The sequence below is a fragment of the Nonomuraea rhodomycinica genome (genome assembly GCF_013363995.1).
Taxonomy (GTDB): domain Bacteria; phylum Actinomycetota; class Actinomycetes; order Streptosporangiales; family Streptosporangiaceae; genus Nonomuraea; species Nonomuraea rhodomycinica.
In genome coordinates this window covers 112,651-169,533 of the sequence record NZ_JABWGO010000011.1, presented here as the reverse complement: position 1 = coordinate 169,533, position 56,883 = coordinate 112,651, and the positions used below count along the sequence as shown (strand labels likewise).

The following is a 56,883-nucleotide window of genomic DNA, read 5'->3' as shown; positions in this document are numbered from 1 at the left end:
GGGCGCCGAAGGGGTGGCGCCCGAGGCGAAGATCGTGGCCATCCAGGTGTTCAGCCGGGTGGACGACGAGAGCGTGTGCGGCGAGCCGTCCTGCCTGCTGGCCTACGAGTCGTCGCTGGGGCTGGCCATGGAGCACGTGGCCGAGCTGTCCACGCCCGTCGCCGCGGTCAACCTGAGCCTCGGCGGCAGGCTCTTCGACACCTCCTGCGACACCAGCGAGGAGGGCCAGGTCTTCAAGCCGCTGGTGGACGCGCTGCTGGCCAAGAACATCGCGACCGTGGTGGCGGCCGGCAACGAGTACTACGACGGCGTCTCCTTCCCGGCGTGCGTCTCCTCGGCCGTGGCCGTCGGCGCCAACGACGGGGCCGACGCCATCGCCGACTTCTCCAACCGGGGCGAGCTGGTCGACCTGTTCGCGCCGGGGGTGGACATCGAGTCGTCGGTGCCGGACGACCAGAAGGCCGTGCACAGCGGCACGTCCATGGCCACGCCGCACGTGACGGGCGCGCTGGCGCTGCTCAAGGCCAGGTCGCCGGACACCCCGATGACCGAGCTGATCGCCAAGCTCACCTCGACCGGCAGGCCGTACGCGTATCGCGCGAACGACAAGGACGTGGTCACGCCGCGCCTCGACGTGCTGGCGGCGCTGGGCGGCGCGAGCCCGCAGCCCACGGTCAGCCAGACCCCGGCCCCCGCCCCGACGGGCGACGACCCCGCGCCGGACCCCGGCCCCGAGCCGGACCCCACGGACGGCAGCGGCCCGGCGCCCGAGCCCGACCCGACGGACGACGACACCCCCGTTCCCACGCCGACGCCGTCGTCCACCCCGGTCCCCCTGCCCACGGTCACGGTCACGGTGACGATCACCCCCACCCCGACCGCCACCTCCACCCCGGCCCCGGTCTGCACGCGCGGCAAGGCGGCCAAGCGGCTGACGGCCAAGCAGTGGGCCGTGGAGATCCACCGTTCCAGCGGCACGATCCCCGACGCGACGCTCACCTGCTACCTGAAGCTGGTGCAGAAGGGCAGCAAGGTGTTCCCCGAGATCACCAAGGCGTCGTCGCTCGGCACCGCGTACCGGGTGCTGAAGGCGTCGAAGACGGCGCGGCAGCGGCTGGACGCCGCGCTGCTGGCCGGCTGGCTGACCTGGGCCCACGGGACGAACGGCACGGCCAGGCTGGCGAGCGCGGAGAAGGTGCGGTTGAGCGCCAAGGCCAAGGCCGCCTCCCTGAAGAAGGCGGCCAAGACCCTGGCCAAGTAGCGCAGCCGGTCAGCCGTTGAGCCGGTCAGCCGGGTCAGCGGGTCAGCCGGTCAGCGGCGCAGCCGCAGCGTCACCAGCTCGAACGGCCGCAGGCTCAGCGCGACCGTGCCGTCCTCGCGCCACCTGACAGGCGCCTCGGCCAGAGGCCGTTCGAGCAGGTCGGTCGCCGTGACGCCGCTGACCGGGAAGCCGGCGGTCAGGGTGGCCGCGGCCCGGCCGCCGTGCGCCTCGTGGAAGCGGACGACCACGTCGCCGCTCTCGTCGTCGGCCAGCTTGACGGCCGTCACGACGACGGCGTCGTTGTCCAGCGTGACCAGCGGGGCGACCTCCGCGTCGCCGGGCAGGTGGCGCGCGGGCAGGTTGACGACGTACCCCTCGCGGACGGCGTCGCCGATCGTCGCCCCCGGCACGAGCGCGTGCCGGAACCGGTGCAGCCCCTGGTCGGTCTCCGGGTCGGGGAAGCGCGGCGCACGCAGCAGCGAGGCGCGGACCGTGGTGGTGGTGCCCCCGTCGAGGTCGCGGACCGTCCGCGTCACGTCGTGGCCGTAGGTGGAGTCGTTGACCAGGGCGATGCCCCAGCCCGGCTCCTCCAGGTGCACGAAGCGGTGGTTGCACGCCTCGAACTTGGCGGCCTCCCAGCTCGTGTTGGTGTGCGTGGCGCGGTAGGTGTGGCCGTACTGGGTCTCGGAGGCGTACCGCTCGGCGCGGACGTCCAGCGGGAAGGCCAGCTTCAGGAACTTCTCCGTCTCGTGCCAGTCGACCTCGGTGTCGATGTCGAGCCGCTTGGCGCCCGGCCGCAGCCCGAGCACCTGGGTCACCTTCGAGCGGCCGAAGGAGCGGGTCACCCTGACCGTGCCGGGCTCCTCCCCCGGCGCCACCTCGTCGGCCGCCACCAGGTCGGTGCCGGTGTTGCGGTAGAACGCGTCCACGTCCCAGGCGTCCCACATGTTGGGGAAGTCGGGGTGGAGCTGGAGCAGGTTGGCGGCCTGGCCGGGGGCGACGGCCTCGCGTCCGGCCGCGAGGTCGCGGACGGACACCACCAGGCCGCGGCCGTCCACCTCGACCCGCAGCAGGCCGTTGTCCAGGACGTGGCCGCCGCCCTCGCGCGGGCCCACGGTCGTGCCGCCGGCCGTGGCGGGGGCCTGCGCGCCGCCCGCGGGGACGCCGTCCCGGGTGTGCGGCGCCGAGTTGAACACCAGTGTTCCGCCGCCCGCGTCGCCGGCCAGAGCCCGCTGGGCGGCGTCGATGATCGCGTTCAGCTCCTCGGCGACGGCCGCGTACGTCCGCTCGGCCTCCCGGTGGACCCAGGCGATGGACGAGCCCGGCAGGATGTCGTGGAACTGGTGCAGCAGCACGGTCTTCCACAGCCGGTCGAGCCGCTCGTACGGGTAGGGGTGACCGGCCCGCACGGCGGCGGTCGCCGACCACAGCTCCGCCTCGCGCAGCAGGTGCTCGCTGCGCCGGTTGCCCTGCTTGGTCCTGGCCTGGCTGGTGAGCGTGGCCCGGTGCAGCTCCAGGTACAGCTCGCCCACCCAGACGGCCGGGCGCGGGTGCTCGGCCTCGGCCTTGGCGAAGAACTCGGCGGGCGTCTCCCAGGTGACGACGGCCGAGCCTTCCAGGTCGCGCATCCTGGCCGCCTTGGCGACCATCTCGCGGGTGGCGCCGCCACCGCCGTCGCCCCAGCCGGTTGGGGCGAGCGAGTGCCGCGCGAGGTCCTTGTCCTTGAAGTTGCGCGCCGCGTGGGCGATCTCGCTGCCCTTCATGGAGCAGTTGTAGGTGTCGACCGGCGGGAAGTGGGTGAAGATCCGGGTGCCGTCGATGCCCTCCCACAGGAACGTGTGGTGCGGGAACGTGTTGGTCTGGCTCCACGAGATCTTCTGGGTGAGCAGCCAGCGGGAGCCCGCCGCCTTGATGATCTGCGGCAGGCCGGCGGCGAAGCCGAACGTGTCGGGCAGCCACACCTCGTCGTTCTCGATGCCGAACTCGTCGAGGAAGAACCTCTTGCCGTGGACGAACTGCCGGGCCATCGCCTCCGAGCCGGGCATGTTGGTGTCGGACTCCACCCACATGCCGCCCGCCGGGACGAACCGTCCGGACGCCACCGCCTTGACGACCTTGGCCCACACCTCGGGCCGGTGCTCCTTCACCCAGGCCCACTGCTGGGCCTGCGACATCGCGAAGACGAACGACGGCTCGCTCTCCAGCAGCGCTGTCATGTTGGAGGTCGTGCGGGCCACCTTGCGCACCGTCTCGCGCAGCGGCCACAGCCAGGCCGAGTCGATGTGCGCGTGGCCGACGGCGCTGACGCGGTGCGCCGACGGCGCGGCGGGCGTGGCCAGCACCCCGGCCAGGCACTCCCGGGCGGCGGCCGCGGTGCCGTTGACGTCCTGCAGGTCCACCGCGTCGAGCGCGCGCTCGATCGCCCGCATGATCTCCCAGCGGCGGGCCCCCTCGACGGGCAGCTCCACCATCAGCTCGCCCAGCACCTCCAGGTCCATGACGAGCTGCCACACGGTCTCGTCGAAGACGGCCAGGTCCATCCGGGCCAGCGTGTACTGCGGGTCGGTGCCGGCGGTCTCCTTGTCGCCGAGCGGCGTCGGCAGGAACGGGTGGTAGTCGAGGATGACCGGGTTGGAGGCGGCCTCGATGTGCAGCCGCACCTCCTCGCCGCCCTCGACGGGCGCGCCGATCCGGACCCAGTCGTTGAGCGGGTGCAGGCCCTTCACCGGCGTGCCGTCGGGGCGGTAGACCAGGCCCTCGCACTGGAAGCCGGGCATGTTCCGGTCGAAGCCGAGGTCGAGGATCGCCTCCACGGTACGGCCCGCCCACTCCGGCGGCACCGTGCCCGTGACGGTGAACCAGCTCGTCCCCCACGGCGCGCCCCAGCGGTCGCCGACCGCGATCGGCTCGGGCGTGGCCGACAGGCCCTCCGCGACGGGCACCGGCTCGCCGGGGGCGTGCCAGACGGCCACGTCGAGGGGCACGGACTCCGGGTGGACGGCCGGCCGGATGCGCTCGTCGAGGACCCGCTTCAACCGGCCTTCGACAAGCTTGCGGTCGTCATGCATCTGAACTCCTGATTGCCTGGATGGCTAACCTTTGATCGCGCCTTCCTCGACGCCTCGGAAGAAGTACCGCTGGAGCGCCGCGAACACGACCACGATAGGCACGAAGGAGATCATCGTGCCCGCCGCGATCAGCCGCGGGTTGGAGGTGAACGTGCCGTTCAGGTACTGCAGCCCGACCGTCAGCGTGTAGTGGTCGGGGTCGGTCAGCACGATGAGCGGCCACAGGAAGTCGTCCCACGCGCCGATGAACGCGAAGATCGTGATCACGCTCAGCATGCCGCGGACGTTGGGCAGGCCGATGTGGCGCAGCCGCTGCCACGCGGTCGCCCCGTCGATGAGGGCGGCCTCGTCCATCTCCTGCGGGATGGCCGCGAACGCGGTGCGCATGAGCAGGACGTTGAGCATGGCGATCGCCCCGGGCAGCGCCACGCCGAGCAGCGTGTCGGCCAGGCCGAGGCTGCGGACGGTGACGTACTGCGACACGATCGTCACCTCGCCCGGCAGCACGAGCGTGGCCAGGAAGAGGCCGAGCAGCAGCTTCGCGCCGCGGAAGCGCAGCCGGGCGAGCGCGTACCCGGCCATGGTGGCGCCGATGACGTTGCCGGTGATGACGATCGCGGCCACCACGAGCGAGTTGGCGGCATAGGACCAGACGGGGATCGCGTCGGCCACCTGGGCGTAGTTGTCCAGCGTGGGGTGCTCGGGAAGGAAGCTCGGCGTCCGGGAGTAGACGTCCTCGTCCAGGCTCTTCAGCGACGTGGACAGCTGCCACAGGAACGGCGACACGGTCAGCGCCAGCACCAGCAGGAGCAGCGCGTACCGCAGCGCCTTCTCGGCGGGGCCCGCGGAGGTGAGGCCGCCGGGACGGACGCGCTTGGCGTGTGCCGCCATGTCAGGCCGCCTTCCTGTCGAGCCGCAGCAGCAGGAGCATGGGGCCGACCGTGATGACGAACAGCACGATGCTGAGCGCGGAGGCGTAGCCGAGGTGGCCGGAGAAGCCGCGGGTGTAGAGCTGGATCAGCATCACGACCGACATGTCGCGCCCGCCGGGCCCGCCGGTGCCGTTGGACAGCACGTACAGCTCGGAGAAGACGCGCAGCGCCGAGACCGACACCAGCACCGAGACCAGCAGCATCGTGTTGCGCACGCCGGGCACGGTGACGCTCCAGAACCTGCGCACCGCGCCGGCGCCGTCCACCGCGGCGGCCTCGTGCAGCTCGCGGCGCACGTTGCCGAGCGCCGACAGGTAGATGATCATGTAGTAGCCGAGCCCCTTCCAGACCGTCAGGCTGATCGCGCTGAACAGCAGCAGCCAGCGGTCGGTGAGGAACGGCACCGGCTCGGCCACGACGCCCAGCCACTGGGCGAAGCCGTTGACCAGGCCCCGGTCGTCCAGCACCCAGCCCCAGATCAGCGCGACCACCACGGCCGAGGCGACCACCGGCGTGTAGAAGGCGGTGCGGAAGAACGTGATGCCGGGCAGCCGCTTCTCCACCAGGATCGCGAGGAGCAGCGGCAGCATGGTCAGCAGCGGCAGGCAGACCAGCATGTAGACGACGCTGTTGACCAGCGCGTCGGTGAGCTGGGAGTCGTCCAGCGCCCGGGCGAAGTTGGCCAGGCCGGTGAAGTGGCCGCCGCCCAGCGGCTTGGCGTTGGTGAAGGCCAGCACCACCGTGTTGAGCGACGGCCAGAGGTTGAACACCAGCAGCCACCCGACCGCCGGCGCCACCAGCAGCCAGGGCGTGAACCAGCGGCGGTGGGTCATCAGCCCTGCAGCAGCTCGTCGCACTTGGCCACGGCCGTGTCCAGCGCCTCCTTCGAGGAGACCTCACCGCTGATCGCGAGCGCGAACTGCTGCTTGACGATCTTCTTCATCGCCTCGGTGAGCACGACCGGCTCCAGCATCTTCGCCTTGGCGAGCGAGGCGAAGGCCATCACCTTGGCGTCGCCGGCGTTGGTGCCGTCGCTCTTGCTGAAGAACGGGTCGTTCGCCGACGCCTTGGTGCTGGGGAAGATGGCCACCAGGTGGGCGAAGGCCGCCTGGTTCTCCGCGCTGGTCACCCAGCGGGCCAGGGCGAGGGCCGCGGGCGCGTTCTTCGACTTCGCCGACACCGACAGGCCCTGGACGTACAGCGGCGGGGTGCCGAAGGCCGGCGACGGCACCACCTTGGGCGCCAGCGACGGGTTGTCCACGGCCAGGCTGGTGATGTAGTTGCCGCCGCCGGTCGTCCACGCCACGGTGCCCTCGTTGAAGAGCTTGGCGTTGCCGGCGTAGGTGTCGGTGAGCACGTCGCGCGGCAGCAGGCCCTGCTTGAACGCGTCACGGTACTTGTCGAGCAGCGCGGCGGCCTCGGGGGTGTTGAAGGTGAAGTGCTTGCCGTCGTCGGACACCAGCTTCACCCCCGCCTGCACGAAGTCGCCCAGCTCGGGCTTGCGGCTCATCAGGTAGACCTTGCCGCCGGACTTGTCCTTGAGCGTGCGGGCCTGGGCGACCAGCTCGTCGAAGCTCGCCGGCGGCTTCTTGGCGTCGAGGCCGTTCTCGGCCATCAGCTCGGAGTTCCAGTAGTTGACGTCGGTGTTGAGGTACCACGGGTAGCCGTAGACGCCCTGGACGCCGGGGTAGGTGTAGGCCGACAGGCCGCCGGGGACGTACTCGTCCTTGACCGCGGGGTCGGCCTGGGCGACGTCGAGCAGCAGGCCCTGCTTGACGAGGGGCAGGGCGTACTCGGGCGGCAGGTTGGTCACGTCGGGCAGGGAGTTGCCGGCGGCCTGGCTGAGCACCTTGTCGGAGTAGCCGTCCCCGGGCTGGTCCAGCCACTCGACCTCGACGCCGGGGTACTTCTTCTCGAAGGAGTCGATGACCTTCTGCATGTAGTCGGTGAACTTCGGCTTCAGTGCCCACGTCTGCAGGCTGACCTTGCCCTTCACCTCGCCCGTCGCCGTCGCGCCAGGCGCCGCGGCCGGCTGCCCCGTGTCACCCAGCCCGCAGCCGGCGGCCGCCAGCACGGCGGCCAGACCCAGACCTGACCAGTACCTACGCATGAAGCTCTCCTCGGAGAAGGCGCTAAACCGCTATAGTTGCCGGACTATTCACTGGCTAGACTCTGCTGTCAATAGGTGACATCGACTTGTGAAGGAGTCGCTGGTGGCTCGACCGACGATCGCCGACATCGCCGAGCGGGTCGGCGTCTCCAAGGGCGCGGTCTCGTTCGCGCTCAACGGGCGTCCCGGCGTGGCCGAGGCGACGCGGGCCCGCATCCTGCAGGTCGCCAAGGAGATGAACTGGCGCCCGCACAGCGCCGCGCGGGCCCTCGGCGGGGCCAGGGCGGAGGCGGTCGGGCTGGTGATCGCCAGGCCCGCCAGCACGCTCGGCGTGGAGCCGTTCTTCGCCCAGCTCCTGTCGGGGCTGCAGGCAGGGCTGTCGCGGCAGGCGGTCGCGATGCACCTCATGATCGTCGAGGACGTCGAGGCGGAGACGGAGGTCTACCGCGACTGGGCGTCCGCGCACCGCGTCGACGGCTTCATCGTCGTGGACCTCAAGGTCCGCGACCCGCGCATCGAGGTGCTGGAGGAGCTCGGCGTGCCGACCGTGGTGCTGGGCGGCCCCGGCAGGCACGGCTCGCTGTCCAGCGTGTGGGCCGACGACCGGGAGGCCATGCTGTCGGTCGCCGACTACCTCGCGGCGCTCGGCCACCGGCGCCTGGCCCACGTCGCCGGCCTGCCCGAGTTCCGCCACACCCAGCGCCGCATGCGGGCGCTGCGCGACTCCAGCCGCCGGCTCGGCCTGGCCGAGACGGTGTCGCTGACCACCGACTTCAGCGACGCCGAGGGCGCCGCCGCGACCCGGGCGCTGCTGTCGCGCGCCCGGCGGCCCACCGCGATCGTCTACGACAGCGACGTGATGGCCCTGGCCGGGCTGGGCGTCGCGGGCGAGATGGGGGTGCGGGTGCCGGACGAGCTGTCCATCGTGGCCTTCGACGACTCGGTGCTGACCCGGATCGCCCACCCCGCCATCACCGCGCTCTCGCGCGACACCTTCGCCTACGGCCGCCGGCTGGCCGAGGTCATGCTGGCGGTGATCGAGGAGCCGGGGCGCCGGCGGGACGTGAAGACGGCCACGCCGCGGCTGGTCGTCCGGGAGAGCACGGCGCCGCCCGGGGCTTGGCAAGCGGACTAAACCGGTTTAGGGTTCGCGGGAGTTCGACTCATCTCCCGGAGGACGCGTGCCCCTGTCCCACCCCATCCGTTTCGGCGCCAACTACGTGCCCTCGGCCGGTTGGTTCCACGGCTGGCTCGACCTCTCCCCCGACTCGGTCCGCCGCGACTTCGACGACCTCGCCGGACTCGGGCTGGACCACGTCCGGGTCTTCCCGATCTGGCCGTGGATCCAGCCCAACCGCGCCCTGATCAGGCGGCGGGGCGTCGACGACCTGCTCCAGGTGATCGACATCGCCGCCGAGTCCGGCCTGTCCGTGGCCGTGGACCTGCTCCAGGGGCACCTGTCCAGCTTCGACTTCCTGCCGTCCTGGGTGCTCACCTGGCACCGGCGCAGCGTCTTCACCGATCCCGAGGTCCGCGAGGGCATCGCCGCGTACGCGGACGCCGTCGCCCGCGCGGTCGCCGGGCGCCCCAACGTCTTCGCCGTGACCCTCGGCAACGAGGTGAACAACCTCTACCCGGCCAACCCGACGACGCCCGAGGCGTCCGCCCGCTGGGCCGCCGAGCTGATCGACGTGGTGCGCGCCGCCGCCCCGGACCTGCTGTGCCTGCACTCCCTGTACGACGCCACCTGGTACGACCCCGGCCACCCGTTCCACCCCGCCGACAACGTGGACCTGGGCGACCTGACCACGGTGCACTCGTGGGTGTTCAACGGCGTCTCCGCCCTCGACGGCCCGCTCGGCCCGGCCACCGTCACGCACGCCGACTACCTCGTCGAGCTGGCCGCGGCCACCTCGCCGGACCCGGCCCGCCCGGTCTGGCTGCAGGAGGTCGGCGCGCCCCGCCCGGACGTCCCGGAGGCCGACGCGGCGCGGTTCGTGCGCGCCACGCTCGACGCGGTCACCGCCAACCCGGCCCTGTGGGGCGTCACCTGGTGGTGCTCGCACGACGTGGACCGCGCCCTGACCGACTTCCCCGAGCGCGAGTACGACCTCGGCCTGTTCACCGTCGACCACCGGGCCAAGCCCGCGGCCCTGGAGCTGGCCTCCGTGATCCGGGAGCACCACGAGCGGCGCGTCCCGGCGGCCGGCCGGCCCGCGCTGCTGTGCGACGTGGACCTCAGGGCGGAGCCGGAGCGCCGGGCCGAGGTCGCGCCGGGCAGCGCCTTCCACACCGAGTGGGTCAGGCTGCGCCAGGCCGGCCCGCTGGCCATCGTCACGAAGGGCCGCGCGGACGACACCGCCCACCTGGCCGCCCGCGGGATCGAGGCCGTCCTGACCTCTGCATGACCCGGCAACGACAGGAGGAGAACAGATGCGCCTGTTACCCCGGCTGTGCGCGGTGCTCACCGCCACGGCCCTCGTCGCGGCCGGCGGTCACGCCGCCTCGGCTCGTTCGCGGAGCGAGGCGGCCGGCGGCCAGCCGTACGCGTCGTACTGGTACCCCGACACGATCCTCGGCTGGGACCCGGCCACCGACCCCGACGCCCGCTTCAACCGCTCGCGCGTGCCGCTGCGCCCCCGCGTCTCCTCGCCCCGGCTGAAGGCGAACGTGAACGCCCGGGCCGGGGAGGGCCGCGTCGCCTCCCTGGTCTCCTTCGCCCCCACCTCCGGCAACCCCTCGCAGGGCTCGCCCACCGCCGACTACTACGCGTTCACGTACTGGCAGTACGTCGACACGCTGGTCTTCTGGGGCGGCTCGGCCGGCGAGGGCCTCATCCTGGCCCCCAACCCGACGGTGATCGACGCCGCCCACCGCAACGGCGTCAAGGTGTACGGCACCGTCTTCTTCCCGCCCACCGCCTACGGCGGCCGGATCGAGTGGGTGCGCGACTTCGTCAAGAAGTCCGGCTCGGCGTACCCGGTGGCCGACAAGCTCGTCGAGGTCGCCCGCCACTACGGCTTCGACGGCTGGTTCGTCAACCAGGAGACGGCCGGCGGCGACGCGGCCCTCGCCACCGAGCTACGCTCGCTGATCACATACGCGCGCGGCAAGGGCCCGGTCGAGTTCATGTGGTACGACGCCATGACCGAGGACGGCGCGATCTCCTGGCAGGACGGCCTCACCCAGGCCAACGACGCGTTCCTCGCCGACCCGGACCGGGTGGCGGACTCGATGTTCCTCGACTTCGGCTGGACCGCCGCCCGCCAGCGCGCCTCCCGCGACCGGGCCAGGTCGCTCGGCCGCGACGAGCACGACCTGTTCGCGGGCATCGACACCGAGGCGAACGGCTACGACACGGCCGTCCCGTGGGAGGCGGTGTTCCCCTCCGGCCGGCCGCACGTCACCTCGCTGGGCATCTACCGTCCGGAGTGGACGTGGAAGTCGGCGAGCGGGCCGGCCGACTTCCGGGCCCGCGACTCCCGGTTCTGGGTGGGCGCCAACGCCGACCCGTCGGACACCTCGGCCTCCTCCCCGTGGAAGGGCCTGGCCCACTACATCGCCGAGTCCAGCCCCGTCACCGCCAAGCCGTTCGTGACCGGCTTCAACACCGGGCACGGCGACTTCTACAACGTCGGCGGCACGCGCGTGCGCGACGGCGGCTGGAACAACCTGTCCGTGCAGGACGTCCCGCCCACCTACCGGTGGATCGTGGAGTCCACGGGCAGCAGGCTCACCCCGTCCATCGACTACGGCGACGCCTACGAGGGCGGCTCCTCGCTGCGCCTCACCGGACGCCTCGACGCCGCCAACACCGTGCGGCTCTACCAGACCCGGCTCCCCGTGGCCGCCGGCACCAAACTGTCGGTCGTGCTGAAGACGCCCCGGGCCGGGGCCACCCACCTGAAGGCGGCGGTCGCCTTCACCGACTCGCCGACCACGTTCACGACCTTCGACCTCGGCGCGACCGGCGGGACCGGCTGGGAGCGCAGGACCCTCGACCTGTCCGCGCACGCGGGCCGGACCATCGCCCAGCTCGCCCTGCGCGCCACCGGCTCCGACGACGCCTACGACATCCGGGTCGGGCAGCTCGCCGTGTACGACGGCGCGATCGACGTGCCGGCCGCGCCGTCCCGGCTGACCGTGCTCGGCGTCACCGACGTCTCCCCCACCCGCAAGGCCCTCCGCCTGTCCTGGACCGGCGCCGGGCGGCCCCACCACTACGACGTCTACCGGCGTGACCCGGACGGCTCGCGCACCTACCTGGGCGCGACGCCGAACGACGCGTACTACGTGCCGGCCCTCGACCGGGCGGGCGCCGAGCCTGCGACGACGATCGAGGTCGAGGCGGTCGGCGCCGAGTACGGCCGCTCCACTCCCGCCACCGCCACCGTCACCTGGTAGGCATGGCCGACGGCTCAGCGTACGCTTCGCCGGTGATGATCTCATCGACCGCCGGCGGGAGAGGGCGGCTCGGGCCGGCGCTGAAGGCCGTCACCGCGTCGCTGGCCGTCGGCATGACGACGATCGCCTGCGTCCCCACCAGCCCCGAGGCCGGAGGGCTGGTGGGACTGACGGTCGACGAAGCGGGCCACCTCGCCGCGGTGATCTCCTGGTGCGCGCGTGCGGCGCCGGACAGCGTCGTCGTGTACCGGCGGGGGGACGACGGGGACAGCAAAGTGGCCGAGCTGAAGAACACCTCCCTGACCGGCGGGATCGCGTTCGTCGACCTGGAGGAGACCGCACCCGGATGGTCGGTCACGCGGGGCGGCCTGCGGCTCACGAACGGTCAGACGTACAGCGTGATGGCATACGCCGGGGACGTTCACGCCCAGGAGAACTACCTGGTCTATCCCGGCCCCGCCTTCACCATGGACGCCAAGAAGGAGATCCCTCCGGGACGGGTCCTGACCGAGCGGTACGAAGCGCGGGGGCAGGCCGACGCCACCCTCTCGATCGCCGACTTCACCGTCAAGGCCAGGGGATTCTGCCGGTAGCCGTCATCCGTCCAAAGACGTCCGCGTACGTCCGAGATGTGTCGCTTAGGGTGGCTTCATGGACGCAGGCAAGGCGATCTTCGAGACCGTGGACAAGCTTCGTCAGCGGCGCACCGCCCCGCTTGTCCTGGAGCTGGACCTCACCGAGGGCCTCACCGAGGGGCCGCCCACCGATCCGCTGTCGGCCGTGCTGTCCATGCGCAAGCCGCGCCTGTCCGACGTGCTCGCCGGGCTCAAGCGCGGGCGCGGCGACTCCCGGGTCAAGGCGCTGGTCGTGCGGATCGGCGGGAACCCGCTCGGGCTGGCCGTGGCCCAGGAGCTGCGGCAGGCCGTGGCCCGCTTCCGCGCCTCCGGCAAGCTCACCGTCGCCTTCTCCGAGACCTACGGCGAGTTCGGCAACGGCACCGTCCCCTACTACCTGGCCAGCGCCTTCGAGCGCGTCTACCTCCAGCCCAGCGGCGACGTCGGGCTGACCGGCGTGGCGCTGGAGCAGCGCTTCGTCAAGGGGGCGCTCGGCAAGCTGGGCGTCGGGTACGAGATGGGCCAGCGGCACGAGTACAAGACCGCCGCCAACACCTTCACCCAGGACCACATGACCGAGCCGCACCGCGAGTCGATGGAGCGGATCGTCGAGTCCGTCGTCGACCAGGTCGTGGCGGGCATCGCCGAGGGGCGGCGGCTGGACCCGGCCAAGGTGCGCGAGCTGATCGACCGGGGCCCGTTCATCGGGTCCGAGGCGGTCGAGGCCGGGCTGGTGGACGGGCTCGCGTACCGGGACGAGGTGTACGACGAGGTCAAGAAGGCCGCCGGCAGCGAGGCGCACCTGCAGTACGTCTCCCGCTACGCCCGGGCCGGCGCGGTGCGGAAGCTGCCCAACCCCACGGCCGACGGGGTGGCGCTCGTCCAGGGCCACGGGCAGATCAGGATGGGACGCAGCGGCCGCAGCCCGCTCGGCGGCGGCGGCGCGATGGGGTCCGACACGGTGAGCGCCGCGCTGCGCGCCGCCCGGCGCGACGACCACGTCAAGGCGGTCGTGTTCCGGGTGGACAGCCCCGGCGGCTCGTACGTGGCCTCCGACACCGTGTGGCGCGAGGTGGTGCTGACCCGCAAGGTCAAGCCCGTCATCGTGTCGATGGGCGACCTGGCCGCCTCGGGCGGCTACTTCGTCTCCATGGCCGCCGACGTGATCGTCGCCCAGCCGGGGACCCTGACCGGCTCGATCGGCGTCTTCGGCGGCAAGCCCGTCCTGTCCGAGCTGCTGGAGCGGGTCGGCGTCAACTCCGAGCTGGTGGCCGGCGGCGCGAACGCCGGGATGTTCTCCACCACGCGCGGCTTCTCGCCCGAGCAGTGGGAGCGGGTGAACGCCTGGCTGGACCGCATCTACGACGACTTCGTGGGCAAGGTGGCGCAGTCGCGCGACCTGACCCGCGAACGCGCCCACGAGCTGGCCCGGGGCCGGGTCTGGACCGGCGCCGACGCCCGGGAGCGCGGGCTGGTGGACGAGCTGGGCGGCCTGGAGGACGCGCTGGCCGTGGCGCGCGAGCGGGCGGGCCTGGCCGACGACGCCCCGGTGCGGGTCTACCCGCGCATCCACCCGCTGGAGCGGCTGCGCGGGGCGGAGTCGAGCGAGGACAAGGCGGCGGCGCTGGCCCGGGTCCGGATCGACGCGTGGGGGCCGCTGGCCCGGCTGTCGGCCGAGCTGGGGCTGCCGGCCGCGGGACCCCTGGCCCTGCCCGGGTGGTACACCATCCGCTGAGGGAACAGCCGGGGCCGGGTCCGCCGCCCATCGGGCGGTAAGGGTGGCCGACCATCGGGCGGTTGGGGCCGGCCAGAGGTCAGGTTAGGCGCCCATGGGGCGGTAGCGGCCGCGCAGGCGGATCAGCGGGGCCAGGGCCGGCGTGACGTAGGCGACGTCGAGCACGCGGGCCAGGAACAGCGTGTGGTCGCCCGCCGGTATGACCTGCGTCGTCTCCGCCTCCAGGGCGGCGACCCCGTTCTCGACGACGATCGCGTCCGAGTGGGGGCCGCGGTGGTGCGGGACGCCCGCCACGAGGTGGCGGGCGCTGGGGCGGCCGGCGGTGGCGAAGCGGCTGGCGACCGCGGCCTGGCCGGACGACAGGAGCGAGGCCGCCCACCGGTCCTGGCGCAGCAGCACCTCGCAGAGGTAGCCGCCACTGGCCAGGCTGACCAGGACGAGCGGCGGGTCGAGCGAGACCGACATGACCGCCGACACCGTGGTGCCGAGGTCGTCACGCCCGTCCCGTACGGTCACGACCGACACGCCGGCGGCGAGCTGGGCCATCGCCTCCGTGAATTCCAAGGTCCCCTCCGACTACGAAGAGTGGCGACGGGGTGGTGACGGGCCCCGCGGACGGCGGGGCCCGTCACCGGGGTCAGGCCAGCCCGTTGCTGGTCAGCCACTCCTTGGCGACCGTGGCCGGCTCGTCCTTGTTGACGCTGATCTTCTGCATCATGTCCAGCAGCGACTGCGTCGTGAGCTTGGCCGAGACGGCGTCCAGGGTGGTCCTGATCGTGTCGGTCGCCGCGGCCTTGTTCACCAGGGGCGTGACGTTCTGCGCGGGGAAGATGTTCTTCGGGTCCTGCAGCGGCACGAGGTTGTTGGCGGTCATCTTCGGGTCGGTGGAGAAGACGTTGCCGACCTGGATGGAGCCGTCCTTGATGGCGTCGGCCGTGGTGGGGCCGGTGGGCTTCCACTCCTTGAACTCCAGCCCGTACACCTCCTTGAAGCGCGCCTCCCAGCGCTTCTTGAACTCGGGCGGCCCGCCGACGGTCATGGTCTTCGACACCTTGGCCAGGTCCTCCATGCTGTTGAGGGACTGCTTGGCCTGCGTGTCCTTGGTGATCGAGAGGGTGTCCTTGTCCTCGGCGGGCGAGGAGGCGAGGACCTCCAGCTCGGCGGGCAGCTTCTGCTTCAGCGCCGCGTTGACGTCGTCGGTGGTGCTCGCCTTGTTCTGCAGGTCGATGAACGCGAGCAGGTTGCCGTTGTACTCGGGCACGATCGTCAGCCCGCCGCTCTTGACCTGGTCGTAGACGACCTCGCGGCTGCCGATGCGGGGCTTCTCCTCCACCTGCACGCCCTTGGACTCCAGCGCCTGGGCGTAGATGGAGCCCAGCAGCACGCTCTCGTCGAAGTCGAACGAGCCGATGACGGCCTTGCCGCCCCCGCCGCCGCCCGTCGCCGAGCCGCTGGGCGCCGCGCTCGTGGTGTCGAGCGGGTTGCCGCCGCCACCACCACCGCCGCACGCGGTGAGGGCCAGTGCCGCCGTCAGCAGCACCGCCGCGGTGCCGAACCTACGTCTCATCACGTTGTTTCCCTTCCTGAGGCCACCTGACGGACCTTGACCCGCCGGCTCACGCCGGGCGAGACCGTCGTCCGCTGGAGAAGCGTGAAGACGAGCTGCACCGCCAGTGCGAACAGCACAATCAGTACAGAACCCCCGACGACGCTCGCGTAATCCTTTGTCGCGAAACCGTCGATCACGAACCGGCCGAGCCCGCCCAGCCCGGTGTACGCGGCGACCGTCGTGGTCGCGACGACCTGGATGGCCGACAGCCGCAGCCCGAGCAGGATGAGCGGCAGCGCCACCGGCACCAGCACCCGGCCGAGCACCTGCCCGCCGGTCAGGCCCATCCCGTACGCGGCGTCGCGCAGCTCCGGATCGACGGAGCGGATCCCCTCGAACGTGTTGACCAGGATCGGGGGGATGGCGAGCAGCACCAGCGGGATGATGACCGGCAGGATCGAGGCGGTGCCGAGCAGCAGCACGAACAGCACCAGTAGGCCCAGCGTGGGCAGGGCCCGGGCGAGGTTGGCGGAGATGACCACGATGACGCCGCCGCGGCCGGTGTGCCCGATGAGCAGCCCGAGCGGGATCGCGACCAGCATGGCCAGGGCCAGCGCCAGCGCCGAGAACTCCAGGTGCTCCAGCAGCCGGGCGGGGATGCCGTCGGGGCCGGACCAGTTGGCCGGGTCGCCGAAGAAGTCGCTGAGCCAGCTCACGACGCCCTCCTTGCCCGCACCCACGGGGTCAGCAGCCGCTGCGCGAGGACGAGCAGTCCGTCGGCGACCAGCGCGAGCGCCACGATGAGCACGATGCCGACGACGACCGGCGGCAGGAACGGGTTCTGGTAGGCCCGGGTGAACAGCATGCCGAGGCCGCCCTGGCCGATCAGCGCGCCGACGCTGACCAGGCTGATGCTGGAGACCGCGACGACCCGCAGCCCGGCGAGCACGACCGGCACGGCGATCGGCAGCTCGACCTGGACGAGGCGGCGCAGCGGCGTGAAGCCCATCGCCACGGCCGACTGGCGCACGTGGTCGGGCACCGAGCCGAGGCCGTCCACCACGGCGGGCAGCAGGACGGCGATCGCGTAGAACGTCAGCGGGATGATCACCGTGGTCTTGGACAGGCCCGTGACCGAGATGAGCAGCATGAAGACCGGCAGCGACGGCAGCGCGTACACGACGTTGAACACGCCGGCCGCCGGCTGGTAGAGCCACCGCCAGCGGGCGCTGGCCAGGCCGAGCGGAAGGGCCAGCACGAGGCCGGCGACGATCGGCACGAGCGACATGACGAGGTGGTCACCGAGGAGGTCCTTGATGCTGCCGACCCGGCCGGTGTCCCAGTTGCGGGCGATCCACTCCCACAGCGACGGGGGCCCGTCCGCGATCAGGCGTACCAGCAGCGGCTCACCCATCGGCGGCCTCCGCGAGCGCCGCGTCGAGGACCTCACGGGTGGCCACGCCGACCACCTTGCCGTCCGCGCCGACCGCCACCGCGCATCCGGACGGCGACAGCAGCGCCGCGTCCAGGGCGGAGCGCATGGAGTCGCGGCCGGGCCGGAACGTGCCGTACGGCTCCGGCTCGCCGCCGCCGCCGTCGCCGCGCAGCCATCCGAGCGGCCGGCCGTCGTCGGAGACGGCGAGCACCCAGGGCTCGGGCGAGCCGCCGGAGAAGCCGGCGGGCACGGTCAGGTCGGTGCGCAGCCGCAGCCCGTCGGTGCCGACGAACTGCAGGCGGCGGATGCCCCGGTCGTGGCCCAGGAACTCGCGGACGAAGTCGTCGGCCGGCTCCGACAGCAGCGTCTTGGGGTCGGCGAGCTGCGCCAGCCGCCCGCCGACGCGCAGCACGGCCACGCGGTCGCCCAGCTTGATGGCCTCGTCGATGTCGTGGGTGACGAAGACGATCGTCTTGTTCAGCTCGGCCTGGAGCCGCAGCAGCTCGTCCTGCAGGCTGGTGCGCACGATCGGGTCGACGGCGCTGAACGGCTCGTCCATGAGCAGCACGGGCGGGTCGGCGGCCAGCGCCCTGGCCACGCCCACGCGCTGCTGCTGGCCGCCGGAGAGCTGGAACGGGTAGCGCTCGCCCATCGCGGGGTCGAGGCCCACGCGTTCGAGCAGCTCCATGGCCCGGCTGCGGGCCTTTCCGCGGTCCCAGCCGAGCAGCAGCGGCACGGTGGCGACGTTGTCGACGATCTTCTTGTGGGGGAAGAGGCCGGCCTGCTGGATGACGTAGCCGATGCCGCGCCGCAGCTTGGGCGGGTCGATGTCCCGCACCGGGTCGCCGTCGAGGAGGATGCGCCCCTCCGTCGCGTCGATCATCCGGTTGATCATTCGCAGGGACGTCGTCTTGCCGCACCCCGACGGTCCGACGAACACGGTGATCTCGCCCGTGGGCGCCTCGAGTGACAGGTTGTCCACGGCCACCGTGCCGTCCGCGTACCGTTTCGTGACGGCGTCGAATGTGATCACGCGCGACCTCTCGCTTGCCCGGGCAGGGTCGCGGCCCCCCTGCCACGACCGCCGCATGATCTCTTGGAGGCCCACACTACGGCGGCCGACGGGGGCATGTCGCGCCACCCCTGCGGTTAAACGCTTCACCCCACCAGCCGGAATTCACAACAAAACCGGATCTCTTGATGCGCCGATGGTGGCGACTTGGCATGATTGCTTCACCATCGGTGAACACACCGAGCCCGCCAGCCCCTTCTCCACCACCACCGCAGCAATTCAGCAAGAGGAACCGGCCCGTGACACAGCCGCTCACCGATCAGCGTGCCCGCGCCGAGCTGGTCGCCGAGCTCTACGACAGTCACGCCGCCGGGCTGTTCGCGTACTGCGCCGACCAGCTCGGCGACCACGGCTCCGCCGCCGACGTGCTGGTGTCCGTCCTCACCAGCGTCCCCGCGACGGCCCCGGCCCGCGCCGCGTTGTACGCGCTCGCCCGCCGCGAGATCCAGCGCCGTGACGTCGTCTACGCGCCCCCTGTCGTCGACCCGCTCATCGATCCCGCCTCCGCCCTGGTGGAGCGCACGCTGCACGAGCTGCGCCCGCACCACCGCGAGGTGCTCCTTCTGTCCGAGGTGTGCGGCCTGGACCGCGCAGAGCTCGCCTGGGTGCTCGACGTGGCGCCCGACACGGCCGACGAGCTGGTGAACGCCGCCGCGCACCGCTATCGCCGGCTGCTCGGCGCCGCGCTCGACCGCGCCGCCGCCCGCCGCGTGCCGAAGCCGGTGGCCGACGTGTACGGCGCCCTGGGCGTCGCGCCGCTGCGCGACGTGCTCGGCCGCCTGCCGTGGCCGGAGCCGCCCGGCACGCTCCGCGTCCACTTCGCCGGGTCCCGGTCGCCCGAGGCCGCGCCGATGTTCGTCAAGCCGCGCTGGCCGGTGCCGCCGGTCTGGCCGCTGCCGCTCGGCGAGCGCGACCCGCTGACGAGCACGGGGCTGTTCCCGGCTGAGCTGCTGAAGCCGCCGTCGCCGTCCCGCGTGCCGCCGCACGAGGCGACGACCGAGCCGATGCCCAAGGTGGGCGACCCGCTGGCCGCGACCGACCGGGCCCGGCCGAGCACGGGTCTGGTACGGCCGTGGCAGGCGTTCACCTCCGCCCGCGACCAGGGGCTCGTCCCGAAGCGGCCACGCCCGGGAGAGGCCGGCGATCGGGCACGACCTGGAGAGCCCGGGGAGCGGGCGCGGCCTGGGGAGCGGCCGTTCTTCCTGCCGGGAGGCGGCGACGCGTTCGCCACGGGTGACGTGTTCCTGCCGGGAGGCGGCGACGCGTTCGCCACCGGCGACGTGTTCCCGCCGCCGGGCGGCCCGCGGCCCGCACGGGGCCGCGCGTCCTCGGCGCCGATCCCGGGCGACGTGCTGGACGACGAGTCGGCCACGCAGGAGATGCCCGCGATCCGCGACGGGGTCCGCCCCGGCGACCCGGCCGCCCGCGGGCCGGCCGGTCCGCCGGCCCGGACGGCCGGCGAGGGCGCGCCCGGCAGCCTGTTCGCGCGGCGCGACCGCGCTCCCGAGCCGATCTACCGGATGCCGCTCCCGGCGGACGGCGCGGCCGGGTCGGCGCCGTCCCCCACCGGGCCCTCCCTCATCGGGCCGTCCGCTCCCGCGCCGTCCCCCACCGGACCGGCCGTCCGGGACGCCATGGGCGACCTGGGCGCCAAACCGGGACAATCAGGAGAAGCCGAACGGGCCGACGAGCTCGGATGGACCGGCGAACTCGGGCGGGCCGACGAACTCGGGCGGGCCGACGAACTCGGGCGGGCCGACGCACTCGGGCGGGCCGGCGAACTGGGACGAGCCGGCGGATTCGCGAAGTCCCGCGAGAAGGACGCGCGCACGTCCCGGCCCGGCAAGGACGCCAAGGCCGGGCCCCGCTCCGGCAAGGGCGGGCCGTCCGACCGGCTGCGCTCCGGCGCCCCGGCCAAGCCGCCGCGCGCGGGCAAGAGCGCGCCGCGCAAGGGCGCCCGGCCACGCCCGCGCCGCGGGCGCAGGCACCACGACTGGGCGTGGGAGCTGATCGGGTTCCTCATGTGCGTGGCGATCGCGATGATCGTGTTCTTCTCGGTGCCCACCATTTTGAGCCCCTGAACGGCCCCCGAGGCGAGGGGTGTCAGCCGGCGGACAGGATCAGCCCGCTGGTCGGCACCCCCGTCCCGGCCGTCACCAGGACGTGCTCCACCCCGGGCACCTGGTTGACCGACGTGCCGCGGATCTGCCGCACGGCCTCCGCGATGCCGTTCATGCCGTGGATGTACGCCTCGCCGAGCTGCCCGCCGTGCGGGTTGACCGGCAGGCGGCCGCCCAGCTCGATGCCGCCGTCGCGGACGAACCCCGGGGCCTCGCCCCGGCCGCAGAACCCCAGCTCCTCCAGTTGCGCGAGGACGAACGGGGTGAAGTGGTCGTACAGGATGGCGGTCCCCACGTCCCGCGGCCTGAGCCCCGACATCTCCCACAGCCGGCGGCCGACGACGGACATCTCCGGAAGCCCGCTCATGTCGTCCCGGTAGTAGCTGGTCATCATCATCTGCCCCTCCGCCGACCCCTGGGCGGCGGCCGTGACGACGGCGGGCGAGCGCCGCAGGTCCCGCGCCCGCTCGGCGGAGGTGACGACGAGGGCCACCGCCCCGTCGCTCTCCTGGCAGCAGTCGAACAGCCGCAACGGCTCCACGATCCAGCGCGACGCCTGGTGCTCCTCCAGCGTGATGGGCCGCTGGTAGAACCAGGCGGCCGGGTTGGTGGCGGCGTGGCGGCGCATGGCCACGGCGACCCGGCCGAAGTCCTCGGACGTGGCCCCGTGGACGTGCATGTAGCGCCGGGCGAACATCGCCACCCACGCCGCGGGCGTCATCAGCCCGAACGGGACGTGCCAGCTCATCTCCAGCCCCTGCGAGGTGGGCTGGCCGCCCAGCCGGGCGTCGGGCTGCCCGAAGCGCCGCCCCGAACGCTCGTTGAAGGCGCGGTAGCACACGACCGTGCGGGCCATGCCGGTGGCGACGGCCATCGCGGCGTGCGCGACGGTCCCGCAGGCGGCGCCGCCGCCGTACTCGACCCGGGAGAAGAACGTCAGCTCGCCCGCCCCGATCTCCCTGGCGACGGCGATCTCCTGGTTGGTGTCCTGGGTGAAGGTCACCATCCCGTCCACGTCGGACGGGTCGAGACCGGCGTCGTCCAGCGCCGCGAACACGGCCTCGGCGGCCAGCCGCAGCTCCGACCGGCCGGATTCCTTGCTGAACTCGGTGGCGCCGATGCCCGCGATGGCGGCTCGCGTTCCCAACACGTACTGGCTCCTTTGACGTCGTCGCGTGCGCGGGCACGGCGGATCCCCGGAACGCCCTGGCGGGACGGAGAGGGTGATCAGGCCGTTTCGTCGGAGGGAAGGGTGAAGGTGACGGTCGCGGTGGCGTGGTCGCCGAGGCTGACCTTGCCGCGCACCTCGACCGTGTAGTCCGGCCCGTCCTGGGTGACGACCGTGCCGTTGAAGTCGAGCCGGTCCCCCGCGTACGCGGGCACGCCGAGCTTGACGTTGATGCGCCTGATGATGGCCTCCGGCCCCGTCCAGTCGGTGACGTACCGCTCGACCAGGCCCATCGTGGTCAGGATGTTGAGGAAGATGTCCCTGGAGCCCTGCGCCCGCGCCCCCTCGACGTCGTGGTGGACCGGCGTGAAGTCCATGGTGGCCAGGGCGGTGGAGACGACCACCGTGGGCGTGAGGTCGATGGACAGCTCGGGCAGCACCGCGCCGATCTCGATCTGGTCTTCGGTCAGCGTCCGCATCACGACTCCCGTGGCACCCACATAGGAAGGATCACTTCGTCGTCCATTGCCCGATAGGTCGCACGCAACTCCATACCGATACCCACCGCGTCGGGCGGGCAGTCCACGACGTTGCCCACAATCCGCACCCCTTCCGGCAGTTCCACCACAGCCACCACGAACGGCGTCTCCCGCCCCGGAACGGGCGGGTGGTGGTGCACCACGTAGCTGAAGACCGTGCCCTCGCCGCGGGCGACGACGTAGGAGCGGCTGGTGGAGCGGCACGACGGGCAGACGGGGCCGGGCGGGTGCCGCAGGCGTCCGCAGTCGGCGCAGCTCTGGATGCGCAGCTCGCCCTGGCGCACGCCCTCCCAGAAGAACGCGGTGTCCCGGTTGTGGGCGGGTCGCAGCGGGTACGGCGCCTTGCCGGCGGGCGCGGCCGTGACGGGCGCGGTCGTGACAGGCGCGGTGGCGGGCGCGGTCGTGACGGGCGCGGTGGCGGGCGCGTCGGCGACGGGGGTCTCGCGCCGCCGGCGGGGGCGGAACTTGAGCACCCGGAACATCATCTCGGCCACCGGCGCGTCGCCCTCGCCGTACCAGGTGACGTTCCAGGTGGCGAAGTACCCCTCACCCAGGGCGGTGCGCTTGGGCCCGATCAGGCCCGAGAAGCGGGTGGCCGGCGTGAGCCGCTCCCCCACGCGCGCGGGGCGGTGGTAGGTCTGCTCGCAGTTGGTCGCCACCACGCCCGTGTAGCCCGCGGCGTCGAGCGCGGCCAGCACGTCGTCCACCGGCGAGCGGTCCTTGGCGCCGCGCCGCACGCCGGGCATGGTCCACACCTGGGCCATCGCCGGCGGCGAGACCCCCTTGTCCAGGTACGACCGGTTGGCGTCGCCCATCGCGTCGAGCCAGTGCCTGATCATCGGGATGTTGACCGGGTCGGCGGCCGGACCGCCCCGCACCTCGCCCAGCGCCACCTGCTTCTCCGCGAGCTCCAGCAGCTCGTCACCGGAGCCCATGCCCGTCTCCTTCCTCGCGCCCGTCTCGGTCATCGCGGCGGCCTCGGCAGGTTCAGGCCGAGCATGGCGATCAGCTCGCGCTGCACCTCGTTCACGCCGCCGCCGAAGGTCAGCACCACGGCGCCCTTGACCCCGTGGTCGAGGCGTTCGAGCAGGTCGGCGGTCTCCGGGTCGGACGGGTCGCCGTAACGGGCGAGCACCTCGCCGACCAGCCGGCCGATCTCCTGCATCCGCTCCGAGCCGTAGATCTTGGTGGCCGACGCGTCGGGCGCGCCCAGCCAGCCGAGGTCCATGTTGGCGGCCACCTGCCAGTTGAGCAGCTCGTTCGTACGGAAGTACGCGCGCACCCGACCGAGCGCCCGCCGCACGTCCGGCACGTCGGCCAGCCCCGTGCGCCGCGCCCAGGCGAGGAAGCGGTCGTAGGTCTGGCCGAGGTTGCCGGCCGGGCCGAGCGTGACGCGTTCGTGGTTGAGCTGGTTGACGATGAGGTCCCAGCCCTTGTCCACCTCGCCGACGACCATGCTCACCGGTACGCGCACGTCGGAGTAGTACGTGGCGTTGGTGTGGTGGCGGCCGTCCATGGTGACGATCGGCGTCCAGGAGAAGCCCGGGTCGTCCGTGGAGGCGATCATCATGGTGATGCCCTTGTGCTTCTTCGCCTCGGGGTTCGTGCGGGCGGCCAGCCAGATGTACTGGGCGTAGTGGGCGCCGCTGGTGAAGATCTTCTGGCCGTTGACGACGTAGTGGTCGCCGTCGAGCACCGCGGTGGTGCGCAGGGAGGCCAGGTCCGTGCCCGCCTCGGGCTCGCTGTAGCCGATGGCGAAGTGGCACTCGCCGGCCAGGATGCGGGGCAGGAAGAACTCCTTCTGCTCCGGCGTCCCGTACTGCATCAGCGTCGGCCCGACCGTCTGCAGCGTGATGATCGGGTACGGCACGCCGGCGCGGGCGATCTCGTTGGCGAAGATCTGCTGCTCGACCGGGCCGTAGCCGCCTCCGCCGTACTCCTTGGGCCAGCCGAGGCCGAGCTTGCCGTCGCGGCCGAGGCGCCGGCAGTGCTCCATGTAGGTGTCGCCGAACGGGTCGTCGGCGATCTTGCGGCGTTCGTCGTCGGACAGGCAGCTCCGGAAGTACGCGCGCAGCTCGTCGCGGAGCGCGCGCTGGTCCGGTGTCAGGTCGATGAGCATCAGGCGAGCGCTCCGATCAGGTCGAGCTGGGCGTCCTGGCCGCCGAGCAGGTGCGACAGGTGCTTGGCGTGGGCGAAGTACCGGTGCAGCGGGTAGGTCACGTCGAGGCCGAGCCCGCCGTGCAGGTGCTGGCAGGTGTAGAGGGCCCGGAACGCCTCGCCGGTGTGGAAGGCGGCCAGCGCCAGGTCCTCCTCGGCCGGCAGGCCCTCGCCGAGCCGCCAGACGGCCGACCACATGGCCACGTCCAGCGCCCGTCCGGCGATATAGACGTCCGCGACCTGCATGGTCACGGCCTGGAACTCGGCCAGCGCCCGGCCGAACTGCCGGCGCGTCTTGACGTAGCCGGTGGTCAGCTCCAGCGCCCCGGCGAGGACGCCGCTCGCCTGGGCGGCCACGGCGGCGGTGAGGACGTGGCGCAGCGCGGCCACGGACCCCGGGCCGGCGACCCGCTCGGCCGGCGTCCGGTCGAGGACGAGGGTGGCGGCGGGCTCGCCCGTCGCGGTGAACTCGGGGCGCGACTCCGGCCGCGACACCAGGAACACGCCGGCGTCGGCGGTGACCAGGACGTCGGACTCCAGGTACGGGACGCCGGTCTTGCGGCCGGTCAGCACCCAGCCGTCGTCGGTGCGGTCCGCGGTGGTCGCGGGCGGGTCGGCGAGGGCGCGGCCGGGCTCGCGCAGCGCGAGGGTCGCGGGGCGCTCCTGCTGCTCGCGGGTGCCGTGCCGGGCGAGGAACAGCGCGGCGGCCAGGGCGGGCAACGCGGGCACCGACGCGGCGCGAGCGCCCACCTCGCGCAGCACGACGGCCATCTCGACGGGGCCGAGCCCCGCCCCGCCCGCCTCCTCGGGGCGGCACAGGTCGAGCAGGCCGGCCTCGCGTAACCGCCGCTCGGGCTCGTCCCCGGCGAGCAGGTCGGCGGCCAGCTCGCGCAGGTCGCGCTGGGTCTCGTCCAGGCCGAAGTCCATCATGCCTCCAGTAGGTGTGCGCGGCCGTTCCTGGCGAAGTCGTCCTCGACGGCCTTGACGTCGTCCTGCTCCAGCCGCCGCCAGCGCCCGCTTCGGGACGGACCGTCCTGAGACGAGCCGCCCTGAGACGAGCCGTCCTGAGCCAGGTCCTTGGGTGGGCTGTCCTGGGGCGGGCCGTCCTCCGCCGGGCCCGGGAGCCGTCGGGCCTCGGACGGGCCGAAGGGCCGCCACCAGACGGGGTCGGCGGTGCGCCACGCCTCGCGGGCGAGCAGGCGCTTGAGGACCTTGTGCGAGGGGGTCTGCGGCAGCTCGGCCGAGATCCGGACGTAGCGGGGCACGGCCTTGCGGCCGAGGTCGGCGCGGGCGGCGAGGAAGGCGGCGAACGCCTCCGGGGAGAACGGCCCCGCCATGACCAGCGCCGCCATCACCTGGTCACCGGCCGCCGCGTCCGGCACCGGGTACACCGCCGCCTCCACCACGCCGGGAAACTCCCGCAGGGCCGCCTCGATCGGGGCAACCGCGAGGTTCTCGCCGTCCACGCGCAGCCGCTCGGTGCCGCGTCCGGCGAAGAACACGTGGCCGCGGGCGTCGGCGTAGGCGAGGTCGCCGGACCAGAACGCGCCGCCGCGCAGTCGCTCCGCGTCCGCCTCGGGGTCGTTGTAGTAGCCGTCGAACAGGCCCGTCCCGGACACGTTGACCAGCTCGCCGATCGCCTCGTCCGGATTGAGCAGCCGACCGTCCTCGACGCGGGCGGTGGCGCAGCGCCGCCCCGTGAGCGGGTCGCGGATCTCGACGCCGTCCGGGAGGCGGCCGAGCGCGCCCGGCGGGGCCGCCGGATCGGGCGTGAGCGAGATCGCGGTCTCCGTCGAGCCGAACGCGTCGATCACCCGGCAGCCGAACCGCTCGCCGAAGCGCCTGGTCGCCGTCGCGCTGCCCTCGTTGCCGAAGGCCAGGCGCAGGGGGTTGTCCGCGTCGTCGGGGCGGGGCGGGGTGGCGAGCACGTACGACAGGGCCTTGCCGACGTAGTGCAGGTACGTGCAGCCGTACCGCCGGACGTCGGGCAGCAGGCCGGACGCCGAGAAGCGGCGCCGCAGCACCAGCGCGGCCCCGGACGCGACGGCCGGGGCGTAGGCGGCCATGAGGGCGCCGGAGTGGAACAGCGGCATCGGGCAGTAGACGACGTCGTCCGGGGTGAGGAGCGCGCCGAGGCTGCGTCCGGGGACGGCGAGCTTGCGCTGGGTGATCCGCACGGCGCGGGGCCGGCCGGAGGTGCCCGAGGTGAAGATCAGCATCACCAGGTCGCCAGGGGCGGGGTGTCCCGGCGCGGCCCCCTCGGATGCTGCCCTCTCGGGTGCGGCTTGATCGGGTGCGTCGGCGGGCCGCGGCGTCTCTCCGCCGCTGCCGACGCTGTCGGTGAGGGTGGCCAGCGGGGCTCGCGGTATGCGGAGGGCGCGGGCCAGGCCGGTCGCCGCCTCCTCGTACGGGCCGTCGTACAGGAGCAGGGCGACGTCGGTGGCCGCGGCGTCCCGGGCCAGCTCGGCCGGTGAGCGGGTGGGGTTGAGCGCGACGACCACATACCCGCCGAGGGCGGCGGCCCCCACGAGCACCGGCAGCCCGGGCACGTTGTCGCAGAGCACGCCGACGTGCGGCCGGCCGGCGGCGCGCGCGGCCCGCCAGGAGGGGTCGGTGATCGCGCCGAGCCGGGCGGCGGCGGCCCGGCAGGCCGCGACATGCTCGCGCCAGGACCACGCCCGGTCCTCGAAGAGCAGGCCGGGACGGTCGTCGCCGGCCCGCGCCAGGAGCAGGGCGGCGAGGGTGTCCGCGGTCATCGCGCCTCCAGCAAGCGCTCGGCCAAACGATCCGCAAACTAGAACAGATTCTAGTATCTGTCCAGTGCCCCACCCACCGAAAAGTCGGGATATATGGCTGTAACGCCGTGGACATGGGCCTATACAGGCTTCTTTGTGACTCGCCAGTAACAAGCCGTGCCCGGGAGAAATCAGATAACGTGTTCTCATGCGTACCCCGCACGCGGCCGGCACCGCGTCCTCCAGCGACATCGAGGGGACCATGGAGAGCCACACCACGCCCGGTTCCGGCGGGCACGCGTCAGGCGGCCACAGCGTCCGCACCCGCAGCCAGCACCAGCGCCGCAAGCGGATCGTCCAGGCCGCCGCCGCCCTCGCCTCGCGCGGCGGCGTCGAGGCCATGCAGATGCGCACCGTCGCCGAGCGGGCCGGCGTCGCGCTCGGCACCCTCTACCGCTACTTCCCGTCCAAGATGGACCTGGTCGTCGCGGTCGTCGGCGAGGAGATCGACCTGCTGGAGAGCAGCATCGAGCGCCGTCCGCCGGGCGCCTCCACCCCCGCCGGACGGGCCGTCGACGTGCTCATGCGCGCCACGCGAGGCCTCATGCGCGAGCCGGAGCTGGCCGACGCGCTCATCCGCTCGCTCATCCTGGCCGAGGTGGAGACGCCGTTCGGCGACCGCATGACCGGCCTGCTGCTGCGGGTCTCGGCCGACGGGCTCTCGCGCGAGCAGGCCACCGAGGAGCAGGTCGCGCTGGCGGGGTCGCTGTCGAGCATCTGGGTGCAGGAACTGCTGGAGATGCTGCGCGGCCGGCGCACCTACGACCAGATCCAGCGCCGCATCGAGATCGCCGCCGCCCGCCTCCTCACCGACCTCGCCTGACCGACCCCCCGCCCGGACGCGAGGCCCCCACCTTTCGAGGCCGACCCGGCCGGAGGCGGCGCCCACCTTTTGACGCCGACCGCCCGGAGGCGGCGCCCACCTCTCGACGCCGACCGCCCGCAGGCGGCGCCCACCTCTCGACGCCGCGTCCCTGGACGCGACACCCGCCCACCCGGCCTCGCCCTGGCGCAGGCGCCGATGTCCTTTCCGGCACGCCCGGGCAGGCCTCGGTCAAGCCTCCGCCGGCTCCTCCCTCATGGCCCGGAACGTCCGGCGGTAGGCGTGCGGCGACACACCCAGGGCGGCGTGCAGGTGCCGCCGGAACGACGCCGCCGTGCCGAACCCCGCGCGCCCGGCCACACCCTCCATCGGCAGGTCACTGCTCTCCAGCAGCCGGCGGGCCAGCTCGACCCGCTGCCGGGTGAGCCACTGCCCGGGGCTCGTCCCCACCTCCTCGCGGAAGCGCCGGGTGAACGTGCGCCGGCTCATCCCCGCATGCCGGGCCAGGTCGGCGAGCTGGAGGGGCTCGGCCAGGCGGCTCAGCGCCCATGCCCGGGTGGGCGCCGTGCCCGCCGTGGACGGCTCCGGCACCGGGTGCTCGATGTACTGGGCCTGGCCGCCGTCGCGCCAGGGCGGCACGACGCAGCTGCGCGCCACCTGGTTGGCGACCTCGCTGCCGTGGTCGCGGCGTACGAGATGGAGGCAGAGGTCCACCCCGGACGACGCGCCGGCGGAGGTCAGCACGTCGCCGTCGTCCACGAACAGCACCCCGGCGTCCATCCGCACCCGCGGGAAGAGCCGGGCGAAGCGCTCGGCGTGCTTCCAGTGGGTGGTGGCCGGGCGGCCGTCCAGCAGCCCGGCGGCGGCCAGCACGAACGTCGCCACGCAGATCGACACGGCGCGGGTGCCCGGCCGCATCCGGGACAGGGCGTCGAGCAGTTCGGGCCGCAGGCTCTCGGGGCCGGTGATGGCCGCGTGCGCGTCGGCGGCGGGCAGCACGACCGTGTCGGCCGTCGCCAGCACGCCCGCGTCGTACGCGGCGGCGATGGTGAAGTCGGCCGCCGTGCGCACCGGGCCGCCGTCAAGCGTGCAGGTCACGACGTCGTAGAGCGGCTCACCGGCCGGCCCCCGGGCCGTGGCGAAGATTCTCGACGGGATGCTCAGCTCGAACGGGATGACGCCGTCGAGCGCGAGGACGGCCACGCGATGCATGGCCCAATGTTTGCACACCTTGGCCTTCGGGCCACTCGCGGCGTGGCCGCGGCGGCGAGCACGCTGGAGCCATGAAGATGCGCGCGATGAGCCAGGACGCCCTGGGCGGTCCCGAGGTGCTGACGATGGTGGAGCTCGACCGGCCGGAGCCCGGGCCGGCGCAGGTGCTGGTACGGGTGCACGCGGCGGGGGTGAACCCGGCCGACTGGAAGATCCGGGCCTCCGGCGGCCACCTCGGGCAGCCGCCGTTCGTGCTCGGCTGGGACGTCTCGGGCGTGGTCGAGGAGGTCGGCTCCGGGACCACGATCCACAAGCCGGGCGACGAGGTGTTCGGGATGCTGCCGTTCCCGTTCGGCCACGGGGCGTACGCCGAGTACGTGACCGCGCCCGCGCGGGCCTTCGCCCGCAAGCCCGCGGCCGTGGACCACACGCGGGCCGCCGCGATCCCGCTGGCCGCGCTGACCGCCTGGCAGGCGCTCGTCGACACCGCCGCGACCCGCGGCGGCGACCGGGTGCTCGTCCACGCGGCGGCGGGCGGCGTCGGGCACTTCGCCGTGCAGATCGCCAAGGCGCGCGGCGCGTACGTGGTCGGCACGGCCAGCGCCGCCAAGCACGACTTCCTGCGCGGCCTCGGGGCCGACGAGGTGATCGACTACCGCACCGAGGACTTCGCCGAGGTCGCGCGGGACATGGACGTGGTCATCGAGACCATGGGCGGCGAGTACGGCCGGCGGTCCCTGCGCACCCTCCGCGAGGGCGGTGTGATCGTCTCCCTGACGTTGTCGCTGCTGGACCCGGGCCTGCACGCGGCGGCGGCCGAGCGGGGCATCCGGTCCGAGGCGATGCTGGTGGAGGCCGACCACGCGGGGATGCGCTCCTTGGCCGCGCTGGTCGAGGCGGGGCGGCTGCGTCCGGAGATCGCGGCGGTCGTGCCGCTGGAGGACGCCGCCAAGGCCCACGAACTGGGCGAGTCGGGCGGCACCACCGGAAAGATCGTCCTCACCGTCACCCCGTGACGCCTCACCCGTGACGACTCACCCTGTGAGGCCTCACCCGTGACGACTCACCCCGTGACGCATCACCCGGGGTCGCCATCCCGCCCCGCCGGCACCGCTCCGAGGAGGGCCCCTCTCCGCCCCGCGTCCGATGAGGGGTCGATGAGGGGCACTCCCGGCACCCGCACCGCTCTGGCGCCACCGGCACACCGGACCCGCCCGGGAGTCGCCGCCGACCCCGTGCGGCATCCCCGCACCGACCCCCGCCCTCGGGGCCGGGCTCTCCCCCTCTTGGGATCACGCACCATCCCGGTGCTCCGCGTACGGAATCTGTCGGTGGCAGGGCGTATACAGGGAGGATGACCGACAGGCCATCGACCGAGGACTTCCTCCGGCTGGCCGACCCCATGCGGCGCGAGCTGCTCGCGCACTGCTACCGCATGACGGGTTCGGTGCACGACGCCGAGGATCTCGTCCAGGAGACCTACCTGCGCGCCTGGCGCGCCTACGACGGGTTCGAGGGGCGTTCGTCCCTGCGTACGTGGCTCTACCGCATCGCCACGACCGTGTGCCTGACCGCGCTGGAGAGCAGGGGCCGCCGGCCGCTGCCCACCGGTCTGGGCGCGCCGAGCACCGAGGCGAGCGCGCCGCTGGTGGAGCGGCCGGAGGTGCCGTGGCTGGAGCCGGTGCCCGACGGCATGGTGGGCGCGGGGGCCGACGACCCGGCCGCGATCGTGACCTCGCGCGAGAGCATCCGGCTGGCGCTCATCGCGGCCCTGCAGCACCTGCCGCCCCGGCAGCGGGCCATCCTGGTGCTGCGCGACGTGCTGCGGTGGCGGGCGGCCGAGGTGGCCGAGGCGCTGGAGACCACGACGGCCGCGGTCAACAGCGGGCTCCAGCGGGCGCGGGCCCAGCTCAACGAGGTGTCCCCGAGCCTGGACGATCCCACGCCGCCGTTGCCCCAGGACCAGCGCGAGCAGCTCGACGCCTACGTGGCCGCGTTCGAGAGCTACGACGTGGCGGCGCTGGTGAAGCTGTTCACCCGGGACGCGGTCTGGGAGATGCCGCCCTTCACCGGGTGGTACCAGGGCGCCGAGGAGATCGGACGGCTCATCACCGTCAACTGCCCGGCCGAGCATGCGGGCGATCTGCGCCTGGTGCCCGTGGCGGCCAACGGTCAGCCGGCCTTCGCGGTCTACTTCCGCCAGGGTGACACCTATACCGCGTTCTCGTTGATGGTGCTGACGCTCGCCGCCGAGGGCATCCGGCACGTGGCCATGTTCTTCGACGTGGGGCTCTTCGAACCGTTCGGGCTGCCGCCCACGCGGCCCGTCGAGGAGCGGGCTTCCGCAGCAAACTAGAACGAGTTACAGTCGGCTCCCGAGCATCGTTCTGGAGGCGACAGTGGGCACACCGGTGATCGTCGAAGCCGTCCGCACCCCCATCGGCAAGCGGGACGGCTGGCTGTCCGGGCTCAAGCCGCAGCAGGTGCTCGCCGCTGCCCTCAAGGGGCTGGTCGAGCGCTCGGGCGTCGATCCGGCCGTCGTGGGCCAGGTCTTCGCCGGCTGTGTGACGCAGGCGGGTGAGCAGGGCGGTCACGTGGGGCGCTACTCCTGGCTGTACGCGGGCCTGCCGTACCAGACGGGCGTCACCACGGTCGACGCGCAGTGCGGCTCGTCCCAGCAGGCCGTGCACCTCGCGGCGGCGATGATCCGCGCCGGCGTGATCGAGGCCGGCATCGGGTGCGGCGTCGAGATCATGAGTCGTGCGCCGCTCGGCAGCAACGTCCTGCCCGCCAGGCCGCGGCCGGACGACTGGAGCATCGACCTGCCCGACCAGTTCACCGCCGCCGAGCGCATCGCGGCACGGCGCGGGCTGACCAGGGAACGGCTCGACTGGCTCGGCGCCCGTTCCCAGCAGCTCGCCGCCAAGGCGTGGGCCGACGGGCGGTTCGAACGCGAGATCGTGCCCGTCGGCGACGTACGGCGCGACCAGGGATTGCGCGAGACCACCGTCGAAGGGCTGGCCCGGCTCAAGCCGGTGCTCGGCGAGGGCGCGCTGCACACGGCCGGCAACTCGTCGCAGATCTCCGACGGGGCGGCGGCGGTGCTCGTGATGAGCGAGGAGGCGGCCCGCGCGCACGGCCTGCGGCCGAGGGCCCGCATCCTCGCCCAGGCCCTGGTGGGCGCCGAGCCGTACTACCACCTCGACGGCCCCGTCGAGGCGACATCCAAGGCGCTGACCATGGCCGGGATGTCGATCGGCGACATCGACCGGTTCGAGGTGAACGAGGCGTTCGCCGCGGTCGTGCTGTCGTGGGCGAGCGTCCACGAGCCCGACTTCGACCGGGTCAACGTCAACGGCGGCGCCATCGCGCTCGGCCACCCGGTGGGGGCGTCGGGCGCCCGGCTGATCACCACGGCGCTGCACGAGCTGGAGCGCTCGGACTCGTCGACGGCTCTGGTGACGATGTGCGCGGGCGGCGCCCTGGCCACCGCCACCATCCTCGAACGCGTCACGTGACGGTACGAGCACCATTCCACGCGCCGCGCACCGCGCGCTCCTGCGAGCGCCAGGCATGCCCCGCACCGCGCAAATGTGGATGGGCGTCGGCGCACAGGTGCCGGCGGTGCGACGCGCGCCGGTTGTCGCCACCTGGCGTGGTGGGGCGACGGTGAACGCGGCTCGCGAGACGGCGTGCGGGGCGGCGGGGGCGAGCGGCACGCACGGTCATCTTCCCCAACGATGATCAACCCGTCATCTCAAGACGTGTCACCTTAGGTGCCGGAAATCCCTTTCGGTGCTCGCTTCCTTCCGCCACACTCGTTCCACGCTCACGCACCACGGGGGACCGACCATGAGAAAGACCCGGCGCAGGCCGTACGCCGAGCAGCGTCCGCAGGACCTCGGCGGCGGGGTGTGGAGCGTGCCGGTGCCGATCCCCGGCAACCCGCTCGGCTACACCCTCGTCTACGCGATCGAGTCGCCCCAGGGCCCCGTGCTGATCGACGCCGGCTGGAACCATCCCGACGCGTGGGAGGCGCTGAGCGGCGGGCTGGCGACGCTCGGCATGGACGTGGCCTCGGTGCGGGGCGTGGTGGTCACGCACTTCCACCCCGACCACGCCGGCCTGGCCGGGCGGGTGCGTGAGGAGTCGGGCGGCTGGATCGCGATGCACGAGGCCGACGCGGCGCTGGTCACGCTGATCCACGGGCTGGACGAGGGCGAGCACGAGGCGTTCCAGACGGACATGCTCAAGCGGGCGGGCGCCGACCCGGGCGACGTCCGGGTGGTCGCCGCGGAGCGCCCGCTGCCGCCCGCGCGGCCGGACCGCGAACTGGCCGACGGCGACCTGGTCGACCTGCCGGGCCGCAAGCTGCGCGCCGTCCACACGCCCGGGCACACCCCTGGCCACATCTGCCTGCACCTGGAGGACGCGGACCGGCTGTTCACCGGCGACCACGTCCTGCCCGACATCACCCCGCACATCGGCATCTATCCCTACGACCGCGATGACGTGGACCCGCTGGGCGACTTCCTCGCCTCGCTGGACCGGGTCGGCGAGCTGGGACCGCTGGACGCCTTGCCCGCTCACGAGTGGATGTTCCCTGATGTGGCGGCGCGAGCCGTCGAGATCCGTCACCATCACGAGGACAAGCTCGACCGGCTGGCCGCGCTGCTGGCCGAGCGGGCGGAGCCGCTGACCCTATGGGAGGTCGCCGCGATGATGACCTGGAACCGTCCCTGGGCCGACCTGGGTCCCATGCTCAGGGGCATGGCCGCCGGTGAGGCGGCGGCCCACCTGCGCACGCTGGAGGTCCGGGGCGCCGTGAGCCGCGTACGAGGATGCGATGCGGTCCGCTTCCAGGCCATAGAATCCTAGACATCCGATGTCTAGGGAGAAGAGCGTGGCGGTCACCGACGCGGCCATCGACAAGATCAAGCAGATGATCCTCTCCGGCGAGCTCGCCCCCGGGGACCGGCTCCCCAAGGAGGCCGACCTCGCCGAGCGGCTGGGCCTCTCACGCAACTCCCTGCGCGAGGCCGTCCGCGCCCTCGCCCTGATCAACGTCCTCGACGTACGGCAGGGCGACGGCACGTACGTCACCAGCCTGGAGCCGCGACTGCTGCTCGACACCATGTCGTTCGTGCTGGACCTGCACCGTGACGACACCGTGCTGCAGTTCTTCGAGGTGCGCCGCATCCTGGAGCCCGCCGCCACCGCGATGGCCACCAAGCTCATGACCGACGACGAGATCGGCGAGCTACGGGTGATCCTGGAGTCGCTGCCCGCCGACCCGACCGTCGAGGAGCTGGTGGCCAACGACCTCCAGTTCCACCAGCGCATCGCCCAGGGGTCGGGCAACGCCGTGCTCTGCTCGTTCATCGAGAGCCTGTCCGGGCCGACGACCCGGGCGCGCATCTGGCGCGGCCTGACCCAGGAGGGCGCGATGGAGAAGACGCGCGAGCAGCACACCGCGATCTACGAGGCCATCGCCGCCCGCCAGGCCGACGTGGCCCGCTCCTGGGCCACGGTCCACGTGGCGGGCGTCGAGTCCTGGCTCCGCAAGGCCCTCGCCTGACCCCACCCGACCTCGCCGGTGCACCCCTCTCTCGTCCGCGGCGACACCCCCGCACGCCTGTGTTAGCGTGACTCGCATGATCCATCCTCGTGCCTAGAGACGACCCGCCGTATCGCCCAGCCGGTATGGGCTCGATACGGACTCGGTGTCCCTGAGGCTCGCAGCGTCTCCGCCACGCGCCGTGGCCTGACGCTGCCTTTTCGAGGTGTTCTCGTGTCTTCTCCTTCAGCGGCGTCCTACGCCGCCGTTCTTCGCATCCCTCTCGCCGGCCGTACCTTCGTCGCGGCGCTGGTCGGGAGATCGTCCTACGGAATCGTCTTCCTCTCCTTGGTCCTGGCGTTCACCCAGGCCACCGGCTCCTACACCATGGCCGGCGGTGCCATCGCGCTGTTCGGGCTCGCCAGCTCATCGCTGTCTCCGATACGCGCCCGGCTGATCGACCGGTACGGGGTCCGCCGGGCCCTCCCTCCGATGGCGGTCACGTACGCCCTGCTCCTGACCCTGGTCGCCGTCCTCACGTGGCAGCCGGGGACACCCGGCGCCCTGCTGTGGCCGCTCGCGGGCATCGCGGGGGCGCTCACCCCACCGCTCGGCCCCATCATGCGGACCTTGTGGAGCGACCTGCTCCCTGACGGCCCCCTCCTGCAACGCGCCTATGCGCTCGACACCGTCGCCGAGGAACTCCTCTACGTGACCGGTCCGTTGATCGCCGGTCTGCTGACGGGAGTGGCCCATCCCTCGCTGGGCGTCCTCGTCAGCGCCGCACTGGTGGCCGCCGGGTCGCTGGCACTGGTGTCCTCGCCCGCCGTGGACTCCGCGTCCTCACGAGGATTCCAGCAGGCCGAGGCGCCGAGCGTTTCCGAGCCGTCCGCGGGCAGGCGGGCCGAAAGCAGGTGGAGGCCGCTCGCGGGCCTCGGCGGCCTGCGCCGGCCGGTTCTGGTGACCGCCGGCGTGGGCATGAGCCTGGGCTCGCTGAGCCTCCTCCTGGTCGCGTTCGCCGGGGAGCATGCGCAACTCGCCGCAGTCGCCTGGGTCGAGGCCGCGCTGGCCGCCGGAAGCGCCGTCGGCGGACTGGTCCACGGCGCCGTCTCGTGGCGGCTCAGCCTGGAACGGCGGTTGCCCTTGCTGGCCACGGCGCTGGCGCTGTCCCTGGCCGCCGCCGGGCTCGCGCCCGACATCGTCGTGCTGTCCTTGGTGGCCGGCGTCGCCGGGCTGTTCGTCGCCCCCGCCCTCACCACCGCGTACATGCTGGCGGACAAGAGCGCGGCCGCCGGCGCCAGGACGCAGGCCGGCGCGTGGGTCAACACGGCGTTCAACACCGGGAACGCCGCGGGCTCGGCCTCCGTGGGGCTGCTCCTCGGCCATCTCGCCCTGGTCGCCTGCTTCGCGGCCGGAGCGCTGCCGTCACTTCTGGGCGCGCTCGCGGGGATGAGGAGGCCCCGCGACTCGGCCGAGCCTTCTCGGGAGGCGACGTCGCCCGACGTCTCCGCCTAGCCGCTCCCCTTTCCCGTAAGAAGCCCTGAACGTCTCCACCCCCTCCGCGCGGACCGAAGCGTCGCGCCGCGGGGGCTCTCGTCCCTTCCGGCGGCTTCTGTCGGAAGGGACGGCCCCGCCGGACCGGCAGCCGTTCAAGAGCCCCGCGCAAGCACGGCATCGACCGCTCATCCGTCCCCGAGCGTCCTCCCGGGTCAGGTCTCGGGGTCCGCCGCTCCGCGGCCGGCGGGGCGCCAGAACTGGCGTTTGCCCTCCTGGCGTACGGCGACGCCCAGCCTCGCCAGCTCTTGCCGCAACTGCTCGGCGTCGTCGTCGTCGCCCTTCTCCAGCGCGCGGGCGCGGGCCCGGAGGTAGGCGTGGGCGGCGTCGGTCAGGTCGGGGTGGCCGTCGGCCCAGCGCCGGAACTCCTCCCGGTGGGGATCGCCCTCGGCCCGCCACGGATAGCCGTGGGCCAGGAACGCCTGGGCCAGCGGGCGCGGCCGGGGCAGGTCGCCGCCCTGCCGGACCAGCTCCTCGGAGTCGTGGCCGAGCAGCACCAGGTGCTTGGCGTCGAGGAAGGCCATGGCCACCGCGGAGCGCGGCAGCTCCTGCCGGGAGCTGCGGTGCGCGATCGACACCCGCCCGTCGTCGATGACGATCTTCACGGTGTACTCGTCGGCGATCACGGCCAGCACGAGGCCCGCGACGACGCCCACGACGACCGCCCCGATCGTGAACGCCGTCGGCGGGATGGACTCGATCAGCCGTAACGGCCCCTCGAACGGGGTCCACGGCAGTGACGTCGCCCACCCGGCGACGTACCGCAGCAGCCAGCCGGCCCCGGCGCCCAGCAGCGGGGCCCCCACCCAGACGACGACCCGATCGCCCGGCGTGGGCAGGGTGGTCGGGCCCGGCGAGGTCGGGTCACCGGATGGCATGGGCAGTGCTCCTTCCGTCGTGAGCGGCTGACGAACGACCGCCACGGCAGGAGGGAAGGGCGGCATGGCGTCCCTCGGCGTCGTTCTCCGCAGCCACCGTAACCATGCGCGAGGTCCCTGCCCTCATCCGAAAGTATGCGCGGTGCGCGACTTTGGTGTTCAGCACTTCCCGCCCCGTCAACGTCGCCGCAGTGCGGGCCGGGTGGGCGGGGGTAGGAGGCGGGTGTGGCCGACAAACTCGCGCGATACCGGAGCAGACGCGACCCCAGCCGTACCCCCGAACCCGTACCCGCGCAGCCCCCCGACCGGCCCGAATCACCGGCAGACCAGGGCGACGGCGACGCGTTCGTGATCCAGGAGCACCACGCCCGCTCCCTGCACTGGGACCTGCGGCTGGAGCACGACGGCGTCCTGGCGTCCTGGGCCATCCCCAAGGGCCTGCCGGCCGACCCGGCCGTCAACCATCTGGCCGTCCACACCGAGGACCACCCGATGGAGTACCTCACCTTCCACGGCGAGATCCCGGCCGGCGAGTACGGCGGCGGCGCCATGACGATCTGGGACCACGGCACGTACGAGACCGAGAAATGGTCCGACCGCGAGGTCAAGGTGGTGCTGCGCGGCTCACGCGCCTCCGGGCGGTTCGTGCTGTTCCAGACGAACGGCAAGAACTGGATGATCCACCGGATGGACCCGCCGGCGCGCGACCCGTTGCCGCCGCTGGAGCCCATGCTGCCGGTCGAGCGCGTCCGGCCGCCGCGCGACGAGGAGGGGTACGCGTTCGAGTTCGCGTGGGGCGGCCGGCGGACGCTGGTGCCGATCGACGGCGGCCGGACGGACGCGGCCCGCGCGTACCCGTGGCTGCGTCCCCTGGCCGCCTCGTTCGGCAGCCGCAGCGCCGTCCTCGACGGTGAGGTGGTCACGCTGGGCGGCGCGGAGGTGCTGGTCTGCTACGACCTGCTCTACGACGACGGCCGCTCGCTGGTGGCCGAGCCGTACACGGCGCGCCGGGCGGCGCTGGAGGCGCTCGGCCTGTCGGCGGCGCGCTGGCAGACCGCTCCGTCGTGGCCCGGCCAGGCCGCGCCGGTCCGCCAGGCGGCCCGCGAGCAGGGCCTGCCCGGGGTCGTCGGCAAGCGCCTCGACTCGCCGTACGAGCCGGGCCCGTCGAAGGCGTGGCTGCTCATCCCCTCGCCCGGTACGTCCCGAAAATGACGCGCGTCGGGCCCGGGCGCGACGACATACTCATCGCGTGCACATCTCGGATATCTCTCCTCACAGCGACCCCTTCGGCCAGGAACTGCTCGATCTGCAGCACGCCGCGTACGCCGTGGAGGCGGAGCTCATCGGCGACGACCGGATCCCGCCCCTGCACGAGACCCTCGACGCGCTGCGCGCCGAGCCGCTGGCCTGGCTCGGCGCCTTCGACGAGGACGGCGCGCTGGTGGGGGCCGTGGCGTGGGAGGAGTCACCGGACGAGATCGACGTCAACCGGCTGATCGTGCACCCCGGCGCCCACCGGCGCGGCATCGGCCGGGCGCTGGTCGAGCAGGTCATGGCGCGGGCGGCCGGCCGCCGGGTGATCGTGTCCACCGGACGTGACAACGTGCCGGCCCGCAGCCTGTACGAGCGGCTGGGGTTCGAGTCCCGGGGCGAGCGCGAGGTGATCCCGGGGCTGTGGATCGCCAGCTACGCCCTCACCGCCTGATCCCACTGATCCCGCGCCTCAGAGCAGCCCCTCCGCCTCCAGTTCCGCCCACAGGTCCTCCGGCACCGGCCGGTCCCACAGCGCCGCGTTGGCGCGCACCTCCTCCGGCGAGCGGGCGCCCAGCACGATCGTGGCCACCGCCGGGTGCCGCAGCGGGAAGGCCATCGCCGCCTGCGGGAGCGGCACCCCGTGCGAGTCGCAGATCGCGGCGACGCGGCGGGCTCGATCGAGGACGGCGGGCGGCGCCGGGGCGTAGTCGAACGTGCCCGACGGCCGGGCGGTGGCCAGCAGGCCGCTGTTGAACACCCCGGCCGCCAGCACCCGCACCCCGCGCTTCGCGCACGCCTCCAGCAGCGGCAGCCCCGACCGGTCGAGCAGGGTGTACCGGCCGGCCAGCATGACCACGTCGATGTCGGTCTCCTCGACGAAGCGCAGCGGCGCCCGCCACTGGTTCATGCCGACGCCGACGGCCTTGACCACCCCCTGCTCGCGCAGCTCGGCCAGGGCCGGATACGCCTGGGAGAGCGCCTCCTCCATGTGGTCGTCGGGGTCGTGGATCAGGGCGACGTCCACGGCCGGCAGGCCCAGCCGTTCCAGGGACTCCTCCAGCGAGCGGCGCACGCCGTCGCGCGAGAAGTCCCAGACCCGCACGCGGTCGGCGGGCACGTCGAAGCCCTGGTCGTCGCGCCCGTCCCGGCTCGACGGCACGAGCAGGCGGCCGACCTTGGTGGACAGCACATATCCCGTACGGCCGGCGAGCGCGGCCCCCAGGCGGCGCTCGGACAGGCCGAGCCCGTAGTGCGGGGCCGTGTCGAACAGGCGCACGCCGCTCGACCAGGCGGCCTCGACCGTGGCGCGCGCCTGCTCCTCGCTCACCGCCTCGTACAGCCCGGCGATCGGCGCGGCGCCGAACCCATGACGCGGCAGGTCCAGCGCGTCGTCTCCCCCGGTCACGTCGTCTCCCGAAACCGTCACGTCAGCTCCCAGACCAGCGAGAGCCCGCCGGAGCCCTTGTCGAAGTCGCCGTCCAGCAGCCGGTTCATCCTGGCCTGCCACGCCCGGTCGGCGGGGTGGTCGCGCAGCGCCGCCTGCAGCGCCGCGTAGTCCTCGACCTCGACGAAGTGGAACAGGTCCAGGCCGTCGCGGTAGATGCGCCAGGAGCGCAGCCCGTGCTCGCGCATGGCCTGCTCCAGCTCGGCCGGGATCTCCGCGTGCTCCCGGTCGTAGATCTCCTCGCAGCCCGGCCTGAGCCGGGTGCGCAGCGCGATCCGTTCCATCAGTCCTGCGCCTTTCCTCCGGCGATGCGGCTGATGATGAGCGCGACCAGGATGATCGCACCGTAGACGACCGGCTGCCAGAAGCCCGAGACGCCCTTGAGGGTGAGGATGTTCTGCACCAGGCCGATGACGAGGACGCCGGTCAGCGCGCCGAGGATCGTGCCCTTGCCGCCGTCCATGCTGACGCCGCCGATGACGGCCGCCGCGAACACCATGAAGATCCAGCCGACGCCCTGGTTGGAGCCGATGGCGCCGAGCCGGCCGGTCTCCAGCACGCCCGCGAGCGCCGCCAGCGTGCCGCCGAGGATGAACACCCCCCACAGCACCCGGTTCACGCGGATGCCGGCGGCGCGGGCGGCGTCGATGTTGCCGCCGATGGCGTACAGGGCACGGCCGATCCGGAAGTAGGCGAGCCCGGCGATGCCCGCCGCGAACAGCACCCCGGCGATCCAGATGGAGGCCGGCAGCCCGAGCCAGACGGCGCTGCCCAGGTAGAGGATCGAGTCGGGGAGCTCGAAGAGCGTCTTGCCCTGGGTGGGGCCGAGCTGGAGCCCGTGCACGATGATCAGCATGGCCAGCGTCACGATGAACGCCGACAGCTGGAACTTGATGATCAGGAAGCCGTTGAAGGCGCCGATGGCCGCCCCGACCAGCAGGCAGAGCGGGATGACCAGGCTGCCCGGCAGGCCGAGCCCGAACCCGCCGGCCGAGGCCGGGATCACCATCATGACCGCGATGGCCGGGGCCATGCCGACCGTCGACTCCAGCGACAGGTCGAACTTGCCGGAGATCAGGATCATGGCCTCGGCCAGCACGAGCAGGCTGATCGCGGCCTGCTGCTGGAGCACGTTCGTCAGGTTGCCGCTCGTCAGGAACGTCGGGTCGAGGAACGCGCCCACGACGAGCAGGATGAGGATCACCGGGACGAGGGTCAGGTCCCGGAACCGGGCGAGCCGCACCCGGGGGGCCGGCGACGCGGTCAGTGTCGTCACTGTTCAATGCCTTCCATCACGGCCACGAGCTCGTGGTCGGTCCACCCACGGGGCACGTCCTTCACGACCCGGCCGTGGAACATCACCAGCACCCGATCGCAGACGCGCAGGTCGTCGAGGTCGTCGGAGACGAGCACGGCGCCGGCGCCCCGCTCGACCGCGTCCTCGACGGCGCCGAGGAGGGCCTGCTTGGCCTTGACGTCCACGCCCGCCGTCGGGTTGATCACTACCAGCGCGGACGGGTCGTCGACCAGCGCCCGCGCGAACACCACCTTCTGCGCGTTGCCGCCGGACAGGTCGCCGACGGGCTGCCCGGGCCCCTCGGTCTTGATGTCGAGGTCGTCGATGAGCTGGACGGCCCGGGCCCGCTGCCGCGACGGGGAGACGGTGCCGAAGCGGCCGAGCTTGCCCGCGACGGGGATGGTGGCGTTCTCGGCGACCGACAGCAGCGGCACGAAGCCCTCGTGGTGGCGGTCCTCGGGGACGAAGCCGAGGCCGGCGCGCAGGGCGGACGGCACGTCGCCGGGGCGTACCCGCACGCCGTTGACCGTGACCGTGCCGGCGTCGGGCTTGCGCAGGCCGACGAGGGTCTCGGCGAGCCCGACCTTGCCGCTGCTGGCCGAGCCGGCCAGACCGACCACCTCGCCGGAGCGGACGGCGAGGTCCACCTCCCGGTAGCGGCCGGCCAGCGACAGGCCCTCGCCGGCGAGCACGACGCGCTCGCCCGGCGTGCGGGCACGGGCCTGGTAGGCGGCCGTGGCCTCGCCGGTCATGGCGCCCACCAGCTCGTCGTGGGAGAAGCCGGCGACGGGCCGGGTGACGATGTGCCGCGCGTCGCGGAAGACCGTGACGCTCTGGCAGATCTCGTACACCTCGTCCAGGTGGTGGGAGATGTACATCATCGTGACGCCCTGCTCGCGCAGCGAGCGCATGCGGGCGAACAGCCGCTCGATGGCGGGACCGTCGAGGCGGGCGGTCGGCTCGTCCAGGATGATGAAGCGGGCGCCGAACGACAGCGCCCGGGCGATCTCGACGAGCTGGCGCTGCTCGACGCTCAGGTCCCCGGCCAGCGCCTGGACGTCCACGTCCACCTCGTACGTGTCGAGCAGCTCGCGCGCCCTGGCCCGCAGCGCCCGCCACCTGATCACGCCGCCGTCGGTCTGCCGGTTGAGGAACAGGTTCTCGGCGACCGTGAGGGCGGGGATGATCGTGGACTTCTGGTAGACGCAGGCGACGCGCCGCCGCCAGGCGTCGCGGTCGGCCAGGGCCGGCGCGGGCTCGCCCGCGAACAGCACCTCGCCCTCGTCGGCGGGCTGCAGGCCGGTGAGGATCGACACCAGCGTGGACTTGCCGGCGCCGTTCCGGCCGACGAGGGCGTGCGTCTCGCCCTCGGCGATCGCGATGCTCGCGCCGTTGAGCGCCACGGTCGGCCCGAAGCGCTTCACGACATTACGAGCTTCAACGTGATATTTCATCACTTGACCTGATTGCCCCAGAGGTTCTTGTCATCCACGTTGTCCTTGGTCACCAGCGGAGCCGGAAGCTGGTCCTCCAGACCGTTGGGCAGCTGGATGATCGTGCTGTCGTGGTCCGTCGGGCCCGCCTTGAAGGTCTTCCCGTCCAGCGACGCCTTCGCGTAGAACATCGCGTACTTCGCGTACAGGTCGGCCGGCTGCGAGACCGTGGCGTCGATCTCGCCCTTGCGGATCGCCGCCAGCTCCTCCGGGATGCCGTCGTTGGAGATCACGAAGACGTGCTTCGGGTCGCCCGGCGGCACCAGCAGGTTCTTCTGCTTGAGCACCTGGAGCGTCGGGGCCAGGTGGACGCCGCCGGCGTGCATGTAGATCCCCTTGATGTCGGGGTTCTGCTCCAGGCGGGTCTGCAGCATGGACGCGGCCTTGCTGCCCTCCCACTCCGTCGGCTCCTCGAACACCGTGATCCCGGGGAACTTGGTCTTCATGCACTCGCGGAACGCCTCGGCCCGGTCACGGCCGTTGACCGAGCTGAGCGAGCCCATGAGCTCCACGACCTTGCCCTTGCCGCCCAGCTTCTCGCCGAGGAACTCGCAGGCCTTCGTCCCGTACGCCCGGTTGTCGGCGCGGACGACCATGGAGACCTTGCCCTTGTCGGGCCGGGTGTCCACGGACACGACGGGGATCTTCTTGTTCTCCAGCTGCTGCAGGGTGCTGGCGATGGCGCCGGTGTCCTGCGGGGCCATGACGATCGCCTTGGCCCCCTGCCCCACCAGCGCCTGCACGTTGCTGACGAGCTTGCCCACGTCGTTCTGCGAGTTGGTGGCCGGCATCAGGTCCACCTTCTGCTCGGCGGCCATCTGCGGGACGTACTTGATGTAGGAGTTCCAGAAGTCGGAGTCGGCGCGCGGGTAGTCGATGCCGACCTTCCCGCCGCCCGCCGCGCCGCTGCCGGCTGTGGACGTACTGCTGGAGCCGCAGGCTGCGACGACCGCCATGAGGGCCGCACCGGCGGCGACCGGGCCGAGCTTCATCGTGGAGACACCTTCCTCGGGCCGGGGCCGGCTCCCCTCTGGAGCCGGCCCTGTGGTGCTGATTTCAGTTGGCGGGCAGGCGGGTGCGCTCAGGGGGCGGGGCGCAGGCGCAGCCCCTGCATGCCTCCGTCGACGGCGAGCGCCATGCCCGTGGTCGCGCTCGCCTCCGGGCTCGCGAGGTAGGCGATCGCGGCGGCGACCTCCTCGGCGGTGACCAGGCGGCCCATCGGCTGCCTGGCGTTCAGCGCCCTGCGCTCGGCCTCCGGGTCCTCGGCCGTGTCGAGCAGCCGGCCGACCCAGGGCGTGTCGGCGGTCCCGGGGTTCACGCAGTTGACGCGGATGCCCTCGCGTACGTGGTCGGCGGCCATCGCGAGGGTCAGCGACAGCACCGCGCCCTTGGTGGCGCTGTAGAGGGCGCGGTTCGGCAGGCCCGCCGTGGCGGCGATGGAGCAGGTGTTGACGATCACCGCGTGCTCCGACCTGCGCAGGTACGGCAGCGCCGCCCGGCTCACCCGCACCATGCCGAGCACGTTGACGTCGAAGACCCGGTGCCACTCGCTGTCGGGGTTGTCCTCGACCGTGCCCTGGGCGCCGATGCCCGCGTTGTTGACGACCACGTCGATGCCGCCGAGCCGTTCGGCCGCCTCGGCGACCGCCGCGCGCACGCCCGCGTCGTCGGTGACGTCCACCTTGATGCCGACGAACGGCTCGCCGGGGGGACGCAGGTCGAGGCACGCGACCCGCATGCCGCGCTCGGCCAGCAGGGTCGCGGTGGCCAGGCCGATGCCCGACCCGCCTCCTGTCACGATCGCTTTGAGACTCATGCGTCCTTCCAGACCTCGCCGTCGGGGAACGTGTAGGCGGCGATCGACTCGGGGCGCATCTCCGCGCTGAAGCCCGGCGCGGAGGGAGCGCGATACCGTCCGTCGTCGATGACGACCGGGTCGGTGAAGTGCTCGTGCAGGTGGTCGACGTACTCGATGACCCGGTTCTCCATGGAGCCGCTGATCGCCACGTAGTCGAACATCGACAGGTGCTGCACCAGCTCGCACAGCCCGACCCCGCCCGCGTGCGGGCAGACCGGGACGCCGAAGCGGGCCGCGAGCAGCAGGATCGCGATGTTCTCGTTGACGCCGCCGACCCGCGCCGCGTCGATCTGCAGGTACGACAGGGCGCCGGCCTGGAGCAGCTGCTTGAAGACGATGCGGTTCTGCACGTGCTCGCCGGTGGCCACCGCGATGGGGCGGACGCCCTCGGCGATCGCGGCGTGGCCGAGCACGTCGTCGGGGCTGGTGGGCTCCTCCACCCAGTGCGGGTTGAACTCGCCCAGCGCCCTGACCCAGGCGACGGCGGAGTCGACGTCCCAGCGCTGGTTGGCGTCGATCGCGATCGGGTAGTCGGGCCCGCACACCTCGCGGGCCACCCGGAAGCGGCGCACGTCGTCGGCGAGGTCGGCGCCCACCTTGAGCTTGATCTGCGGGAACCCCTGGTCCAGGGCCTCCTTGCAGAGCCGCCGCAGCTTGTCGTCGTCGTAGCCGAGCCAGCCCGGCGAGGTGGTGTAGGCGGGGAAGCCCTCGCGCCGGAGCGTCTCGATCCGCCCGGCCTTGCCGTCCTCGGCCTGCCGGAGGATCTCCAGCGCCTGCTCGGGGGTGAGGGCGTCGCTGAGGTAGCGGAAGTCGACCAGGTCGACGATCTCCTCGGGCGTCATCTCCGACAGCAGCAGCCAGAGCGGCTTGCCCGCGCGCCTGGCCCTGAGGTCCCACAGGGCGTTGACCACGGCGGAGATCGCCATGTGCATGACGCCCTTCTCGGGGCCCAGCCAGCGCAGCTGCGAGTCGTTGACCAGCTCCTTGTAGAGCGCGCCGAGGTCCTCGGCGTCCCTGCCGATCACGTACGGCCGCAGGGCGGCGATGGCGCTGGTCTGCACGTCGTTGCCGCGCCCGATCGTGAACGCGAACCCGTGGCCGGAGAAGCCGTCGTCGGTCCTCAGCACGACGTAGGCGGCGGAGTAGTCGGGGTCGGGGTTCATGGCGTCGGAGCCGTCCAGCTCGCGCGAGGTGGGGAAGCGGATGTCGCGCGTCTCCATCTCCACGATCCGGTACGGCCGCGCCGCCTTCTCGACGTCACCCCTCATGCCTGCCCCACCGTCTGCCGCTGCCGGCCCAGCCCCTCGATCTCCAGCTCCATCACGTCGCCGGCCCGCAGGTACGGCTGGCCGGGCATGCCCATGGCGACGCCGGCCGGGGTGCCGGTGTTGATGACGTCGCCCGGTTCGAGCACCATGAACTGGCTCAGGTAGCGGACGATCTCGGCGACGTCGAAGATCATGTTCTTGGTGTCGCCGTTCTGGCGCAGCTCGCCGTTCACCCAGAGCCGCAGCGCCAGGCTCTGCGGGTCGGTGATCTCGTCGGCCGTCACCAGCCACGGCCCCAGGGGGTTGAACGTCTCGCACGACTTGCCCTTGTCCCACTGGCCGCCGCGCTCAAGCTGGAACTCCCGCTCGGAGACGTCGTTGGACACGGCGTACCCGGCGACGGCGTCCAGCGCCTCCTCGCGGCTGTCGAGGTAGCGGGCCCGCCTGCCGATGACGATCGCGAGCTCGACCTCCCAGTCGGTCTTCACGCTGCCGCGCGGCACGAGCACCTCGTCGTACGGGCCGACCATGGTGTTGGCGGCCTTCATGAACACGACCGGCTCGGCCGGCACGTCGGCGCCCGACTCGGCGGCGTGGTCGCTGTAGTTGAGGCCGATGCACACGATCTTGCCGGGCCGCGCGATCGGCGGCCCGACCCGCAGCCCCTCGCCCACGACGACGGGCAGCTCGTCGCGCTCCAGCGCCTCGCGGACGCGGGCCACTCCCCCGGAAGCGAGGAAAGCCCCGTCGATGTCGGGCTCTCCGATGTCACGCAGGTTGCCGGCGTCGTCCATCACCACCGGCCGTTCCTGCCCGACAGGTCCTACTCGCAGCAGCTTCACACCGCATCCTTCGTCAACAAGTCCATACATCGGATGTCTATAGCTCCGATGCTGGTGGGAGCCGAGCAGGGATGTCAAGCCTTCGGGGGGCGATACATCGGATCCGTGGGTGGAAATATGCCGACGCCGCACCCGAAACACCCCAGGAGAAGATCAGGACGCCCCAGAAGACGCGTCGAGAAAGAGCGATGAGACATCGGAGGAGGAAGAACTCCCGTTACCGGACCACAAACGCACGGTGCGAGCGCGATCATCGGACGACTTCGGCCATCACCTCCCGAGCGGAGCGCTCCGCCCGGGACCGGGCGGCCCGTCGCCTGCCGCCAAGGCGCCACCCCCGGCCGGGCGACCGGACCGGACGACCGGGCGAACAGATCCGGAGCGACAAACACCCGATGTCTCATACCCGGCGCGACCGCGGTGAAGCGCGGGTGGCCTTGCGGGACCGGGTGCGGTTGACTGGAGGGCGAACCCGAAAGAGAACACGTTCCAGATTCATGGGAACCGTCCCCCTGAGGTGAGCGACCGTGCGGATCGACCTCGTCGACCAGGATCAGTACGCGCAATCCGGACCACCCCTCGACCAGCTGCGCTGGCTGCGCGAGCACGACCCGGTCCACCGCCACGACGACGACCCCCCGTTCTGGGCGGTCACCCGCTACGAGGACGTCGTGTACGTGTCCCGGCGCTCCGACCTCTTCTCCTCGGAACGCCGGCTCGCCCTGTTCCACGAGGTGCCGGAGGAGCAGCGGGTCTTCCAGCGGATGATGATGCTCAACCAGGACCCGCCGGAGCACACGCGCCGGCGCTCGCTGGTCAACCGCGGCTTCACGCCCCGCACGATCGGGGCGCTGGAGCAGCACATCCGCGACATCTGCGACGACCTGCTCGACAAGTGCTCGGGCGAGGTGGACTTCGTCACCGAGGTCGCGGCCCCGCTGCCGCTGTACGTCATCTGCGAGCTGCTCGGCGCGCCCGTGTCCGACCGCGACAAGCTGTTCTCCTGGTCGAACCGGATGATCGGCGCCCAGGACCCCGACTACGCGGACACGGACGGCGGCGAGGGCGGGGCCGCGGCCATGGAGCTCTACGCCTACGCCAACGAACTGGCCGCCCAGCGCCGGGCGAACCCGCGGGACGACATCGTCACCAAGCTCATCCAGCCGGACGAGCACGGCCAGACGCTGGACGAGAACGAGTTCGACCTGTTCGTGCTGCTGCTCGTCGTGGCGGGCAACGAGACGACCCGCAACGCCGCCTCGGGCGGCATGCTGGCCCTGTCCGACCACCCGGAGCAGTGGGAGCGCCTGGTCGCCGACCCGTCGATGGCGCGCACGGCCGCCGACGAGATCGTCCGGTGGGTGTCCCCGGTCAACCTGTTCCGCCGCACGGCCACCCAGGACCTCACGCTCGGGGGCCGGGAGATCAAGGAGAACGACAAGGTCGTCGTCTTCTACTCCTCGGCCAACCGGGACTCCTCGGTCTTCCCCGACCCGGACGTCTTCGACATCGGCCGCGACCCGAACCCGCACATCGGCTTCGGCGGCGGCGGCGCCCACTTCTGCCTGGGCAACCACCTGGCCAAGCTGGAGCTCAGGGTCCTGTTCGAGCAGCTCGCCCGCCGCTACCCGCGCCTGCGCCGCACGGGCGAGGCGCGGCGGCTGCGCTCGAACTTCATCAACGGCATCAAGGAACTGCCGGTCAAGGTGAACTGACGCCCCGTTTGCCGCGGAGCCGCTCAGACCGTCTTGATCACTCCCCCGTCGGCGAGGTAGTCGGCGCCGGTGAGGTTGCCGGAGACCGGGGACGCGAGGAAGGCCACCAGCGCGGCGGTCTCCTCAGGCTCGGTGAGCCGTCCGGTGGTGATGCCCATCCGGCCGGGCACGCCGGCCAGGAACTCGTCGAGCTCCACACCGGCCGCCCGGGCCAGCTCACCGGCGTAGCCGTCGGGGTCGTCCCAGTTACGGGTGCGCGTCGGCCCCGGGCTCACGGTCAGGGCCCGCAGCCCCTGCCCGCCGAACTCCTCGGCGAGCCCCTTGGTCAGGTTCGTCAGGGCGGCCTTGGCGGTGCCGTAGTCGATCGGCTTGAACGCGGCGCGGGCGCCGATGGAGGACACGTTCACCACGACCCCGCGCCGCCGGAGCAGCCCGGGCAGCAGGGCACGGGTGACGCGCACGGTGGCGAAGAGGTTGAGCTGGAAGGTGCCGAGCCAGGTCTCGTCGTCGATGTCCAGGAATCCGCCGGCCCGCATGCTGGCGTCGAGGACTCCGCCCAGGTTGTTCACGAGGACGTCCACGTCGCCGGCGCGCTCGGCGAGGGCGCACACCCCCTCGGGGGTGGTGAGGTCCGCCTGCACGGCCACCACGTCAGGGTCGGAGAGCCCGCCCGGCCCGGCGCCGACGGTACGGGCTGCGGCGACCACCCGGGCGCCCTCGGCGGCGAACGCCCGCACGACGGCGAGACCGATGCCCTTGCTGGCACCGGTGACGACGACGGTCTTGTCCTTGAGCTGAAGATCCATGATGGGGACACCTTTCTTGAACTCTAGTTACAAAATGCGGGCACGCAGACGCCCCTGAGCACTTCGGAGAAACCCAGGTCGGTGACTCGGACGGCTCAGAGGACGGACAGGGCCGTCTCCGCCAACCGCGAGAGGCGGCGCGGGTCGGGGTCGGCCTTGGCCAGCACCTGGATGCCGTTGATGGTGGTCAGGAAGAACGCGGCCAGCGCCGCCGGGTCACGGTCGGCGCTGATGTCGCCGTCCCGCTGCCCCTCCTCGATGGTGCTGCGGAACGCCGCCTCCTGCCGCTCGAAGGTGCGGCGTACCAGGTGGGCGATCACCTCGTCGCGGTCGGCCAGCTCGACGGCGGCGTTGGTGACCATGCACCCGCGCCGCTCCCGGTCGTCCAGGGCCGCGGCGACCAGGAGTTCGAGGGCGGCGCGCAGCCGCTCCCGCGCCGGGCCGGGCCCGTCCAGCACCTGGAGCAGCCGGGTCGTCTCCCGCTCGTAGTAGCGCCTGAGCGCCCGCTCGTACAACGCCCGCTTGCTGGTGAACGCGTTGTAGAGGCTGCCCCGGCCGATGCCGAGGGCCTCGACGAGCTGCTGCGGCGTGGTGGCGGCGTAGCCGTTGGCCCAGAACACCTCCATGGCCTTGTCCACGGCGGCGTCCGGATCGAACTCCTTGGTGCGTGCCATGCGGCCACCGTAGCCTTACTGGAACTGGAGGTCAAAAATCGGTGCCGGTTCAGACGCCATCCGGCGTCAAGCGGAGGACTCGGGGGCGATGGTCCGCAGTCGCTCGATCTCGGCGAAGATCTCCTGGTCGCTGAGCACGGGCCTGACGGTGAGCCCTCGCGGCCCTGATTCACCGCGGTGCCTGCCGAGGGACGAACAGAGGCCGGCCCGGAGTTCGGCCAGTTCCCGACGGAGTGCATCGCGTTCGGTGAGCACTGCTTGTACGTCGTCCAGGGTGAAAAGCGTCTCGGAGAGGCCCGCCATGGTCCAGCCGCCCTGGCCGGGCTCCCAGAAGATGTCGACCTCGATGCCTTCATGGGGGTCGCCACCAGGTGTCGAGTCCTGGTCGGTGGTCACGTTGAGATCTTCTACGCGGACGTACAAGCCATCGGCGTTGACGTCGACCACGACGGGGGTCTCATCGGGCAGGCCGGTGAGGTGGTCGAGGAGTTGGCGGACGGTAAGCACAGACGCAGGGTGGCATGGGCCGCGCCTGGTGTGCATTCGTTCGCCGCTGCGGGCAGGCCGAGCGAGGCGGCCGCGCCGGGTAAGCGGTGACGGCGGCGGGCGGCGCCGATGCGGGAGAGGACGCGGGTCGTCTGGCGTGGCGTGGGACGCCAGCCGCACTCGATGAGGGCGTTGGCGACGTGCTCCAGCAGGGCGGCCGTCCGGGCGGGGATCACGTCCCTGCGCACCGGGATGACCCGCCAACCCTGCCGGCGCAGCTCCGCGCGCCGTGTGTCGTCGCGGCGCCGGTCGGCCGCCGAGGAGTGGTGCTCCCGGCCGTCGTACTCGACCGCCAGCCGGTACGGCTTCCAGCCCAGGTCGAGGTACGCGTGACGGTCGCCCGGGAGGGGCACCTGGATCTGGGTGGCGGGGCGGGGCAGGCCGCCGTCCACGAGGATGACCCGCAGCCAGCTCTCCGGCGGCGAGCCCGCGCCGCGGTCGGCCAGGGCGAGCGTGTCGCGCACGTGCCACGAGGGGGCCCGGCGCCACAGCTCCTCCAGGTCCACGCCGCGCCTCGCAAACTGGTCGAGGGCGGCCACCGCCTCCAGGCGCGGCAGCCAGCGGGCGCAGTCGAGGGCCGTGCGCCCGGGGGTGGTGACGCGCACGCCCCTGTGCACGGTCACGTCGCCCGGAGGCAGCGTGGCGACGTGGGTCACACAGCCGGGGAGCGCCAGGTGACCGGGGGCGACGAGCTCGACGGGCCAGTCGGCGTCGGTTGCGCCCGGGCTGAGCGCGTTCAGGCCCCACACGTGCGCGGCGGTCTGGCGGCAAGCGACGGCCTGCGGCGCCGCCCGGGTCACCGCCCGCGCCCGCCCGAGGAGCGTGGCCGGGGCAGGGGTGAGCGCGGCTCCGCCGGGGGCTCCCGGGGTGACCCGTGCGGGCCCCGATCCACCGCGCCCGCCTTGGGCGGCACCGGCGGGCGCAGGCCCGCCACGACCGTCCTGGGCAGCACCGGCCGACGCAGGCCCGCCACGCCCGCCCTCGGCGGAACCGGCCGACGCAGATCCGCCACGCCCGCCCTGGGCAGCAGCGGCCGACGCAGGTCCCCCACGACCGCCTTGGGCAGCAGCGGCCGACGCAGGCGCGCCGCGACCGACTTGGGTGATCCGGGCGGCTCCGCTGAGGGGGTCTTCACCGGCCGGGGCGCCGCCGGCCACATCGGGGCCCTGGTCGCAGGTTTCGCTGGAGTGGTTCACGGGCTCAGGATGGCGGGGGTCGAGGCCACGCCCGGGCGCCGAATGCCGTTCTGGGGACGAGGAGAAGCTGTCCACAGCTCGACGGGAAGCCTGCCGGCGCTAGGGAAGCTCGCCGAGCCCGTGGCGGAGGGTGTAGTCAGGCGTCGCGTACGCGCCGCCCTGGAGCGGCTCACCGGCGAAGTACTCGGCCGCCCCCGGGATGCGGTCCGCGTAGTCCTCGGCGTCGTCGCGGGGCCGGTAGCCGAGCCGGTCGTCCAGCTCCCAGAACCGGCGGGTGTTGGCCGACACCGCGTACGCGGCGGTGAAGGTGACGCCGGGCCGGGTCAGCGCCGCCCAGACGAAGCCGGCGCAGTCGTACGGGCTCAGCCAGGTGGCCAGGTGCCGCGGCTCGCTCGGCACGGGCTCCAGGCTGCCGATCCGCAGGCACACCACCTCCAGCCCGAACTTGTCGGCGTACAGCCGGCCCAGGGCTTCGAGGGCGACCTTGCTGACCCCGTACAGCCCGTCGGGGCGCGGCGGCGTCTCGGGCGAGACCGTCTCCGTGGAGGGGTGACAGCCGGTCAGCCGGTTGCTGCTGGCCAGCACCACCCGCCTGACCCCGGTGCGGCGTGCCGCCTCCAGCACGTGGTGGGCGCCCAGGACGTTGGCGTGCAGGAGGTCGGCGAGCGGCGCCTCGTCCGGCACGCCGGCCAGGTGCACGATCGCGTCGGCGCCCTCGACGACCGCCATCACGTCCTCGACGCCGCCCAGCTCGGCCTGCCGGACCTCCTCGTTCGGCCCCTCGGCGGTCAGCGGCACGCGGTCCACGGACACCAGCCGGCTCAGGCGGCCGCGCAGCGGTTCGCGCAGCACGGAGCCGACGTTCCCGGCGGCGCCGGTGAGGACGACACTCTCCATAGTCATGAAGGGGATTGTGCAGCCATATACCGACATTTCCGTCAAGGCCGCCCCACCTACCTCAGGTGCGGCACCACCTTCTGGGCGAGCAGCTCCGCCTGGTCCCGGAAGTCCGTTCCCACCGGCATGAGGTTCATCGACCCGAACCCCAGCCCGCACAACTCCGCCAGCCGCTCCGTCACCTGCTCCGCGCTCCCCGCCACGACCCCGCCGTCCACGCCGGCGTCCCCGGCGTCGCCGATCCGCACCGGCACGTTGTACACGCACTCCACCTCCCGCCCGCTGGCGGCGGCCGAGGCCAGGACCCGCGCGCGCAGGCCGGTCACCTGCTCCGGCGACGCGAACCCGTACGACGGGATCCACCCGTCGGCCAGCCGGCCCGTGACCTCCAGCGCGCGCTTGCCGTACGTCCCCAGCCAGATCGGGATCGGCCGCTCCGGCTTGGGCTCCAGGTCGGCCTCGAACGTCTGATAGCGGCTGCCCTCGAACGTGAACGACGGTTGCGACCACAGCCCCCGGATGACCTGGACGGCCTCCTCCATCCCGGCCACCTTCTCCCGCGGCGACGGCACGCCCAGCCCGAACGCCCGGAACTCCTCGTCCGAGTACCCGCCCCCGAGCCCGAGGATCAGCCGGCCCCCGGAGAAGCGGTGCAGGGTCTCGGCCATCTTGGCCACCATCGCCGGCGACCGGTACGGCACGCCCAGCACCCGCGTGGCCACCTTGATGCGCGACGTGGCCGCCGCGACCCAGGTCAGCATCGTCCACACCTCGTACGTCGGCGCGCTGCCGCACGGATGGTCCGAGGCGGAGACGAAGTCGAATCCCAGCTCCTCGGCCGCCCGCGCGTCGCCCACCGGGTCCGCCCCCGCCGCCGCGGAGGTGGAGATCCCGAGCCCGAACATGCCCATGACGCCTCCTAAGTCGTTTACATGTAAACCTAAATCACAGTTGTTTACACGTCAACGACATGGGTTAGGGTGGGGGCATGCCCGAGCCCCGATGGCTGGACGACGACGAGTTCCGCGCCTGGATCGGATACCGGCGGATGCGCCTGCTGCTCGACGCCCAGGTGAGCCAGGACCTGACCCGCGAGTCGGGCCTGTCGGCGCCCGACTACGACGTGCTGTCGGCGCTGACCTCCTCCGAGGGGCACCGGCGGCGGCTGACCGAGCTGGCCGACCGGATGCTCTGGTCCAAGAGCCGGCTGTCCCGGCACATCGGACGGATGGAGCAGCGAGGGCTCGTCGCCCGCGAAGGGTGCGAGACGGACGCCCGCGGCTCGGTGATCGTGCTCACCGAGCAGGGGTTGCGCACCATCCAGGAGGCCGCCCCCGGGCACGTCGCGTCGGTGCGGCGGCACCTCATCGACCTGCTCTCCCCCGAGCAGATCGACGCCCTCGGCACGATCGCCGAGACCGTCCTCGCCCACCTGGCCCCGGGCGAGGACCTGCGGAGATAGTCCGGCCGCCGCTACCCGGCCCAGATGGGCCGCCAGTCCGGGATCTCGTGGAAGCGGCGCAGCTCCGACAGCCCCGCCAGGATCCCGCCCCACGCGCCGTACGGCGGCAGCTCGCCCTCGAAGCCGCTCTGCACCAGCGTCAGCCGGGTCCGCCCGCCGGAGCCATCCAGCTCCCAGGTGCCGACGCCGACGGGACCCCAGTCCACGGACAGCCGCCGCCCCGGCTCCAGATCGACGATCACGGCCGGGTTCGGGTTGTCCAAGCCGCCCATCGCGAAGCGCCCGCCCACCCTCGGCTCGATCGCGAGGGGATAGCCGAACCAGCGCGTCGCCTTCTCCGAGTCGACCAGCGAGTCGAACACGGCATCCGGCTCCGCGTCGACGACCACCTCGGCGCGCATGTCGGGCGTGGTGAAGTCGATCTTCGGGGTGAGCTCGCGGCCCTCCAGGTGCTCGGCCAGGTTCGCCAGGGCCAGGCACCAGTACGTCTGCAGGACGCCGCGGATGCTCGTGTTCGCGATGGCCTCCTGGTGGTCGTAGTCGCTCTGCGACAGCGACACGATCGTGGCGTCGTCGCCGTCCTCCTCCACGGCGAACTCGGTGGTGGCCTCCACCCCGCCGAGCGTCCAGGCGAAGCGGACCGTCCGGTCGTCGGCGTGCAGCAGCCGCTGGCGCGGCGCGTCGCCCTCGGGGGTGTGCCGGCCCCAGAACGCGTAGCGGCCGGGCAGCTCGACCTCGGCGTGCTCGGCCAGCCAGACCCGCATGGCGGCGGGGTCGGTCAGCGCGTGCCGCACCTCCTTGACGGGGGCCTGGACGCGGGCACGCAGGGTCATCGGCTCAGTCATCGTGCTCCTCCTTCAGGTCTTGCGGGTGAACGGGGTAGCAGGCGACGGCGAGCTTGAAGGCGTCGCCCTCGGCCCCGCCGTACCTCGTGAACAGCTCCCGCAGCGTGCTCTGCAGGTCGTCGAGGAACCGCTGCCGATCCTCGGGCCGTACGCGGATCTCTCCCGAGACGCCGATCGAGGGCAGCTCGGGGGCCGCGCGGTCGAGGCCGGCGATGTCGGCCTGCACTTCCTCCATCAGGTCGAGGAGGTAGCCGAGGCTCAGCTCGTCGCGCGCCCGGCGCAGGCCGATCCGGCCGACCAGGCGGGGCGACAGCCAGTAGGCGCGGGCGCCGGCCTGGTAGCTGCCCTCGTTGATGCCGCGCACCTTGCGCTCCGACACCAGGTCGACCAGCCCCGCCTCGACCAGCCGTTTGACGTGGTAGTAGACGCGCTGGGGCGTCTGGCCGAGCCGCTCGGCGACCTCGGAGCAGGTGCGCGGCTCGGCGAGCTGCCGCAGCACCTCCACGCGCTGCGGCTTGAGCAGGGCCTCGGCCTGCTCGATCTCTTCCAGGTACAGGACGTCTCTCATCGCAAAAACATTGTTTTACGTAAAAGACAATTTTGTCAATGACCCGTGCCGGAGGTCCGCGCGGGGCGGACCGGGGATCAGGGCCAGGAACTGTCCTGGTCGGGGTCGCCGCCGTCCGACAGCAGACGGATGTCCGACTCGACCATCAGCGCGACCAGCTCGTCGAACGACACGGTGGGCTCCCAGCCGAGCTGCACCCGCGCCTTCTTCGGGTCGGCGCACAGCAGGTCCACCTCGGCGGGGCGGTGCAGGGCCTGGTCGGTGACGACGTACCGCTCCCAGTCGAGCCCGGCGGCGGCGAAGGCGGCCTCGGCCAGCTCCCTGACCGACTTCATGCGGCCGGTGCCGATCACGTAGTCCTCGGGCGTGGCGGCCTGGAGCATGAGATGCATGGCGCGCACGTAGTCGCCCGCGAACCCCCAGTCGCGCCGCGCCTCCAGGTTGCCCAGGCGCAGCTCGTCCGCCAGGCCGAGCTTGATGCGGGCCACGCCCAGCGACACCTTGCGGGTGACGAACTCGGCGCCGCGGCGCGGCGACTCGTGGTTGAACAGGATCCCGGACACCGCGAACATGCCGTACGACTCGCGGTAGTTCTGGGTGAGGAAGTGCCCGTACGCCTTGGCCACCCCGTACGGCGAGCGCGGGTGGAAGCCGGTGCGCTCGTTCTGCGGCGTCTCGCTGACCTGGCCGAACATCTCCGACGACGACGCCTGGTAGAAGCGGATTTGGCCGCCGGCCGCCGCGCCGCCGCGCGACACGCCGGAGCACACCCGGATGGCCTCCAGCATGCGCAGCACGCCCATCCCGGTGACCTCGGCGGTCAGCTCGGCCTGCTCCCACGACATGGGCACGAAGGAGATGGCCCCCAGGTTGTAGACCTCGTCGGGCTGTACGCGTTCCACGGCCGAGATGAGCGAGCCCTGGTCGAGGAGGTCGCCGCGCACCACCTGCACGTCGGCGAGCAGCTTGCGCATCCGCGACACGCGCGGGTTGGCCTGCCCGCGGGCCAGCCCCCAGACCTCGTAGCCCTCACGGAGCAGGTGCTCCGCGAGGTAGGAGCCGTCCTGGCCGGTGATGCCGGTGATCAAAGCGCGCCTGGCCAACGGGCCCTCCCCTATCACTACCGCGTCTGTCTGGGACGGGAATGTACAGCTACGGCCTAGTCACAGCACCAGTCCACCTAGAACACGTTCCACCGAACCGCGCTCGGGCATGCCAACGTCGCAGTTCGCGCGCCCTGCGGAAGAGATGAGGAACAATTCCAGACGACCTACCGAATGGTAGCCTTTTCGGACTAAGGTCATCTTTCACGGTACACGCCGGACACAGCGTGCCTACCGGCGGAGAAAGGGGTGTCCGTTGCGGATCGCGCTGCTGTCCTACCGCAGCAAGCCGACCTGTGGGGGGCAGGGCGTCTACCTGCGCCACCTGAGCCGCGAGCTGGTCGCCCTCGGGCACCACGTGGAGGTGTTCTCCGGCCAGCCGTACCCGGAGCTCGACGACGGCGTGATCCTCAACGAGGTGCCGAGCCTGGACCTCTACCGCGACGAGGACCCGTTCCGGACTCCCAAGCTGCACGAGTACCGCGACTGGATCGACTGGCTCGAGGTCGGCACCATGTGGACGGCCGGCTTCCCCGAGCCGCTGACGTTCACCCTGCGCGCCTACCGCGAGCTGAAGAAGCGCGTCGGCGACTTCGACGTGGTCCAGGACAACCAGACCCTCGGGTACGGCC

Annotated in this window: 53 protein-coding genes (2 of these 53 cut by a window edge); 19 read left to right on the top strand and 34 right to left on the bottom strand. The window is 72.5% G+C overall.

Features of this window, described 5'->3' with window-relative positions:
* A protein-coding gene (locus HT134_RS47285; protein ID WP_175604694.1) for a S8 family peptidase crosses the window boundary here: on the top strand, window positions 1–1,261 show its 3' portion. The gene continues 680 nt to the left of window position 1, outside the view; only the last 1,261 of its 1,941 coding nucleotides appear in the window; the start codon falls outside the window, past its left edge; it ends in the stop codon at window positions 1,259–1,261.
* A 50-nt stretch (window positions 1,262–1,311) separates the two neighbouring features.
* Here HT134_RS47285 and HT134_RS34615 read toward each other — a convergent pair whose 3' ends face one another.
* Genes HT134_RS34615 through HT134_RS34600 form a run of 4 tightly spaced genes read right to left on the bottom strand, consistent with a single transcriptional unit; the run spans window position 1,312 to window position 7,371 of the window.
* The gene (locus tag HT134_RS34615; protein WP_175604693.1) at window positions 1,312–4,329 is read right to left on the bottom strand and encodes an alpha-mannosidase; all 3,018 of its coding nucleotides are present in this window, start codon (window positions 4,327–4,329) and stop codon (window positions 1,312–1,314) included.
* Between the two features lie 24 nt (window positions 4,330–4,353).
* Window positions 4,354–5,220 carry a carbohydrate ABC transporter permease gene (locus tag HT134_RS34610; protein WP_175604692.1) on the bottom strand — a complete coding sequence of 289 codons (867 nt, stop codon included), beginning with the start codon at window positions 5,218–5,220 and terminating at the stop codon, window positions 4,354–4,356.
* A 1-nt stretch (window position 5,221) separates the two neighbouring features.
* Window positions 5,222–6,094, bottom strand: coding sequence for a carbohydrate ABC transporter permease (locus HT134_RS34605; protein ID WP_175604691.1), 873 nt, complete (start codon window positions 6,092–6,094; stop codon window positions 5,222–5,224).
* Complete coding sequence (locus tag HT134_RS34600; RefSeq protein ID WP_175604690.1) at window positions 6,094–7,371, bottom strand: ABC transporter substrate-binding protein; 1,278 nt, start codon at window positions 7,369–7,371, stop codon at window positions 6,094–6,096. The genes HT134_RS34605 and HT134_RS34600 overlap by 1 nt, the downstream gene beginning before the upstream one ends.
* 103 nt (window positions 7,372–7,474) lie before the next feature.
* On the opposite strand from HT134_RS34600, the gene HT134_RS34595 reads away from it, so the two are divergent.
* From HT134_RS34595 to sppA, 5 genes are read left to right on the top strand one after another with little or no spacing between them, the layout of a single operon-like run.
* A complete protein-coding gene (locus HT134_RS34595) occupies window positions 7,475–8,506 on the top strand; it encodes a LacI family DNA-binding transcriptional regulator (RefSeq protein WP_175604689.1) in 1,032 nt (343 codons plus the stop codon).
* A 46-nt stretch (window positions 8,507–8,552) separates the two neighbouring features.
* On the top strand, window positions 8,553–9,779 hold the full coding sequence (locus HT134_RS34590; protein WP_175604688.1) for a glycoside hydrolase 5 family protein: 1,227 nt from the start codon (window positions 8,553–8,555) through the stop codon (window positions 9,777–9,779).
* Between the two features lie 25 nt (window positions 9,780–9,804).
* Complete coding sequence (locus HT134_RS34585; protein WP_175604687.1) at window positions 9,805–11,775, top strand: endo-beta-N-acetylglucosaminidase; 1,971 nt, start codon at window positions 9,805–9,807, stop codon at window positions 11,773–11,775.
* A gap of 32 nt (window positions 11,776–11,807) precedes the next feature.
* Window positions 11,808–12,368: a hypothetical protein gene (locus tag HT134_RS34580; RefSeq protein WP_175604686.1), complete on the top strand. Its 561-nt coding sequence runs from the start codon at window positions 11,808–11,810 to the stop codon at window positions 12,366–12,368.
* A gap of 58 nt (window positions 12,369–12,426) precedes the next feature.
* Window positions 12,427–14,124 carry a signal peptide peptidase SppA gene (sppA, locus tag HT134_RS34575; protein ID WP_175604685.1) on the top strand — a complete coding sequence of 566 codons (1,698 nt, stop codon included), beginning with the start codon at window positions 12,427–12,429 and terminating at the stop codon, window positions 14,122–14,124.
* Between the two features lie 84 nt (window positions 14,125–14,208).
* On the opposite strand, the gene HT134_RS34570 is transcribed toward sppA, so the two are convergent.
* The 5 genes from HT134_RS34570 to HT134_RS34550 all read right to left on the bottom strand — a co-directional run bounded on the left by HT134_RS34570 (window position 14,209) and on the right by HT134_RS34550 (window position 18,141).
* A complete protein-coding gene (locus HT134_RS34570) occupies window positions 14,209–14,670 on the bottom strand; it encodes a flavin reductase family protein (RefSeq protein WP_175604841.1) in 462 nt (153 codons plus the stop codon).
* 91 nt (window positions 14,671–14,761) lie between these two features.
* Complete coding sequence (locus HT134_RS34565; RefSeq protein WP_175604840.1) at window positions 14,762–15,691, bottom strand: ABC transporter substrate-binding protein; 930 nt, start codon at window positions 15,689–15,691, stop codon at window positions 14,762–14,764.
* Window positions 15,691–16,389 carry an ABC transporter permease gene (locus HT134_RS34560; RefSeq protein ID WP_175604684.1) on the bottom strand — a complete coding sequence of 233 codons (699 nt, stop codon included), beginning with the start codon at window positions 16,387–16,389 and terminating at the stop codon, window positions 15,691–15,693. The genes HT134_RS34565 and HT134_RS34560 overlap by 1 nt, the downstream gene beginning before the upstream one ends.
* Complete coding sequence (locus HT134_RS34555) at window positions 16,386–17,087, bottom strand: ABC transporter permease (protein ID WP_175604683.1); 702 nt, start codon at window positions 17,085–17,087, stop codon at window positions 16,386–16,388. The genes HT134_RS34560 and HT134_RS34555 overlap by 4 nt, the downstream gene beginning before the upstream one ends.
* Complete coding sequence (locus HT134_RS34550; protein ID WP_175604682.1) at window positions 17,080–18,141, bottom strand: ABC transporter ATP-binding protein; 1,062 nt, start codon at window positions 18,139–18,141, stop codon at window positions 17,080–17,082. The genes HT134_RS34555 and HT134_RS34550 overlap by 8 nt, the downstream gene beginning before the upstream one ends.
* A gap of 278 nt (window positions 18,142–18,419) precedes the next feature.
* Between HT134_RS34550 and HT134_RS34545 the strand changes: the two genes are divergently transcribed.
* Window positions 18,420–20,261, top strand: a complete 1,842-nt coding sequence (locus HT134_RS34545) for a hypothetical protein (RefSeq protein ID WP_175604681.1) — start codon at window positions 18,420–18,422, stop codon at window positions 20,259–20,261.
* A gap of 22 nt (window positions 20,262–20,283) precedes the next feature.
* Here the strand turns inward: HT134_RS34545 and HT134_RS34540 are convergent, their stop codons facing one another.
* The 6 genes from HT134_RS34540 to HT134_RS34515 form a co-directional block, all read right to left on the bottom strand.
* Window positions 20,284–21,447: a lipid-transfer protein gene (locus HT134_RS34540; protein ID WP_217708751.1), complete on the bottom strand. Its 1,164-nt coding sequence runs from the start codon at window positions 21,445–21,447 to the stop codon at window positions 20,284–20,286.
* Between the two features lie 80 nt (window positions 21,448–21,527).
* Window positions 21,528–21,947, bottom strand: coding sequence for a MaoC/PaaZ C-terminal domain-containing protein (locus HT134_RS34535; protein ID WP_175604679.1), 420 nt, complete (start codon window positions 21,945–21,947; stop codon window positions 21,528–21,530).
* Entirely contained in the window at window positions 21,947–22,942 is a 996-nt protein-coding gene (locus tag HT134_RS34530; protein WP_175604678.1) for a Zn-ribbon domain-containing OB-fold protein, read from the bottom strand. The genes HT134_RS34535 and HT134_RS34530 overlap by 1 nt, the downstream gene beginning before the upstream one ends.
* Before the next feature lie 29 nt (window positions 22,943–22,971).
* Window positions 22,972–24,126, bottom strand: coding sequence for an acyl-CoA dehydrogenase family protein (locus HT134_RS34525; RefSeq protein WP_175604677.1), 1,155 nt, complete (start codon window positions 24,124–24,126; stop codon window positions 22,972–22,974).
* The gene (locus HT134_RS34520; RefSeq protein ID WP_312888664.1) at window positions 24,126–25,094 is read right to left on the bottom strand and encodes an acyl-CoA dehydrogenase family protein; all 969 of its coding nucleotides are present in this window, start codon (window positions 25,092–25,094) and stop codon (window positions 24,126–24,128) included. Before HT134_RS34520 ends, HT134_RS34525 begins: the two co-directional genes overlap by 1 nt.
* A complete protein-coding gene (locus HT134_RS34515) occupies window positions 25,091–26,920 on the bottom strand; it encodes an AMP-binding protein (RefSeq protein ID WP_246366116.1) in 1,830 nt (609 codons plus the stop codon). Before HT134_RS34515 ends, HT134_RS34520 begins: the two co-directional genes overlap by 4 nt.
* Window positions 26,921–27,161: 241 nt before the next feature.
* Between HT134_RS34515 and HT134_RS34510 the strand changes: the two genes are divergently transcribed.
* The gene (locus HT134_RS34510; RefSeq protein ID WP_175604838.1) at window positions 27,162–27,782 is read left to right on the top strand and encodes a TetR family transcriptional regulator; all 621 of its coding nucleotides are present in this window, start codon (window positions 27,162–27,164) and stop codon (window positions 27,780–27,782) included.
* A gap of 231 nt (window positions 27,783–28,013) precedes the next feature.
* Here the strand turns inward: HT134_RS34510 and HT134_RS34505 are convergent, their stop codons facing one another.
* Entirely contained in the window at window positions 28,014–28,994 is a 981-nt protein-coding gene (locus HT134_RS34505; protein WP_175604676.1) for a GlxA family transcriptional regulator, read from the bottom strand.
* A gap of 77 nt (window positions 28,995–29,071) precedes the next feature.
* Here HT134_RS34505 and HT134_RS34500 point away from each other — a divergent pair, with 77 nt between their 5' ends.
* The 6 genes from HT134_RS34500 to HT134_RS34475 all read left to right on the top strand — a co-directional run bounded on the left by HT134_RS34500 (window position 29,072) and on the right by HT134_RS34475 (window position 36,066).
* Window positions 29,072–30,010: an NADP-dependent oxidoreductase gene (locus tag HT134_RS34500; protein ID WP_175604837.1), complete on the top strand. Its 939-nt coding sequence runs from the start codon at window positions 29,072–29,074 to the stop codon at window positions 30,008–30,010.
* Window positions 30,011–30,348: 338 nt separating this feature from the next.
* A complete protein-coding gene (locus HT134_RS34495; RefSeq protein ID WP_175604675.1) occupies window positions 30,349–31,350 on the top strand; it encodes a sigma-70 family RNA polymerase sigma factor in 1,002 nt (333 codons plus the stop codon).
* Between the two features lie 43 nt (window positions 31,351–31,393).
* Window positions 31,394–32,512: a steroid 3-ketoacyl-CoA thiolase gene (locus tag HT134_RS34490; protein ID WP_175604674.1), complete on the top strand. Its 1,119-nt coding sequence runs from the start codon at window positions 31,394–31,396 to the stop codon at window positions 32,510–32,512.
* Window positions 32,513–32,846: 334 nt separating this feature from the next.
* Window positions 32,847–33,872: an MBL fold metallo-hydrolase gene (locus HT134_RS34485; RefSeq protein ID WP_175604673.1), complete on the top strand. Its 1,026-nt coding sequence runs from the start codon at window positions 32,847–32,849 to the stop codon at window positions 33,870–33,872.
* 7 nt (window positions 33,873–33,879) lie between these two features.
* Entirely contained in the window at window positions 33,880–34,572 is a 693-nt protein-coding gene (locus HT134_RS34480) for a FadR/GntR family transcriptional regulator (RefSeq protein ID WP_217708721.1), read from the top strand.
* A gap of 213 nt (window positions 34,573–34,785) precedes the next feature.
* Window positions 34,786–36,066 carry an MFS transporter gene (locus HT134_RS34475; protein WP_175604672.1) on the top strand — a complete coding sequence of 427 codons (1,281 nt, stop codon included), beginning with the start codon at window positions 34,786–34,788 and terminating at the stop codon, window positions 36,064–36,066.
* 194 nt (window positions 36,067–36,260) lie between these two features.
* On the opposite strand, the gene HT134_RS34470 is transcribed toward HT134_RS34475, so the two are convergent.
* Window positions 36,261–36,983, bottom strand: coding sequence for a YqeB family protein (locus HT134_RS34470; RefSeq protein WP_246366114.1), 723 nt, complete (start codon window positions 36,981–36,983; stop codon window positions 36,261–36,263).
* 225 nt (window positions 36,984–37,208) lie between these two features.
* Here HT134_RS34470 and HT134_RS47880 point away from each other — a divergent pair, with 225 nt between their 5' ends.
* A complete protein-coding gene (locus HT134_RS47880) occupies window positions 37,209–38,195 on the top strand; it encodes a DNA polymerase ligase N-terminal domain-containing protein (protein ID WP_175604671.1) in 987 nt (328 codons plus the stop codon).
* Window positions 38,196–38,232: 37 nt separating this feature from the next.
* Window positions 38,233–38,688, top strand: a complete 456-nt coding sequence (locus tag HT134_RS46295; protein WP_175604670.1) for a GNAT family N-acetyltransferase — start codon at window positions 38,233–38,235, stop codon at window positions 38,686–38,688.
* An 18-nt stretch (window positions 38,689–38,706) separates the two neighbouring features.
* Here the strand turns inward: HT134_RS46295 and HT134_RS34455 are convergent, their stop codons facing one another.
* From HT134_RS34455 to HT134_RS34420, 8 genes are all read right to left on the bottom strand, one after another.
* A complete protein-coding gene (locus HT134_RS34455) occupies window positions 38,707–39,663 on the bottom strand; it encodes an aldo/keto reductase (RefSeq protein WP_312888662.1) in 957 nt (318 codons plus the stop codon).
* Window positions 39,660–39,965 (bottom strand): L-rhamnose mutarotase, encoded by a 306-nt coding sequence (locus tag HT134_RS34450; RefSeq protein ID WP_175604669.1) that lies wholly within the window; start codon window positions 39,963–39,965, stop codon window positions 39,660–39,662. Before HT134_RS34450 ends, HT134_RS34455 begins: the two co-directional genes overlap by 4 nt.
* Window positions 39,965–40,957, bottom strand: a complete 993-nt coding sequence (locus tag HT134_RS34445; protein WP_175604668.1) for an ABC transporter permease — start codon at window positions 40,955–40,957, stop codon at window positions 39,965–39,967. The genes HT134_RS34450 and HT134_RS34445 overlap by 1 nt, the downstream gene beginning before the upstream one ends.
* Window positions 40,954–42,402, bottom strand: a complete 1,449-nt coding sequence (locus HT134_RS34440) for a sugar ABC transporter ATP-binding protein (protein WP_312888661.1) — start codon at window positions 42,400–42,402, stop codon at window positions 40,954–40,956. The genes HT134_RS34445 and HT134_RS34440 overlap by 4 nt, the downstream gene beginning before the upstream one ends.
* A gap of 29 nt (window positions 42,403–42,431) precedes the next feature.
* Window positions 42,432–43,463 carry a sugar ABC transporter substrate-binding protein gene (locus HT134_RS34435; RefSeq protein ID WP_175604666.1) on the bottom strand — a complete coding sequence of 344 codons (1,032 nt, stop codon included), beginning with the start codon at window positions 43,461–43,463 and terminating at the stop codon, window positions 42,432–42,434.
* Window positions 43,464–43,552: 89 nt separating this feature from the next.
* Window positions 43,553–44,287 (bottom strand): SDR family NAD(P)-dependent oxidoreductase, encoded by a 735-nt coding sequence (locus HT134_RS34430; protein WP_175604665.1) that lies wholly within the window; start codon window positions 44,285–44,287, stop codon window positions 43,553–43,555.
* The gene (locus HT134_RS34425) at window positions 44,284–45,597 is read right to left on the bottom strand and encodes an L-fuconate dehydratase (protein ID WP_175604664.1); all 1,314 of its coding nucleotides are present in this window, start codon (window positions 45,595–45,597) and stop codon (window positions 44,284–44,286) included. Before HT134_RS34425 ends, HT134_RS34430 begins: the two co-directional genes overlap by 4 nt.
* On the bottom strand, window positions 45,594–46,439 hold the full coding sequence (locus tag HT134_RS34420) for a fumarylacetoacetate hydrolase family protein (RefSeq protein WP_175604663.1): 846 nt from the start codon (window positions 46,437–46,439) through the stop codon (window positions 45,594–45,596). The genes HT134_RS34425 and HT134_RS34420 overlap by 4 nt, the downstream gene beginning before the upstream one ends.
* A gap of 527 nt (window positions 46,440–46,966) precedes the next feature.
* Here HT134_RS34420 and HT134_RS34415 point away from each other — a divergent pair.
* A complete protein-coding gene (locus HT134_RS34415) occupies window positions 46,967–48,154 on the top strand; it encodes a cytochrome P450 (protein ID WP_175604662.1) in 1,188 nt (395 codons plus the stop codon).
* A gap of 23 nt (window positions 48,155–48,177) precedes the next feature.
* Here HT134_RS34415 and HT134_RS34410 read toward each other — a convergent pair whose 3' ends face one another.
* From HT134_RS34410 to HT134_RS34385, 6 genes are all read right to left on the bottom strand, one after another.
* The gene (locus tag HT134_RS34410) at window positions 48,178–48,960 is read right to left on the bottom strand and encodes an SDR family oxidoreductase (protein WP_175604661.1); all 783 of its coding nucleotides are present in this window, start codon (window positions 48,958–48,960) and stop codon (window positions 48,178–48,180) included.
* Between the two features lie 95 nt (window positions 48,961–49,055).
* Window positions 49,056–49,634: a TetR/AcrR family transcriptional regulator gene (locus HT134_RS34405; protein WP_175604660.1), complete on the bottom strand. Its 579-nt coding sequence runs from the start codon at window positions 49,632–49,634 to the stop codon at window positions 49,056–49,058.
* A gap of 66 nt (window positions 49,635–49,700) precedes the next feature.
* Window positions 49,701–50,081, bottom strand: a complete 381-nt coding sequence (locus HT134_RS34400) for a hypothetical protein (RefSeq protein WP_175604659.1) — start codon at window positions 50,079–50,081, stop codon at window positions 49,701–49,703.
* On the bottom strand, window positions 50,042–50,980 hold the full coding sequence (locus HT134_RS47875) for a type IV toxin-antitoxin system AbiEi family antitoxin (protein WP_175604658.1): 939 nt from the start codon (window positions 50,978–50,980) through the stop codon (window positions 50,042–50,044). The genes HT134_RS34400 and HT134_RS47875 overlap by 40 nt, the downstream gene beginning before the upstream one ends.
* A gap of 495 nt (window positions 50,981–51,475) precedes the next feature.
* Window positions 51,476–52,279: an NAD-dependent epimerase/dehydratase family protein gene (locus HT134_RS34390; protein WP_175604657.1), complete on the bottom strand. Its 804-nt coding sequence runs from the start codon at window positions 52,277–52,279 to the stop codon at window positions 51,476–51,478.
* Window positions 52,280–52,329: 50 nt separating this feature from the next.
* Entirely contained in the window at window positions 52,330–53,184 is an 855-nt protein-coding gene (locus HT134_RS34385; RefSeq protein WP_175604656.1) for an LLM class flavin-dependent oxidoreductase, read from the bottom strand.
* 77 nt (window positions 53,185–53,261) lie between these two features.
* Between HT134_RS34385 and HT134_RS34380 the strand changes: the two genes are divergently transcribed.
* Window positions 53,262–53,735 (top strand): MarR family winged helix-turn-helix transcriptional regulator, encoded by a 474-nt coding sequence (locus HT134_RS34380; RefSeq protein ID WP_175604655.1) that lies wholly within the window; start codon window positions 53,262–53,264, stop codon window positions 53,733–53,735.
* Between the two features lie 11 nt (window positions 53,736–53,746).
* Here HT134_RS34380 and HT134_RS47280 read toward each other — a convergent pair whose 3' ends face one another.
* The 3 genes from HT134_RS47280 to HT134_RS34365 form a co-directional block, all read right to left on the bottom strand.
* Entirely contained in the window at window positions 53,747–54,580 is an 834-nt protein-coding gene (locus HT134_RS47280) for an SRPBCC family protein (protein WP_175604654.1), read from the bottom strand.
* The gene (locus tag HT134_RS34370; RefSeq protein WP_175604653.1) at window positions 54,573–55,148 is read right to left on the bottom strand and encodes an ArsR/SmtB family transcription factor; all 576 of its coding nucleotides are present in this window, start codon (window positions 55,146–55,148) and stop codon (window positions 54,573–54,575) included. The genes HT134_RS47280 and HT134_RS34370 overlap by 8 nt, the downstream gene beginning before the upstream one ends.
* Window positions 55,149–55,225: 77 nt before the next feature.
* A complete protein-coding gene (locus HT134_RS34365; protein WP_175604652.1) occupies window positions 55,226–56,251 on the bottom strand; it encodes a GDP-mannose 4,6-dehydratase in 1,026 nt (341 codons plus the stop codon).
* 256 nt (window positions 56,252–56,507) lie between these two features.
* On the opposite strand from HT134_RS34365, the gene HT134_RS34360 reads away from it, so the two are divergent.
* A protein-coding gene (locus HT134_RS34360; RefSeq protein WP_175604651.1) for a glycosyltransferase family 4 protein crosses the window boundary here: on the top strand, window positions 56,508–56,883 show its 5' portion. 854 nt of this gene lie beyond the right edge of the window; the window shows 376 of its 1,230 coding nt (coding positions 1–376); its start codon is at window positions 56,508–56,510; the stop codon falls past the right edge of the window.

Coding starts and splice junctions, on each gene's coding strand:
- HT134_RS34615 (WP_175604693.1), bottom strand. CDS start 4,329: ATGCATGACGACCGCAAGCTTGTCGAAGGCCGGTTGAAGCGGGTCCTC.
- HT134_RS34610 (WP_175604692.1), bottom strand. CDS start 5,220: ATGGCGGCACACGCCAAGCGCGTCCGTCCCGGCGGCCTCACCTCCGCG.
- HT134_RS34605 (WP_175604691.1), bottom strand. CDS start 6,094: ATGACCCACCGCCGCTGGTTCACGCCCTGGCTGCTGGTGGCGCCGGCG.
- HT134_RS34600 (WP_175604690.1), bottom strand. CDS start 7,371: ATGCGTAGGTACTGGTCAGGTCTGGGTCTGGCCGCCGTGCTGGCGGCC.
- HT134_RS34585 (WP_175604687.1), top strand. CDS start 9,805: ATGCGCCTGTTACCCCGGCTGTGCGCGGTGCTCACCGCCACGGCCCTC.
- sppA (WP_175604685.1), top strand. CDS start 12,427: ATGGACGCAGGCAAGGCGATCTTCGAGACCGTGGACAAGCTTCGTCAG.
- HT134_RS34570 (WP_175604841.1), bottom strand. CDS start 14,670: ATGGCCCAGCTCGCCGCCGGCGTGTCGGTCGTGACCGTACGGGACGGG.
- HT134_RS34565 (WP_175604840.1), bottom strand. CDS start 15,691: ATGAGACGTAGGTTCGGCACCGCGGCGGTGCTGCTGACGGCGGCACTG.
- HT134_RS34555 (WP_175604683.1), bottom strand. CDS start 17,087: ATGGGTGAGCCGCTGCTGGTACGCCTGATCGCGGACGGGCCCCCGTCG.
- HT134_RS34535 (WP_175604679.1), bottom strand. CDS start 21,947: ATGCGGACGCTGACCGAAGACCAGATCGAGATCGGCGCGGTGCTGCCC.
- HT134_RS34530 (WP_175604678.1), bottom strand. CDS start 22,942: ATGGGCTCCGGTGACGAGCTGCTGGAGCTCGCGGAGAAGCAGGTGGCG.
- HT134_RS34525 (WP_175604677.1), bottom strand. CDS start 24,126: ATGCTCATCGACCTGACACCGGACCAGCGCGCGCTCCGCGACGAGCTG.
- HT134_RS34520 (WP_312888664.1), bottom strand. CDS start 25,094: ATGATGGACTTCGGCCTGGACGAGACCCAGCGCGACCTGCGCGAGCTG.
- HT134_RS34515 (WP_246366116.1), bottom strand. CDS start 26,920: ATGACCGCGGACACCCTCGCCGCCCTGCTCCTGGCGCGGGCCGGCGAC.
- HT134_RS34510 (WP_175604838.1), top strand. CDS start 27,162: ATGGAGAGCCACACCACGCCCGGTTCCGGCGGGCACGCGTCAGGCGGC.
- HT134_RS34505 (WP_175604676.1), bottom strand. CDS start 28,994: ATGCATCGCGTGGCCGTCCTCGCGCTCGACGGCGTCATCCCGTTCGAG.
- HT134_RS34500 (WP_175604837.1), top strand. CDS start 29,072: ATGCGCGCGATGAGCCAGGACGCCCTGGGCGGTCCCGAGGTGCTGACG.
- HT134_RS34495 (WP_175604675.1), top strand. CDS start 30,349: ATGACCGACAGGCCATCGACCGAGGACTTCCTCCGGCTGGCCGACCCC.
- HT134_RS34485 (WP_175604673.1), top strand. CDS start 32,847: ATGAGAAAGACCCGGCGCAGGCCGTACGCCGAGCAGCGTCCGCAGGAC.
- HT134_RS34480 (WP_217708721.1), top strand. CDS start 33,880: ATGTCTAGGGAGAAGAGCGTGGCGGTCACCGACGCGGCCATCGACAAG.
- HT134_RS34470 (WP_246366114.1), bottom strand. CDS start 36,983: ATGCCATCCGGTGACCCGACCTCGCCGGGCCCGACCACCCTGCCCACG.
- HT134_RS34450 (WP_175604669.1), bottom strand. CDS start 39,965: ATGGAACGGATCGCGCTGCGCACCCGGCTCAGGCCGGGCTGCGAGGAG.
- HT134_RS34435 (WP_175604666.1), bottom strand. CDS start 43,463: ATGAAGCTCGGCCCGGTCGCCGCCGGTGCGGCCCTCATGGCGGTCGTC.
- HT134_RS34430 (WP_175604665.1), bottom strand. CDS start 44,287: ATGAGTCTCAAAGCGATCGTGACAGGAGGCGGGTCGGGCATCGGCCTG.
- HT134_RS34425 (WP_175604664.1), bottom strand. CDS start 45,597: ATGAGGGGTGACGTCGAGAAGGCGGCGCGGCCGTACCGGATCGTGGAG.
- HT134_RS34410 (WP_175604661.1), bottom strand. CDS start 48,960: ATGGATCTTCAGCTCAAGGACAAGACCGTCGTCGTCACCGGTGCCAGC.
- HT134_RS34405 (WP_175604660.1), bottom strand. CDS start 49,634: ATGGCACGCACCAAGGAGTTCGATCCGGACGCCGCCGTGGACAAGGCC.
- HT134_RS34390 (WP_175604657.1), bottom strand. CDS start 52,279: ATGACTATGGAGAGTGTCGTCCTCACCGGCGCCGCCGGGAACGTCGGC.
- HT134_RS34385 (WP_175604656.1), bottom strand. CDS start 53,184: ATGGGCATGTTCGGGCTCGGGATCTCCACCTCCGCGGCGGCGGGGGCG.
- HT134_RS34380 (WP_175604655.1), top strand. CDS start 53,262: ATGCCCGAGCCCCGATGGCTGGACGACGACGAGTTCCGCGCCTGGATC.
- HT134_RS47280 (WP_175604654.1), bottom strand. CDS start 54,580: ATGACTGAGCCGATGACCCTGCGTGCCCGCGTCCAGGCCCCCGTCAAG.
- HT134_RS34370 (WP_175604653.1), bottom strand. CDS start 55,148: ATGAGAGACGTCCTGTACCTGGAAGAGATCGAGCAGGCCGAGGCCCTG.